At 52.3% G+C, this 43,489-nt stretch carries 38 protein-coding genes; 25 read left to right on the top strand and 13 right to left on the bottom strand.

Going from position 1 to position 43,489, the window contains the following annotated elements; genetic code table 11:
* From FH603_RS23385 to FH603_RS23345, 9 genes are all read left to right on the top strand, one after another.
* Window positions 1-2,466: Ig-like domain-containing protein (locus FH603_RS23385; RefSeq protein ID WP_186740727.1), on the top strand; the 2,466-nt coding region annotated here is incomplete at its 5' end.
* Window positions 2,467-2,772: 306 nt separating this feature from the next.
* Window positions 2,773-3,531, top strand: a complete 759-nt coding sequence (gene sufC / locus FH603_RS23380) for a Fe-S cluster assembly ATPase SufC (protein WP_186740725.1) — start codon at window positions 2,773-2,775, stop codon at window positions 3,529-3,531.
* A gap of 79 nt (window positions 3,532-3,610) precedes the next feature.
* On the top strand, window positions 3,611-4,936 hold the full coding sequence (gene sufD / locus FH603_RS23375) for a Fe-S cluster assembly protein SufD (protein WP_186740723.1): 1,326 nt from the start codon (window positions 3,611-3,613) through the stop codon (window positions 4,934-4,936).
* Between the two features lie 143 nt (window positions 4,937-5,079).
* Entirely contained in the window at window positions 5,080-6,318 is a 1,239-nt protein-coding gene (locus tag FH603_RS23370; RefSeq protein WP_186740721.1) for a cysteine desulfurase, read from the top strand.
* Between the two features lie 18 nt (window positions 6,319-6,336).
* On the top strand, window positions 6,337-6,558 hold the full coding sequence (locus FH603_RS23365) for a hypothetical protein (protein WP_186740719.1): 222 nt from the start codon (window positions 6,337-6,339) through the stop codon (window positions 6,556-6,558).
* Window positions 6,555-6,824, top strand: coding sequence for a type II toxin-antitoxin system RelE/ParE family toxin (locus FH603_RS23360; RefSeq protein ID WP_186740717.1), 270 nt, complete (start codon window positions 6,555-6,557; stop codon window positions 6,822-6,824). Before FH603_RS23365 ends, FH603_RS23360 begins: the two co-directional genes overlap by 4 nt.
* 2 nt (window positions 6,825-6,826) lie before the next feature.
* Window positions 6,827-7,270 carry a SufE family protein gene (locus FH603_RS23355; protein ID WP_186740715.1) on the top strand — a complete coding sequence of 148 codons (444 nt, stop codon included), beginning with the start codon at window positions 6,827-6,829 and terminating at the stop codon, window positions 7,268-7,270.
* A gap of 25 nt (window positions 7,271-7,295) precedes the next feature.
* Window positions 7,296-7,610 carry a DUF59 domain-containing protein gene (locus FH603_RS23350; protein ID WP_186740713.1) on the top strand — a complete coding sequence of 105 codons (315 nt, stop codon included), beginning with the start codon at window positions 7,296-7,298 and terminating at the stop codon, window positions 7,608-7,610.
* Between the two features lie 81 nt (window positions 7,611-7,691).
* A complete protein-coding gene (locus FH603_RS23345; RefSeq protein WP_186740711.1) occupies window positions 7,692-8,123 on the top strand; it encodes a BrxA/BrxB family bacilliredoxin in 432 nt (143 codons plus the stop codon).
* Between the two features lie 136 nt (window positions 8,124-8,259).
* On the opposite strand, the gene eboC is transcribed toward FH603_RS23345, so the two are convergent.
* Both eboC and FH603_RS23335 read right to left on the bottom strand, forming a co-directional pair.
* Window positions 8,260-9,141 (bottom strand): UbiA-like protein EboC, encoded by an 882-nt coding sequence (gene eboC, locus FH603_RS23340; protein WP_186740708.1) that lies wholly within the window; start codon window positions 9,139-9,141, stop codon window positions 8,260-8,262.
* Between the two features lie 136 nt (window positions 9,142-9,277).
* Entirely contained in the window at window positions 9,278-10,210 is a 933-nt protein-coding gene (locus FH603_RS23335) for a TatD family hydrolase (protein WP_186740697.1), read from the bottom strand.
* 179 nt (window positions 10,211-10,389) lie between these two features.
* Here FH603_RS23335 and FH603_RS23330 point away from each other — a divergent pair, with 179 nt between their 5' ends.
* On the top strand, window positions 10,390-11,070 hold the full coding sequence (locus FH603_RS23330; protein WP_186740695.1) for a DUF4136 domain-containing protein: 681 nt from the start codon (window positions 10,390-10,392) through the stop codon (window positions 11,068-11,070).
* A gap of 7 nt (window positions 11,071-11,077) precedes the next feature.
* Window positions 11,078-11,734, top strand: a complete 657-nt coding sequence (locus tag FH603_RS23325; protein WP_186740693.1) for an OmpW family outer membrane protein — start codon at window positions 11,078-11,080, stop codon at window positions 11,732-11,734.
* A 250-nt stretch (window positions 11,735-11,984) separates the two neighbouring features.
* On the opposite strand, the gene FH603_RS23320 is transcribed toward FH603_RS23325, so the two are convergent.
* The 3 genes from FH603_RS23320 to rpsU all read right to left on the bottom strand — a co-directional run bounded on the left by FH603_RS23320 (window position 11,985) and on the right by rpsU (window position 14,055).
* Window positions 11,985-12,662: an EboA domain-containing protein gene (locus FH603_RS23320; RefSeq protein WP_186740691.1), complete on the bottom strand. Its 678-nt coding sequence runs from the start codon at window positions 12,660-12,662 to the stop codon at window positions 11,985-11,987.
* Between the two features lie 48 nt (window positions 12,663-12,710).
* On the bottom strand, window positions 12,711-13,619 hold the full coding sequence (locus FH603_RS23315; RefSeq protein ID WP_186740681.1) for a tyrosine-type recombinase/integrase: 909 nt from the start codon (window positions 13,617-13,619) through the stop codon (window positions 12,711-12,713).
* A gap of 238 nt (window positions 13,620-13,857) precedes the next feature.
* Entirely contained in the window at window positions 13,858-14,055 is a 198-nt protein-coding gene (rpsU, locus tag FH603_RS23310) for a 30S ribosomal protein S21 (RefSeq protein ID WP_186740679.1), read from the bottom strand.
* Window positions 14,056-14,111: 56 nt separating this feature from the next.
* On the opposite strand from rpsU, the gene FH603_RS23305 reads away from it, so the two are divergent.
* The 3 genes from FH603_RS23305 to FH603_RS23295 all read left to right on the top strand — a co-directional run bounded on the left by FH603_RS23305 (window position 14,112) and on the right by FH603_RS23295 (window position 16,618).
* Complete coding sequence (locus FH603_RS23305) at window positions 14,112-15,044, top strand: Ppx/GppA phosphatase family protein (protein ID WP_186740677.1); 933 nt, start codon at window positions 14,112-14,114, stop codon at window positions 15,042-15,044.
* 94 nt (window positions 15,045-15,138) lie between these two features.
* Window positions 15,139-16,128 carry a bile acid:sodium symporter family protein gene (locus tag FH603_RS23300; RefSeq protein ID WP_186740675.1) on the top strand — a complete coding sequence of 330 codons (990 nt, stop codon included), beginning with the start codon at window positions 15,139-15,141 and terminating at the stop codon, window positions 16,126-16,128.
* Between the two features lie 22 nt (window positions 16,129-16,150).
* Window positions 16,151-16,618: a DinB family protein gene (locus FH603_RS23295; protein WP_186740673.1), complete on the top strand. Its 468-nt coding sequence runs from the start codon at window positions 16,151-16,153 to the stop codon at window positions 16,616-16,618.
* Window positions 16,619-16,669: 51 nt separating this feature from the next.
* Here the strand turns inward: FH603_RS23295 and FH603_RS23290 are convergent, their stop codons facing one another.
* The 3 genes from FH603_RS23290 to FH603_RS23280 all read right to left on the bottom strand — a co-directional run bounded on the left by FH603_RS23290 (window position 16,670) and on the right by FH603_RS23280 (window position 21,035).
* A complete protein-coding gene (locus tag FH603_RS23290; protein ID WP_186740671.1) occupies window positions 16,670-18,553 on the bottom strand; it encodes an autotransporter outer membrane beta-barrel domain-containing protein in 1,884 nt (627 codons plus the stop codon).
* A gap of 566 nt (window positions 18,554-19,119) precedes the next feature.
* Window positions 19,120-19,875, bottom strand: a complete 756-nt coding sequence (locus tag FH603_RS23285; RefSeq protein ID WP_186740669.1) for a bacteriorhodopsin-like — start codon at window positions 19,873-19,875, stop codon at window positions 19,120-19,122.
* Between the two features lie 224 nt (window positions 19,876-20,099).
* Window positions 20,100-21,035 (bottom strand): Brp/Blh family beta-carotene 15,15'-dioxygenase, encoded by a 936-nt coding sequence (locus tag FH603_RS23280; protein ID WP_244968025.1) that lies wholly within the window; start codon window positions 21,033-21,035, stop codon window positions 20,100-20,102.
* A gap of 329 nt (window positions 21,036-21,364) precedes the next feature.
* On the opposite strand from FH603_RS23280, the gene FH603_RS23275 reads away from it, so the two are divergent.
* Window positions 21,365-22,024: an alpha/beta hydrolase gene (locus FH603_RS23275; protein WP_186740656.1), complete on the top strand. Its 660-nt coding sequence runs from the start codon at window positions 21,365-21,367 to the stop codon at window positions 22,022-22,024.
* 218 nt (window positions 22,025-22,242) lie between these two features.
* Window positions 22,243-22,641: a hypothetical protein gene (locus tag FH603_RS23270; protein ID WP_186740654.1), complete on the top strand. Its 399-nt coding sequence runs from the start codon at window positions 22,243-22,245 to the stop codon at window positions 22,639-22,641.
* Between the two features lie 84 nt (window positions 22,642-22,725).
* Here FH603_RS23270 and FH603_RS23265 read toward each other — a convergent pair whose 3' ends face one another.
* Window positions 22,726-23,472 (bottom strand): SDR family NAD(P)-dependent oxidoreductase, encoded by a 747-nt coding sequence (locus FH603_RS23265; RefSeq protein WP_186740652.1) that lies wholly within the window; start codon window positions 23,470-23,472, stop codon window positions 22,726-22,728.
* 347 nt (window positions 23,473-23,819) lie between these two features.
* Between FH603_RS23265 and FH603_RS23260 the strand changes: the two genes are divergently transcribed.
* The 9 genes from FH603_RS23260 (at window position 23,820) to FH603_RS23220 (ending at window position 37,155) form a co-directional block, all read left to right on the top strand.
* Window positions 23,820-24,806: a glycosyltransferase family 2 protein gene (locus FH603_RS23260; RefSeq protein ID WP_186740650.1), complete on the top strand. Its 987-nt coding sequence runs from the start codon at window positions 23,820-23,822 to the stop codon at window positions 24,804-24,806.
* Window positions 24,807-24,883: 77 nt separating this feature from the next.
* Entirely contained in the window at window positions 24,884-26,047 is a 1,164-nt protein-coding gene (locus tag FH603_RS23255; protein ID WP_186740647.1) for a 3-dehydroquinate synthase, read from the top strand.
* Window positions 26,048-26,127: 80 nt separating this feature from the next.
* The gene (eboE, locus tag FH603_RS23250; RefSeq protein WP_186740645.1) at window positions 26,128-27,384 is read left to right on the top strand and encodes a metabolite traffic protein EboE; all 1,257 of its coding nucleotides are present in this window, start codon (window positions 26,128-26,130) and stop codon (window positions 27,382-27,384) included.
* A gap of 45 nt (window positions 27,385-27,429) precedes the next feature.
* Window positions 27,430-28,821, top strand: a complete 1,392-nt coding sequence (locus tag FH603_RS23245) for an alkaline phosphatase family protein (protein ID WP_186740635.1) — start codon at window positions 27,430-27,432, stop codon at window positions 28,819-28,821.
* Between the two features lie 125 nt (window positions 28,822-28,946).
* Complete coding sequence (locus FH603_RS23240) at window positions 28,947-29,504, top strand: hypothetical protein (protein ID WP_186740633.1); 558 nt, start codon at window positions 28,947-28,949, stop codon at window positions 29,502-29,504.
* A gap of 84 nt (window positions 29,505-29,588) precedes the next feature.
* Window positions 29,589-30,125 carry a hypothetical protein gene (locus tag FH603_RS23235; protein WP_186740631.1) on the top strand — a complete coding sequence of 179 codons (537 nt, stop codon included), beginning with the start codon at window positions 29,589-29,591 and terminating at the stop codon, window positions 30,123-30,125.
* 161 nt (window positions 30,126-30,286) lie between these two features.
* Entirely contained in the window at window positions 30,287-33,745 is a 3,459-nt protein-coding gene (gene ileS / locus FH603_RS23230; RefSeq protein ID WP_186740629.1) for an isoleucine--tRNA ligase, read from the top strand.
* Window positions 33,746-34,322: 577 nt separating this feature from the next.
* On the top strand, window positions 34,323-34,727 hold the full coding sequence (locus FH603_RS23225) for a hypothetical protein (RefSeq protein ID WP_235985457.1): 405 nt from the start codon (window positions 34,323-34,325) through the stop codon (window positions 34,725-34,727).
* A 73-nt stretch (window positions 34,728-34,800) separates the two neighbouring features.
* Window positions 34,801-37,155, top strand: coding sequence for a metallophosphoesterase (locus tag FH603_RS23220; protein WP_186740626.1), 2,355 nt, complete (start codon window positions 34,801-34,803; stop codon window positions 37,153-37,155).
* A gap of 31 nt (window positions 37,156-37,186) precedes the next feature.
* On the opposite strand, the gene FH603_RS23215 is transcribed toward FH603_RS23220, so the two are convergent.
* The 4 genes from FH603_RS23215 to FH603_RS23200 form a co-directional block, all read right to left on the bottom strand.
* Window positions 37,187-38,107: a 1,4-dihydroxy-2-naphthoate polyprenyltransferase gene (locus FH603_RS23215; protein ID WP_186740624.1), complete on the bottom strand. Its 921-nt coding sequence runs from the start codon at window positions 38,105-38,107 to the stop codon at window positions 37,187-37,189.
* Window positions 38,108-38,199: 92 nt separating this feature from the next.
* Complete coding sequence (locus FH603_RS23210) at window positions 38,200-38,820, bottom strand: glutathione peroxidase (RefSeq protein WP_186740622.1); 621 nt, start codon at window positions 38,818-38,820, stop codon at window positions 38,200-38,202.
* A gap of 14 nt (window positions 38,821-38,834) precedes the next feature.
* Window positions 38,835-40,619, bottom strand: coding sequence for an arginine--tRNA ligase (gene argS, locus FH603_RS23205; protein WP_186740620.1), 1,785 nt, complete (start codon window positions 40,617-40,619; stop codon window positions 38,835-38,837).
* A 125-nt stretch (window positions 40,620-40,744) separates the two neighbouring features.
* On the bottom strand, window positions 40,745-43,285 hold the full coding sequence (locus FH603_RS23200) for a penicillin acylase family protein (RefSeq protein WP_186740618.1): 2,541 nt from the start codon (window positions 43,283-43,285) through the stop codon (window positions 40,745-40,747).
* Window positions 43,286-43,489: the final 204 nt, after the last annotated feature.

Here is a 43,489-nt window from a genome sequence, read left to right as displayed (position 1 = left end):
CTCAACGGGTGCTCGGTCAACACCCCCGTCAGCTACAGCTGTAACTGCGCTTCGGTCGCTGCACCAGTCAGTGGCGGTGACAAGAGCATCTGCCAGGGGGAAGCCCTGCCAGCGCTGAACGTCACCGTCGGGACGGGTCTGACCGCTAACTGGTACGCTACGGCCACGGGCACCAACGCCCTGGCCAGTGGCACGCTGACCTACCAGCCGGTAACCAGCGGTACCTACTACGTCGAAGCGGTTGACGCTAACTCGGGTTGCAGGAGTGCTACCCGCACAGCGGTTACTCTGACGGTCAAAGCGCTGCCAACCCTGACGATCGGTACCATTGCCTGCGCAGCTGATGTGCGGACCTACGCGGTCAGCTTCAGCAGCAACGGTGTGGTCACGGCCAGCAAGGGTACGGTGAGCGGTAATACGGTCAGTGGCATCCCAGCGGGAGAAACGGTGATCCTGACGACAACCCTCAACGGGTGCTCGGTCAACACCCCCGTCAGCTACAGCTGTAACTGCGCTTCGGTCGCTGCACCAGTCAGTGGCGGTGACAAGAGCATCTGCCAGGGGGAAGCCCTGCCAATGCTAAGTGTATCGGTAACCACGGGTCTGACCGCCAACTGGTACGCTACGGCCACGGGCACCAACGCCCTGGCCAGTGGAACACTGACCTACCAGCCGGTAACCAGTGGTACCTACTACGTCGAAGCGGTTGACGCTAACTCGGGTTGCAGGAGTGCTACCCGCACAGCGGTTACTCTGACGGTCAAAGCGCTGCCAACCCTGACGATCGGTACCATCGCCTGCGCAGCTGACGTGCGGACCTACGCGGTCAACTTCAGCAGCAACGGTGTAGTCACGGCCAGCAAGGGTACGGTGAGCGGTAATACGGTCAGTGGCATCCCAGCGGGAGAAACGGTGATCCTGACAGCAACCCTCAACGGATGTACGACCAGCACCGCACCGGTCAGCCAGACCTGCCAGGTGTTTGATCTATCACTGGTTAAGTCACTGGCGGTAGGACAGCCTTCGGTGGTGCCAGTCAATTCGAATGTTGTGTTCGTCATCGCCGTGACCAATGAAGGGACGATACCGGCAACGGGCATTGTGGTGAAGGATCAGCTGCCAACGGGGCTGACCCTTGCCGATGCCAACTGGACACCCGTCGCTGGCGGCACAATCCAGCGGTCGATTGCCACTACGCTGCTCCCGGGTGCGACCACTACGGTAACCCTCACGGTAACGGTCGGCGCTTCGGTAACGGGTACGCTAACGAACCTGGCTCAGATCAGCGACGCCAGAGACGACAGGGGCAACCCAGTACCGGACAGGGATTCGGCACCGGGCAATGGGTTCAGCAACGGGGAAGATGATGCAGACGACGAGTCGATCAGGGTCACTCCCGTATCGGACAACTTCGGTGTCAGGTCGACCACGATTTGCTCGGGCAGCACGGCAACGCTGGTAGCCAGCGGTTGTACGGGTCAGGTAAGCTGGAATACGGGAGCAACAGGGACCACCCTGATTACCCCTGTACTCACGGGCACCACCAGCTACACGGCAACGTGTACGACAACGGGTAGCAGTGTCACCGCCGTCGGCACCGTAACGGTTGTGCCGGTATCTCCGGTCACCATCACGGCCTCCAGTCTGACGGTCACTGCCGGCACCTCAGTAACGCTGACAGCCACGGGTTGCACAAGCGGAACGCTGAACTGGTCAGCAGGTGGTCAGACATCGTCCATGATTATTGTGCAGCCAACGCAGGCAACAACGGTTTACTCGGTAAGCTGCACGACGGCTTCGGGCTGTACATCGCAGGGTTCGATTACGATCTACCGCGGGGATGTGCTCCAACCCAGGCTGGTACTGGAAAAGCTGGTCGATCGTTCCAGAGCGCAGATTGGCGAGTTACTCACCTACAAGCTGATTATCCGGAACACCGGCCTGGGTATTGCCAATGACGTTGTCGTTCTGGATTCGCTCGATTCCGGTCTTCAGTACATCGCCGGATCAGCGCAGGCATCGTTGGGTAGCTTCGCTCCTGCCAGCTTTGGTGGTCGCTGGACAATCCCTCAGCTAACGGCTGGTAGCAGTGCTACGCTGACGTTGAGCGCCCGGGTAATGACCAGTGGTGTGCTGTATAACGTAGCCATAATTCCTGGCGATACCAACCGGGTATGTACAAGCATACCGATGGAAATCTGCCCGGGTGAACAAATCATGGCAACGGCACCAGGCGGACGGACGGACCTGAAATGGTACCGCAACGGCGTACAGGTAGGCAACGGGGCACAACTGGTGATTACAGAGCCAGGTATGTACACCGTACAAACGACAGCCGGGACTTGTCCTAATAACCAGTGCTGTCCGCTGGAGGTCATTGCCAGTACAAACTGCTGCCCGGTCAAGATTTGTGTTCCGTTTGTGATCAAGCAAACAAAAAGAGGACCCCGAATTGGTGACCGCTAACCACATCAGTTTAGCCGGAACATAATACGGATTGCAACCGCCCCAAAGGTTTTCTTTGGGGCGGTTTGCGTTGCAGGCAGTTGGCGGACCAATAACCTGGCAGCTGCTTTTGATATCGTGTGGCCCAAAGCCTGTCCGTTGCGAAAGGCACTTTTCCAGCGTTGGCCGAGCAACCCGTTGAAGAAGAATGATTAAGCGATGCCGGAGTCAACTTTTAAGCACCTGATTTTGTTATCTTATCAAAACAGATCCAGATTCGTCTGTTAACTTTGTGGCTTCATCTGTGCCGTTACGATATACTCTATTATGTTATCAATCAATAATTTACAGGCCTCCATCGGCGATAAACAAATTCTGAAAGGACTAAATCTGGAGGTTAACGCCGGTGAGGTTCATGCCATTATGGGTCCCAACGGTGCTGGCAAAAGCACGCTGGCATCGGTATTGGCGGGCCGTGAGGACTATGAAGTGACGGGCGGCAGCGTGCTGTTCGATGGCGAGGATTTGTTGGATATGGCGCCTGAAGTACGGGCCGCCGAAGGCATTTTCCTGGCGTTTCAGTACCCAGTCGAGATTCCGGGCGTGAGCACCACGAATTTTTTGAAGACGGCGATGAACGAAATTCGTAAACACCGCGGTCAGGATCCGCTCGATGCCGTACAGTTTCTGAAGCTGATGAAGGAGAAGATGAAACTCGTCAATATCGACCAATCGTTGTTAAGCCGGTCGCTGAACGAAGGCTTCTCGGGCGGAGAAAAAAAACGGAACGAAATTTTCCAGATGGCGATGCTCGAACCAAAACTGGCCATTCTCGACGAAACTGATTCGGGTCTGGATATCGATGCGTTACGTATTGTGGCCGAAGGCGTAAACACCCTGCGGTCCCCGGAACGGGCAACAATCGTTGTTACTCACTACCAGCGCCTGCTCGATTATATTGTTCCCGATTTTGTTCACGTCCTCTACCAGGGCCGCATTGTGAAATCTGGCCCTAAAGAACTGGCGCTCGAGCTGGAAGAAAAAGGGTATGATTGGATTAAAGCCGAAGTAGAAGCCAGCGTATAAGTTTTTAAGTGCTGGGTTTTTGAGTTCATAAACGCTTGGAAACGTACGCTCTGAAACACTTAAGAACTAACCAACTAATATGACTCCCTCTTACGCATCATACAACGAGTTTAAAGACCAGTTACTGGCGGCTTTTCAGTCGAACGAGGAACGTATGAACGGGGAAAGCAAAACTCCGTTGCATCAGGTTCGCCGGGCAGCGCTGCATCAGTTCGACCTGCTGGGCTTCCCTACAATCCGGCATGAGGAATGGAAATACTCCAACGTGGCCAATCTGCTCAAAGAAGCGTTTGACCTCGACAATTCTTCTTCGCTAACCGCCGATGATCTGACCCCGCTCCAAATTCCAAACCTCGACGGCAACATTATTACCTTCGTAAATGGGATTTATCGAGCCGATCTGTCGCGTCTTGTCAGCCCGGCTGAACAGGTACAAATCACTAGTTTTGCCGAAGGTGCCAAAGCAGACCCCGATTTTATCGGCGCCCACTTTGCCCGTTACGCCGACTATCAGGATAACGCTTTCACAGCCCTCAATACGGCCATGGCCAGCGATGGCGTCGTGATTCGGGTGCCGGCCAACACCACAGTTGAGCAACCCATTATTCTGCGTTTCATTACCGATGCCCGTGAGCGCAATATTGCCTCGCAGCCGCGTAACCTTGTCATCGTTGGCCAGAACTCCGAAGTCACCATGGCCGAATCGTTCCGGACGCTGGGTGGCCGGACCAGTTTTGTCAACGTCGTCACTGAAATTGCGCTGGAACGCGACGCCCGGATGCAATACTATAAGGTTCAGGACGAAACGGACAACGCTTATCATATTGGTACTACCCAGGTAAACCAGTCGGATAACAGTCATTTCTATTCGGCTACAGTAACCCTCAACGGTAATTTTGTTCGGAACAACCTGAACATCGTTCTGAACGGACAACATGCCGAGGCTTTCATGTATGGCCTTTATATGCCGAACGGCCGGCAGCACGTGGACAACCACACGCTGGTGGATCATGCAATGCCCAACTCGTACAGCAGCGAGTTGTACAAAGGTATTCTGGACGACAACGGCACGGGTGTCTTCAACGGAAAGATCTACGTCCGGCCCGATGCCCAGAAAACCAATGCGTATCAGTCGTGTAAAAACGTGGTTTTGTCATCTGGTGCATCGATGAACACCAAACCGCAGTTGGAAATCTACGCCGACGACGTGAAATGTTCGCACGGAACGACCACGGGCCAGCTGAACGACGAAGCTTTATTTTATATGCGTTCGCGCGGTATTCCCAAAGACGCAGCTCGTACCCTACTGCTGTACGCCTTCGTGCAGGACGTGGTAAGCCAGATAAAAATTCAGCCCATCCGCGAGTATCTCGAAGGCGTTGTAGCCCAAAAGCTGGGGCAGTAAGGCAAGTAGTGATGAGTTAGTAATGATGAACGATGAGTAGCTTTTGCGACAAAATCATCACCCATCATTACTAACTCATCACTTTTTAAGCACCTTTCCCCTACCCTCTTTGTTGTTTCTATAGCACATTTCACCGACAACCCATGCAATCGGCCATAGACAACACCCTCGATATACAGCAAATACGCAAAGACTTTCCAGTACTTGACCAGCAAATCAATGGTCGGCCACTGGTTTATCTGGACAATGCAGCTACCAATCAGAAGCCTACGGCAGTTATCAACGCGCTGACTCAGTACTATGAAGGGTACAATGCCAATATTCACCGGGGTATTCACCACCTGGCCGAGCAGGCTACGGCCGCTTTTGAGGCATCGCGCCGGGCTGTGCAGGCTTTTCTAAACGCAAAGCACTGGGAGGAGATTATCTTCACCTACGGCACCACTGATGGCATCAACCTGGTCGCACAGAGCTATGGACGCCGGTTTTTAAAGGCGGGTGACGAGATCATTATCTCGACCATGGAGCACCACTCCAATATCGTGCCCTGGCAAATGCTCTGTGAAGAGAAAGGCTGCGTGTTACGGGTGATTCCGGTGGACGATAACGGCGAGCTGATCATCGAGGAATACGAAAAACTGTTATCGGAGCGTACCAAGTTCGTTTCGGTCGTTCATGTATCGAACTCGCTGGGTACGATCAATCCGGTCAAAACCATCATCGACAAAGCACACGCAGTAGGTGCCGTTGTTCTCATCGATGGGGCGCAGGCATCGTCGCACCTTGATATCGATGTGCAGGTGCTTGACGCCGATTTCTATGTTTTCTCGGCCCATAAACTGTACGGACCAACGGGTATGGGTGTGCTATATGGCAAAAAAGCCATTCTGGATAGCATGCCGCCGTATCGGGGTGGTGGCGAAATGATCAAGGAAGTATCGTTTGAGAAAACCACTTACAATGAACTGCCGTATAAATTTGAAGCCGGAACGCCCAATATTGCCGATGTAATAGCGGTTAAGACGGCGCTGGAGTATATGGACGGTCTGGGTAAGGAAAATATTGCGGCCCACGAACACGACCTGCTTAAGTATGCCACCGAGCAACTCGGTGAGCTGGATGGTTTACGGATCATTGGTCAGGCAAAAGAAAAGATAGGCGTGATTTCCTGGGTACTCGATGGCATTCACCATCAGGATACGGGTGTCATTCTCGATCAGCAGGGTATTGCTGTCCGGACGGGGCACCATTGCTGCCAACCATTGATGCAGCGCTTCGGCATTGCTGGAACTACCCGGGCGTCGTTTGCCGTTTACAACACCAGAGACGAAGTCGACCGCTTGGTAACAGGTGTTCGGCGGGTGCAGAAGATGATGCTTTGATCGTTACTCTTTGTTACTATGTTCGCCGAAGAAATCTTGCTCGATAGAAATCAAGTGCTCGCAAGCCTTAGTGAGTTACCTGATAAAGTATCTTCAAAAGAATTAATAGAGCGCATCTTGTTCATTAAACTGATTGAGAGTCGGCTACGTGAACCAACTGAAATTTCTCATGACCAAGTCATGCAGGAACTTAAGGACATCAAGCAGAAAAAGTTGGCTAGTCTAACTAAGAAAGCATGATCGTCTGGAAGGAGTCAGCCAGCGAAGACGTTCGGGATATATGCGACTATTTATTTGACCAGTCGATTGCTGTAGCCGACGAATTGGAGAAGAAATTAGGCCTGATTGCTCAATTTCCAGAAATGGGCCGGATAGTGCCTGATTTCTACATCTCTTTTATTCGGGAAGTTTTCGTAGGCAGGTACAGGTTAGTGTACAGCACGCAGGAAACAACGATAAAAATTCTTGCAGTCCGACCCATGGGTCGGCCTTTAGGTAAACTTTAAGTATGACCATCAACGAGAAACAGGACGAGATTATCGAAGAATTTGACTTGTTCGACGATCAACTCGACAAAACGCAATATATTATTGATCTCGGCAAGAAGTTGCCACCCATGTCCGAATCAACCAAGACGGATCAGAATCGTATTATGGGTTGCCAATCGAAGGTTTGGGTCGATGCCGAAATGAAAGGCGACGGTCTCTACTTTTACGGTGATTCGGAACCTACGGCTCAAATATCGAAGGGCCTGATCAGTTTGCTGATTCGGGTACTCTCGGGTGAGAATCCGGAAGCCATTGCCAACGCCGACCTGTATTTTATTCCCCGCGTGGGCATGGGCAACCTGATCACATCGTTGCGGGCCGGCGGGCTGGCTTCAATGATCGAGCGCATGAAAGCGTTTGGCCGGGCCTATGCCAGCCAGACCGCCGACAAGTCCAACGCATAACTTTAACCAGCCATTGACGCCTGTCATGAACGACGAAGCAGAACTTAAAGAACAAATCATACTGGCGCTCAAAGGCGTATACGACCCTGAAATTCCAGTGGATGTATACGAGTTAGGGCTCATTTATGATATCAAGATATTCCCGGTCAATAACGTGTATATCCTGATGACGCTGACATCGCCCTCCTGCCCATCGGCGGGCGAGATCCCGAGTGAGATTGAAGAGAAAGTGCGGGCGGTTCCGGGTGTTAACGACGTCAGCGTCGAATTAACATTCGATCCACCCTACTCTACCGAGTTAATGTCGGAAGTAGCCAAATTAGAATTGGGCTTCATGTAAACGAATAATTAGCCAATCGGTGTTATGCGGTTGGCTAGTCGCTCAACAAAGAACTATAAACTAAAAACTGTACACCGAATTATGTATCCTCCTCACTTGCTTGTCCCGATGCGGGAAGACCTGACCAGCGTTGGTTTTCAGGAACTGACCACTGCCGATGACGTGGTAAACACCATGGAAAACGCGCAGGGCACTACGCTCGTCGTTGTCAATTCAGTTTGCGGTTGCGCTGCCGGTGCAGCCCGTCCAGGAGTGAAAGCGGCTCTGGCCCTCAGCCCGGTTAAACCCGACCAGATGGTGACGGTTTTTGCCGGTGCCGATCTGGATGCTACCGAGAAAATGCGCGAGTATTTTCTTCCTTATCCGCCTTCATCGCCTGCTATCGGCATTTTTAAAGATGGCGATCTGGTTCATTTCATCGAGCGGCACCACATCGAAGGCCGGTCGGCTCAGATGATTGCTCAACACCTTGAAATGGCCCTGGAAGAGTTCTGTACGCCCGCCAACGCCTAACGCGGACTTCAGTCCGCACGTAAGGATTGCTGGTTAACCGGCGCCAATCACAAAACCCCCTACTGCAATAAAGCTGATTCATACCGAGCTTTATTGCAGTAGGGGGTTTTGTGTGTTCGGCAGACTGAAGTCTGCGTTACGTGACGGCAAATACTTTCGCCAGTAACCGCGACAGCGGCAACAGGCAGAATACAAGCATAGCCAGCGGAAATGAAGCGAAAGCAGCTACCCAGGCTGCGTTCATGACAATGACCGATAATACCCCCGCCCGCACAGCCATGCCAATGTTATGTCCCACCGGCTCACGGACGGCGCGCCACAAGGGCGGAAAAATATAATAACCAAACAGCAGCAGAAACGGTAGTGCTGTTCCCAGTTGTTCTCTTCGCTGCGCCAGAGCGGCCACACAGCCGATCACAAGCGCATAGAGCAAACCAGCAGCCCGCAATGTTACCGGGCTGCCGCCATGTACCTCACCACGGCTGATCATGGTAATAGCTGCAATGTATATAATTGGGACCAAGCCTATCCACACCCAGGGTAAGACCTGATCGGCCAGAATACTCACCCCCAGTAACAGGTTTAGTCCCCGGCACAGGCCCATGTTCAGGGGTCCCAGCAAATTATGATGTTTACCAAAACGGTCGTACACCACCGACGCCACAGCAATACCGATGGCCAGCAGGCCAGCCGTTTGATTGACCAGAAACGAGGCACCAATACCAACCGCCAGAAGCAGACTCCCCAGACCGGCGGCAGTGCCCTTGCTGATGACACCGCTCGGAATGGGACGCTCGGGGCGCTCAACGGCATCCAGTTCAGCGTCAAACACATCGTTGAAAACGACCCCACCGCCATATAAACCAACCGTTGCCAGACATAGCCAGCCTACCGGTGCCGGAAGCGGTGAGGGGTCCTGAAAATAGCCTGCAATCGCCATTCCCGCTAATACGTCAGCAATGGCCGTAACCAGATTGGCAGGACGGGTGAGGGATAAAAGGGCCTTGATCTTACTCATTTAGTGATGTCAGTATCTGCATATGGTGTCGGGTTCTGAATATGTTCGTGGTGTCAGGTTCTGGAGCGCCAGCCCGGTCAAACCCGATACCACGAACTCCACGGACACCATACTCTAACGACACTTCGCATGCTATCTATTTAATAATCGTCGATTCTTTGTCCACGCGTGGTGCCTGTCCACCGCGCAGCACCGAACTGCCGTTGAAGCGCTGGCTCTGATCGATGGTCAGGGGCTCCAGCAGTTCCTCGAGGTTAAGCTGACCACTTTGAGCAAAAGCGGTGACAGCATTCCCAAACGTAACCAGCTTAATAGCCTCATCTGAAATGCCGTGTTGCTTCATTAACGCAGCAGTTTTAGGAACAGCCAGCGGGTCGCTGACACCCCAGTCGGCTGCCGAATTGATCATGATGCGCTCAGGGCCATACTGCTTAACGATCTCTACCATACGTTCATTCCCCATTTTAGTGAATGGATAGATCGTAAAGCCAGCCCAGAACCCGCGATCGAGTACCTCCCGCACCGTTTCTTCGTTGTTATGATCCACGATTACCATACCTGGCTCGACACCGTGCTCGATGGCGATGTCCATACTGCGGCTGGTACCCTGCTTTTTATCGCGGTGGGGCGTATGAATCTGCACGGGTAGATTAGCTTCTTTGGCCAGGTCCAACTGGGCCCGGTAGTATTTATCCTCGGCCGGCGTCTGATCGTCGAAACCAATTTCACCAATGCCAACTACACCTTCTTTGTAAATAAACAGGGGTAGTATTTCCATAACCTGCTCAGCCAGTGCTTCCTGGTTGGCTTCCTTGGAGTTCAGACCGATGGTGCAATAGTGCCGTATACCGAACTGTGACGCCCGGAAACGTTCCCACCCAACCAGCGTAGCAAAATAATCCCGGAACGAGTCGACGCCAGTGCGGGGCTGTCCCATCCAGAAAGCGGGCTCAATAACGGCAACCACACCTGCATCAGCCATAGCCTGATAATCATCGGTGGTACGGGAAATCATGTGGACATGCATGTCGAAAAACGACATACCCTGGATTGAATCCATGAAATTCATAGCGAGTACTGCATTAAGAAGTAATTGGTTACTGCCGGCAAGATGACAAAGATACGGCACGGAGCGGCATGTTTTTTTAAGCAATTTCTAATCAGATTCTCACCATTCCCTAACCTCATTTATACAACCTTATTCAAACTCTATACGTTTTATAGAGAGTGAGACAACAAATTTTCAGTATGAACATGTACAAACAAAAAACAGGAAAGTGGCTAACCTACGCAGCCTTACTGCTGACTGTTGGGGGCGGCCTTATGGCTTGCCGCGAAAATGCCATTGCCGATCTGAAACCGGAAGACAACGCGGTGTATATAACAAACCGGGATCGCAGCGTCGACTTTGCTCAATACCGCACCTTTAGCTTACCCGATTCGGTAGTTGTTGAGTCGAATGACCGCTACACGCCCTCGCTGACGGCGACCGAGAGCCAGTTTGTGACGAGTGTAGTCAGTGGACTTACAAGCCGGGGTTTCCAGCGGGTTAGCCAGGGACAGGCTGCTGATCTTGGGGTAGCGCTCATTCGGGTCGATAACCGGTATACGGGGGTCAGCGCCAATCCTTACGGGTCCTATTATTCAAACTACTGGTATGGAGGAGGCTTTGGTGGTGGTCTGGGCGGCTTTTACGATCCATTTCTCTACCCAAGTTACTATACCTACCAGGTAAGTGACCGCTACTGGGAGATCCGGATCGTCGACCTCAAGAACCGGCCAACGGGCACTACAAACCCCGACCAGCAGCAGCTTCAGGTTATCTATAGCGGCACGGTTCGCGGCTCTGAAGTGACCGATGCTGCCGCAGCGCAGCAAGCCGTTACCGCCTTGCTGGGTCAATCTCCTTATTTACAAACTGCCCGTTAAACATCCTATGAAACGCATCACAGCATTGATTGCCTTGCTGGCCTTTACTATGGCGGCACAGGCTCAGTACAGGAACGAACCCAACGACGTATTTGCCTCTCAGTTTGACCGGTATGTTACGTTCAGTCTGGCAGCCCGCTACGGCGTGGCTATGCCCCTCGGTGGCCAGAAAGGCTATATTGATCGGATTTCACCAGCCAATGTAGCCATCGAGGGCGAATGGCTGTTTCCCAAGCATTTTTCGCTGGGGATAAAAACCGGCTATCAGTATAACCAGCAACGCCTGGACCGTCAGGTATATGAACTCGGTGATGAAACTGTATCGGCGGTACAAACCCGAACGCTGACCATAATTCCGGCTATGGTTTCAGCCTCGTATTATTTCGCCGAAAACTCGGCTGCTATCCGGCCTTACGTGCAGCTAGCCGGGGGCGGTGCCTATGTCGATTATACAAATTTCTTCGGCCCGTTATCCGATCAGAACAACGGCTTCAAGGCGGCTATTTCCCCGGCCATTGGTTTGAAGTTTTTTGGCCAGCGTGATCAGAAGCTTGGTGCCGAAGTGCAGGCGCAGTACCAGAATGTGTTTTTCAACTACGACCTGCTCCGTAACAGCAGTCCGTCGCTAATGCTTTCGGCTGGGCTGGTTTATCGGATGTATTAGAAAATACAACAGGTAAATCTATACGTATAGAAAACAGGTGATTCAAACGACGTTGCAGCGCCGTAGGTGTGTCCTGTCAATAGAGAATTCGGTTCCTAAAAACACAGTAGCGCCGTAGGTGCGAACCATCAGCCAACGGATGGGTCGCACCTACGGCGCTTTATTGATACGTGTTCGATTATTTGGCTATTGACAGGCCGCCCCTACTGGGCTGCTCGTCCTACGAACCACTTAAAAAAATGCCTTTCACCTACTCCATCAATAGCTCGATATGGGGCGGCAGGCTGCGCCCGGCAGCCCGGCGTTCGGCGGCATAGTCGGCCAGTGTGTGGGCCAGTCGTTCGTTTCTACGTTCGTCCAGGCCAATAATGTGGGTTACATCCTTGTCGGTGAAGAACGCTTTCAGGATAAGCTGATTCCAGGCAGCCTCATCGAAATAATCGGCCGGATAGGGATTATGCAGCATGATCGCCGATTGTACATCCGCAATATTATTCCGAATACCTTCTGTTGCCTGAAACCGCCAGCTTTCGGGAAACGCCAGTACGGGCAGAGCTGAATATAGGGCAACCAGTTCATTCAGTTCGCCTGCCTTGAAGAGTTCGCTAATGGTGTTGACATAGATGGTTTTCTCGTCGGCGGGGAGTTGCAGCAGCCACCACACCCGCGCCAGCCGATCCATTGTCCAGCCTGCCACGCTAAAACCTGGCCGAAGACGCTGGAGAGAAAAGGCCATATCGGCCGGCACATCGATGCCCTTCCTGCCAACGAAACGGGGCATGGCCGTAAAAACGCGGTAAAACGAACTTACCTGAGGGTTCTGGTGGTAAGCATCGACCTGCTGACGCAGATACTCAACGGCTTTCCCGGAGTCTGGCTGCTGTTCGATCAGGTAAAACAGCGTTTGACTCATTGTAGCGATATTCATGCGGTAAACTTTGGCAAAGTTTTAGACTTTGCCAAGGTGGCGGGCAAACTATTCACTGCTATTTTTTGCTTTGGGGTGAGCCTGATCGTACGTTTTTTTCAACTGCTCCAGACTCGTATGGGTATAAATCTGCGTTGCCGCTAAACTACTGTGACCTAACAGATCTTTGATGGCATTCAGGTCGGCCCCCCGGTTGAGCAGGTGCGTTGCAAACGAGTGACGCAGTACGTGTGGGCTCTTTTTTTCGAGCGTCGTTACGAGCGTCAGGTTTCGTTTGACGATGCGCTGAATCAAAACCGGATAGGCCGCCACACCTTTATCGCTCACGATGAGTACAGCCTGCTCGGCCATCCCTTTAAACTCGGTTTCTTTCAGCAGAAGATACTGTTGAATTAGTTCAAACAGTGGTTGCGTCAGTGGAATGATCCGGTGTTTATTACGCTTCCCAAGTACTTGTATCGTCTTGTCGTACAGATTGACATCGACCGTTTTGAGTCCGGTCAGTTCGCTCAGGCGGATGCCGGTACCATAGAGCAGTTCGAGAACCAGTTTATCCCGGACGCCCTCGAACGTGTCAGCAAATTCAACGTCGTTCAGGAGCATTTCCATGGGTTTCTCCTCTACATAGATGGGCAGCCTCTTGCTCATCTTGAGGGCCCGGACCTTGGTCATAGGATCCAGATCGATCACTTTCCGGCGCAGTAAAAAGTCGAAGTACGCCCGCAACGTAGCTATCTTCCGATTGACCGACGACTTGTCCAGTTCAGCCTCTACCAGACTTACGATCCAGGAGCGCACATGCCGGAAGTCGGCCTGCGCGGGTTGGGATATATTGCATTCAGCCAGCAAAAACGAACTGAACTGCGCCAGATCGTTCGCATAAGCAGTCACGGTATGATGACTAAGTCGCTTTTCGTACCGGATGTGCTGGAGAAAATCTTCAGAGGGCGTGTTCATAGGATCGGGATCCTGACTGGATTTTTACGATGAACGGAATTGAGCTGCACCAAAGCTACGGGAGACAGGCCTCAAAATACAGATAAAACAGGCAGGATTACACCCAGTTTCAGGCAACAAAAAAGCAGCAAACATAACTGCTTGCTGCTCTGTGCTTTTTCGCGGATTCGTTGAATTTGCTGACTGCGCAATCAACGTGTCAATGAATAACCGCGCTCCACCGATAGGACCGCGTGGCCTATTGCTCGGTGTGGTTGCCGTACATACGCTCTTTGTATGTGGCCTTGATAACTTCCATGCGACGCTTTACCGACGGCTTTTTGAACGCCGTCCGCGACCGCAACTGCCGCAACACGCCCGTTTTCTCGAATTTCTTCTTGAAACGCTTGAGGGCTTTGTCAATCGACTCGTTGTCTTTTACATTAATGATAAGCATGTTCTGAAATATTGTGTTTAGCTAAAACGGGTAGCAAAGGTACTAGATTTGTGGGCATGAAGCAAGCCATAATCGACTTAGGAACCAATACATTTCACCTGCTCATCGCCGAAAAACAACCCAACGAGTCATACACGACCCTTTTCCGCGAAAGCCGCCCGGCAAAAATAGGCCAGGCCGGCATTAATCAGGGGCTCATTACCGAAGAGGGAATTGATCGGGCGCTGACAGTTTTAAGGTATTTCCGGCAAAAACTGGACGAATTCGGTGTGTCGCCCGAACAGGTTGTTGCTACCGGTACGAGCGCTATTCGCGTGGCACGTAACCAGACCACCTTTATCGAACGGGTTATGCAAGCAACGGGCATCCGGATACAGGTAATCTCGGGTGAGCAGGAAGCCGACTATATCTACCACGGCGTTCGCGCGGCTGGCGCGTTGAGCGAAAAAACTGCCCTGATCATGGACATTGGCGGGGGAAGCGTTGAGTTCATTCTTGGCAATGAGTCCCGGATCTTTTGGAAACAAAGCTTCGAAATTGGTGGGCAGCGACTCCTCGAACGGTTCATGCCCGGCGACCGGGCGGCACCCATCACGACAACCAGCCAGCGTCGGCTCCATGATTATTTCCGGGAGCAGTTATTGCCACTCACCAATGGTATCCACCAGTACGAACCAACCGTTCTCGTCGGCTCCTCGGGCTCGTTCGACACGCTGGTCGACATGTGGTACATGCATGAGCACGGCCACCTGCCCCCACCTGACCAGACCACCTTCAACCTGCCGGTATCGGAGTTTTACCGGGCCTACGAACAGCTCATCACCCGCAACCACGCCGAACGGATGCAGATCCCCGGCATGATCGAACTCCGCGTCGACATGATCGTGGTTGCCATTTGCCTGATCGATTATATCCTGAAAACATACGCGCTTCGGCAGATCACAACCTCGACCTATTCACTAAAAGAAGGGGTCTTAAGTAGCTTATAACGACGCTTTGCTTTGTGTGAGTATCCCGGACGGCCACGTCCGGGTTTAATGTATTCCTTCCTCACACCCGGACGTGGCCGTCCAGGCCACTGCCATGAAAGCTAAAACCAGTAAGCAATCGTCCTACAGCAACCTGACGTACACCGCGCTCATTCTGCTCATTGTTATTCTGGCGATGACGTTTCCACAGCCGTTTCGCGAGATTGGCGGCTTTCCCCTGAAGAAGCTTATTATTCCGTTGTTGCAGCTTATCATGCTGGGCATGGGAACGACCATGTCACTGGCCGATTTTAGCGAAGTCGCCAAGCAGCCCCGTGCGGTATTGATCGGTCTGGTTTGCCAGTTCACCATTATGCCATTTATGGGTTATTTCCTGGCGAGTACGTTTGGCTTCCCCCCCGAAATTGCGGCTGGTGTCATCCTCATTGGTTGTTCCCCCAGCGGACTGGCCAGTAATGTCATGTGCTTCATTGCCAAAGCCAACGTTGCCCTCTCGATCACCATCACCTCCCTGGCCACCCTCCTGGCCCCGGTGCTGACGCCCTCCCTGATGAAATTGCTGGCGGGCCAGTTCATAGCGGTGAGCTTTACGGATATGATGATCGACATCCTGAAGATCGTCATTTTACCCGTTGTGGTAGGTCTGATCCTGAACCGGATTTTCCGTAAATCGACGGTGTTGCTCAACCGCGTCATGCCGCTGGTGTCCATGACTGGTATTATTCTCATTGTGGGCATCATCACAGCCGCCGGTCGTGAGAGCCTGTTCACCGTTGGCTGGACGCTCGCCCTTTGCGTACTGCTCCATAACCTGAGTGGCTTTGTGTTCGGCTACTCGCTGGCCCGGCTCTTCCGGATGCCGGAGCAAAGCTGCCGCACTGTTGCCATCGAAGTCGGACTTCAAAACGGCGGATTAGCCTCCGGTCTGGCCCTGCAAATGGGTAAAGTAGCCACCGTGGGGCTCGCTCCTGCCCTGTTTGGCCCTATCATGAACATGACCGGCTCGCTGCTGGCCACATTCTGGAGCCAGCGCCCGCCCAAAGTGGTAGCCGACACACCCGTTGTGGCTGTATCCCGCCCGTAACATCTCTTCTGTATAACCTTCTATGACAACCGAACTCCTGGCTAACCTCTGGCGCATCAATCAGGCTACAGCTGCGGGGCCCATTCAAAAATTGACGCCCGAAAACTATCGCAACCGATTAACAGCTGACACAGCCTCGGCAGGATTCATCGCCCTCCACACCGCCGAATCCATGCATAGCTTTGCAAAACTGCTGTTCGGTCGGGAGATGAGTATCGAAACGCGGGCCATGGGTGGTGTATCAGATGATGGAAAACCCATCGACCTCGCGTTGGTGCAGACGATGATCAATGAAGCCTATGGCCTGATCGCCGACCATATCCGGCAAACACCCGACGAACAATGGGCTGAAATCATCAAAACGCCCTTTGGCGATACGCCGAGAATGGGCGTCCTGGCTTTTCTCATGCACCATAACTCCTACCACGCCGGTCAAATTGCCCAGGCGGTGAAAAAGGGACAGCCATCTCCGGTATTCACCGAGTCTTAGATCCGGCTACAGGTTAAACGCATTAAAGTGGCTGGCCAGGAGACATTTCTACTACTTTTTGAGTAGTTGCCCAAGCAACCGCTTCAATTCATCGATCTCCAATTGTTGTTGCTGGTTGATTGCCTTTTGCTCCTGTCTGCCCTTTTCTAACTGGATACTGTAGAGCGTTAACTCCTCAATCTTTTCCAGAAGCGTAGCGTCCATCCTGGCGGCATCGAGACCCTCCTTTACTACTTCATTAGCCGAAGGAACACCGGGTAAGTGCTGGTGTTTTTGAATGAACCGCTCCAGCTCAGCTAAGGAGCGTAGCCGATAGCCACTCATAAAGACTTTATCAGACCAATCAGACACGCTTCGAACGGCATAATGACCCGCCGGGGTAAGAACGAGTTTACCCATACCATCAACGGTAAGCAGCTTCTCAGCGGACGTTAAGTGAGCTGGACTGTTGGCCGTAAGCCGGCTGAACCGAACACCCGATTCGTGATCTAGTCCACTATCGATGTCTAGCCGTGTAGTAGGCGTACTGGTACCAATGCCAACATTAGCCTCCTTGCCCAGTACCACCGCGTTACTTACGGCGACATGAGCGCCAGCACCGATAGCGGTGGCGTTGATCAAGTTTTGGGCAATAGCATCGGCTCCGGTACCTACAAAGGTATTTTGGAACCCGTTGTCATGCTGGCCGGTATTGTAGCCTATGTAAACATTGTCGTCACCAGTACTGCTAGCAGGTCCAGTTCCATTCCCGATGAATGTATTGTGGTTGCCCAGGGAATTGCCTCGCCCTGAAGCTGTACCAAAAAAGGTATTTCCCTTACCGGTGGTGGTTATATAACCGGATTGATAGCCGACAAACGTGTTTGAGTCGGCCAGGGCGTTATAACCGGACTGGTAGCCCAGGAAGGTGTTCTGCACTCCGGTGGCGTTGGCATAGCCGGCTTTGGAGCCCACAAAAACGGTGTTGGAGACGGTGGCGTTATAGCCAGCTGAGTCGCCTATCATCACGTTATTGTAACCGGTTTGGTTCTTGCGTCCGGCGGACACCCCTACATAGGCGTTGCTATAGCCGGTCGTGTTCGCATAGCCTGCTTCAACCCCTGTGAAGACATTGTAATTACCCGTCGTGTTCGCATAGCCTGCTGCAATCCCTATAAAGGCATTGTTAGAACCCGTGGTATTTGATCTGCCTGCTTGACTCCCTATAAAGGCATTGCCAAAACCCGTGGTATTTGAACTGCCTGCTGAAGACCCGGTAAAGGCATTGAAAGAACCCGTGGTATTTGAACTGCCTGCATAAGCCCCGGTAAAGGCATTGTTAAACCCCGTCGTGTTCCTAAAGCCTGCTTGATTTCCTGTAAAGGCATTGAAAGAACCCGTCGTGTTCGCATAGCCTGCTTCAGCCCCTGTGAAGACATTGTAATTACCCGTGGTGTTATAATAGCCTGCTTGATACCCTGTAAAGGCATTGGCATTGCCCGTGGTGTTATAATAGCCTGCTTGATATCCTGTAAAGGCATTGTAATTACCCGTGGTGTTCGCATAGCCTGCTGCAGCCCCTGTAAAGGCATTGTTAGAACCCGTCGTGTTCTGAAAGCCTGCTCCATCCCCTGTAAAGGCATTATAAGAACCCGTCGTGTTAGCATGGCCTGCATAAGACCCTGTAAAGGCATTGAAAGAACCCGTCGTGTTCCGAAAGCCTGCTTCATACCCTATAAAGGAATTCCAACCACCCGTCGTGTTGGCAATACCGACACTCCTACCCAGGAATGTATTTTGACCACCCGTCATGGTGATGTTCCCAGTCCCAACGCCCACCAGGACATTGGCTGAACCCGGTGAAGCCGCAGCGGGCGAGGTAGCCACGTAGTTGTTTTGAGCCAGCCCTGAAACGGGCAGCCACAGGGCTACTAAAAGATAGAAGTGTATACGCATAGCAGATGAGGATAGACAGGGAGTAGAGAAGGGATGATTAACTTAAGACGGTAATAGAAACGAGTGGTATCCCCAAAGGTCACCTATTTATTCTTAAGTCTATTCATCTGAATAGCGGGCAGGCCCCAAGAGGTGTATTCGAGCAACGTGGCCAGGAACCGGCATGCTCAGGGCCAGGCGGGTCAGGTTTTCTCCGAACTACTTATGTAGTCTAATCCAGCGCTTACATTTTAACGTGAATAATGGCTAATATTGATAGCAAGTATTTGATTTTCAGATAGTAATGTAGGCTAATTTTTGTCATCCCGACGCAAGGAGGGATGACAAAAATTAGCCTACATTACAGCGGTTTATATGCCATTATTCACATCATTTAAACGTTCAGCCATCAACATGCCTATTGGCGGTGCTTTTGATTTCAACGGGGCGGAGAATTTTGCCACCGTACGTAAGTTAGCCCCTGTTTCCAGCCGAAAGGCCAGGTTACATACAGACACAAAACCGCATAAAAATAGCCCGTCACTAGTAGCGACGGGCTATTTTACTTACTTGTCTTGTCCAATTACTTAAACGGCAACCGTAGCCCTTCTTGACGCAGCCGACTCGTTTTTGGTTGACGCTACGGCAGCACCGTACACGACCAGACCAAATCCGATCTTGTTCACGGCATCACCAATGTTGTAGATCAGGTCGAGGTTGAGTCCCATTCCACCCAGCAAACCGCCGGGCATAGCCATGTAACCGATTGGGTAGATACCCCAGCCGATCAGAACGAAGTTGCGCAACAGGCGAACCGCTTTAGCTACTTCAGGATTTGGCGACTGGTCGGCAACCTGTTTTACGCTTCCCATCGTTGCCTCATATACTATACCCAGATAGCCCAGGGTCGAAATAGCACCCCAGATTACTGTACGGGCCGGATCGATCGACTCCCCAATATAGCCCGTTACGAGCATGAATACCGAGTAGCCAACCAAACGCCATAGCGTAGATGTTTTACCACCGTAGGGCTTGATGAGCAAGTAAAACTCTACACACATCAGCGGTACGGTAAGCGTCCAGTCGATATACCGGAATTCGGTTGGCGACGTCTTGGTTTCCAGCCATACACCCCGCATGTAGAAGTAGTGGACAGCTGCAATCATAGTGATGAGACCCGAAATCAGTAACGAGGTTCTCCATTTACCATCCACTTCACTGCGCTCGAAAAAGAAAAACACAGACGCGGCAAACATGGACATGTAACCCGTGAAGAACGTGAACCCAATTACGTCGCCTGGCTGAAGGATCTCCAGCAAAATAGAACTGATTTGATTGTACATGATACTAAGAGTTATAGTGAATGATGGCACTGACTTATAACGAAATATTACAATCAGTAACTCAAATTGTAATATAAGCCAAAAGTAGTTTGTTTAATTTTTATTAAAAAACTTTCAACAGAATTTATTTTAAAAAAATTAATTTCCAAGCGTATATAGGGCCTAAATATCTAATTGGCATACTTTTATTCCTTACACTACTTAATCAATCATCTTATAAACAATCACTTATATCTACGATCAAGCTTGTGCATGACTTGAATGTGGGGTAGCGTAATTGTGGAGAGTAGGATAAACAAATAAGGAAGCGGGTCGCCTAAGGGTAAATACCGGTTCCAGATACTGCTACAGGCGAATAGAAAGCCAAACGCAAGCAGAGTAAGCGGCACAGATTGGTACCAGAGTTTCCAGATAGATTGTACTGGATTGGCAGACCGCTGGAGGTAAGACAAAATTGTACCGAACGAACTCAACGAGTGCCAGCCGCCAAAATAGAGCATAAACGCAGGCAGTAAGGGCAAGGTGTAGGTCAATAAAATCACGACCCCTAATCGTCCCAGCCGCCATCCATTGACTGGTATTGGCTGATGCCCAAAAGCAAGCATTGCCAGAACGCCCAGTAATGTAGCCCACCCTCGTAGCAAAGGCCCTCTCTGGCTGATAGCCCCGTTCCAAACCTGCATGGTAAAAACGTCGTTCTTAACAATTCGGGCTATTACAGGCGTTACCTCATCGGCGTGGTTAACTAATATAAAGGCTAGTACGAAGCCCCCCGCCAGTAGCCTTGTCAGCGACCAGTAACCTGTTTCAGGCGCGTGTTCAAGATCCGTTTCACCAAAATGCCAGGCTGAAATAAGCAAAAACAAAATAAAACTCAGCACAGGAAACACCATCCAGCCTAACCCGTAAGCACCTATCATGAATAGGTACTTGATAATGAACCGAGTTAGTGAAAACCGTTGTGCCTGCCGTAAACTATGCTCCTGCTCAACGAGGTGATCCAGCGCCCCGTGCGGAATACCAACAAACGCAAGTAGCCCAATACAGAAGAAAAGCTGGGCTGATAATGACAGCGGCCCTACCCAGTATTGATAACCCGCTACCAAGAGGCCCGCACCAATAGTCAGACAGGTCGGCGTGCGCCTTATATAAGAAGACAACCAAGTTAATAGACTACTAATCAAGGCAGTAAAGAGAGAAGTGAATGACTGCCACGTTAACTGGAAACCTTAATCACAAGTTCATATAGTTATAAAATTTATTACTTTAGTTTAATTATGAATAATAATCCATTTGAAGAATAGTGTAACGCACTCTCAGTTAAGCAACTTAACTTCCGGGCAAACCGGATCAAACAACATTTTGCCTGTGCTTCGCACTAACTGACGTCTTGATCGATGGCCGCCGTATACATCACCGACAAACAATTCTATGAACAGGAAAAAAGGAACAAGCAGCAAGTACAGTTTCAACGCTAATAACCGATGATATGACCGAACACCACCTCAGCGTGCAGCGCACGGCCCGCTATTACACACTGGGTACCCTAACCGATCAAACCACACACATCTGGTTTTGCCTGCATGGGTTTGGGCAGCTAGCCTCCTTTTTCAGCAAGAAGTTTACGGGTTTGGACAATGGCAAAACACTCGTTGTTGTACCCGAAGGACTATCGAGGCTCTACCTCAATGGCAAGTACGAACGCGTTGGCGCGTCGTGGATCACGCGCGAAGACAAACAACACGAGATCCATGATTTTGTTGCTTACCTGAATACGTTGTATGAGATAATCCTGGATGGCCGCGACCCGAACCTGTTTCATATAACGCTGCTGGGATTTTCGCAGGGGGCGGCTACCGCATGCCGGTGGTTGGACGGAAACGGGATGAATAGTATCCACGTCGACCGGTTGATTTTATGGGCCGGCTTCTTCAGCAACGGAATTGGTGACCTGATTGATCCGGAGAAATTGAAGGACGTAGAAACACACTACGTCTATGGCGCACAGGACGAGTTTCTTGCCCTGATCAAGGATATTGATGCCTATAAAGCCCGCCTGCTGTTCGATGTACCCAACCTGAAAACTACGGTATTTGAGGGAGGGCACCGGGTTGAACCGTCGGTACTGGCCAACCTTATAGCGACCTAAGCGAGCCATAGGTACTAATCTGGCCTAAACATAACCTGGCCGAGCTATGGCGTAAAACAAGTCAATCGTACACTACCGGACAGGCATTGTCCGCTATCGAACATTAACACACGGGCGCTCGAAACACAACATTCTGATTATCAACAATATACTGTACTGGCACGCTTGTTGGCATTAGTAAAGAGAAAACATCACTCACAAAAAAACTCTTTATTGCCATGTATATCAATCTGATTTCCGCCACAGCTAAAACCTTATTCGCCAGCCTATTACTCAGCACGACGTTGTTGGCCAATCCGACAAATCCAACTAAACCTACCTCTTTCGACGCCAGCCTCTACGTTACCAAAGGCAATAAGATTCGGGTAGCAGTTGAAAAGAAAAACCCCGAGCCTGTGGCCATCATACTTCGTCAGGGCAACAAGCGTAATGAAATTGTCTTTCGCCAGATAATGGGCAAAAAACAACCTAAGTTAGCGCTGCAACTGGACGTTAATGAGTTAGAAGACGGCGCTTATGAACTGGAGATTCATTCGGCTTCGGGCAGTATTGTTAAACAGATCAGCCTGCTCACCCCCACTGGAACGAAGCTGGAACGGACAGTAACGATTCCCTAACTATTCTTTACCCTGGTAAGCCAACACCCTGCCCGATCATTTTCGGGCAGGGTGTTGGCTTTTTATACGCCGGTAAACAGGCGTTTATTTTCGTGTGATCGTTGTAGCAGCCGCCTGCGCACTGGCCAGAATGGTCAGGTCGGCAATGGTAACATGGGCAGGCGCCGTAACGGCATACACGATGGTATCGGCAATATCGCTGGCCGTCAGGGGGGTAAATCCTTCATAGACTTTGGCAGCCCGTTCGGTATCGCCTTTGAAACGCACAACCGAAAACTCAGTTTCTACGGCACCCGGTGCAATATTAGTCACCTTGATACCATGCTGCGTCAGGTCTAACCGCATGCCGGTGCTGAGTGCTTCAACCGCGGCTTTGCTGGCGCAATACACCGCCCCATTGGCATAGGTCTGCTTACCGGCTATCGAACTGAGGTTCACGATATGCCCCCGTTTACGCGCCACCATGCCCGCAATTACCGCCTTCGACACATACAACAGTCCCTGCACATTCCCGTCGATCATCTGGTCCCAATCGGTGGGATCGCCCTCCTGAATTGGTGACATACCGTAGGCATTTCCCGCGTTATTGACCAGAATATCGATGGCCTTCCACTCATCGGGTAGGGATTCTATGGCTTCACGAACATCGTTATAGTCGCGTACGTCGAAATTCAGGGTAAGAACGGGCGTTTGAAGGCTGAGTTGCTCTTCCAATTCCGCCAGCCGGTCAGGACGGCGGCCACACAGGATAAGGCGATAATCGAGGTCGGCGAAGGCTTCCGCAGTGGCACGGCCAATGCCCGAAGTAGCGCCGGTGATGAGTGCAATCATATACGTATAGGGCGTAAAAACAGTGATCTTATGTTGGCGCAAAGCTAACAGATTCCCCCTTCAGGGGCCTATTGAAACCCGATGAAAACTTTCCTGCAGAATATCTGGTAACGCTACCGAAAATCGGAAGATTACGGCCCCAAATTTGCTTAGAATACTAAATATCTGGTTTTTATTAACACTATCGAACATATTAATTCCAGCTTATTATTGGGCTGGATAGACCTACTACCCATACCTGTTTGGCCGCGTTGGCCTGCCAGCCTTATGAAGTTTGCGACCTCCGGGCGTTATCCTCTTACGTGAAGCAATTACCTTTTTTTACTACTACTTAATCAATCTACCTTATGACTCCTGAATTTTCTGTAGTAATTCCCACCCACCAGCACCCGGCTTTCTTATTGAAATGCCTGGATGCCCTGGGGCGGCAGCGGCTTGCTCGCAATCAGTTCGAGATTATTGTTGTAGACGATGGCGATTCATCCAGTACGGCAACAGCCGTTGCGCTTTTTAGCCGACAGGTAGTGCAGTCGGGTGGAACGCTGGAAGTACGGTATCTTGCCCAAACGGAACCACTCGGTTTTGCAGCCGCCCGTAATCGAGGCTGGCGGGCTGCACGGGGTCGGGTCATTGCCTTCATCGATGACGACTGCCTGCCCCAACCCGACTGGTTGCTATCGGCATCCACGAGTTTCCAGCGGGGAGCACAGGTGGTAGCGGGTCAGCTCCGCCTTGCCTTGTCCGACTCCTCCACCCGGCCCGATACGAAACTACCGTACGTAGAAACAGGCGAGTTTATTTCGGCCAACTGTTTTTGCCTGAAGTCGGCGCTGGAACGGGTGGGTGGCTTTGAAGAAGATTTCGACTCAGCCTGGCGGCAGGACAGCGACTTACAGTTCAATTTCATCCAGGTAGGCATTCCTATCAGCAAATGTCCTGAAGCGGTCGTTGTTTATCCCCTACGCGACGCGGCCTGGTATACGGCGCTGGCCAACGAACGGAAGGGCCGCTACGACGCCCTGCTTTATAAACGCCATCCGGCTCTGTTTCGGCAACGGATTGAGACCCACCGGGGGCTCGTCCTGGAATACTATGCGTCGGTGTTGGCATCCACAATTGGGTTTATGAGCGCCCTGTCTGATAATATTGTTGCCGCAGCCATGGGATTCTTTTTGTGGGGAGCCATATCAACCAATATGCTCTGGCAGCGACTACCCGATAATGCCACGAATCGCCAGTTGTCGCAAACCGTGCTGACAACGTTAGCCATTCCGTTCCTGGCTATTTATTGGCGTCTTCGCGGAGCCATAAAATACAAGGTGTTGTATTGGTAGCCATAAAAGGAACCATAATTGATTTGTTTGTATTTTTGACGGATAGAGGTGGTATGCTCAACCACCTTTATCTGTCAATGAATCATCTCCAACAAGATTTCAGCGTTCGGTTTAGCTATACCGTCTTTTTCACCGAACAATTATTTGCTACGACCAACACCCTCCTGTCTGGTTTTCTTATACAACCAAATGCCCCAGAGACCCGGAAGAAGCTGCTGATGGTGCTCGATTCAGGGGTTGTTGACGCCCATCCGCAGTTGCCAACGGCCATCCGTAATTATTTTGCCCCCCTCAATAACAGCATTGACCTGGTAGCCGATTTCCTGATCGTTCCCGGTGGCGAACGGGCCAAGAACGACCCGGCCCTGGTAGAACAGGTCGTCGACGCCGTTGATGGGTTCAGTATCGACCGCCATTCTTTCGTTGTGGCTATCGGGGGTGGATCGGTGCTGGATATGGTAGGCTACGCAGCCGCCATTTCGCACCGGGGTATTCGCCACATTCGAATTCCAACGACCGTATTGTCGCAGAACGATTCGGGTGTAGGGGTCAAGAACGGGGTCAACTACCGGGGCAAAAAAAACTTCCTCGGCACGTTCGCACCACCGGTAGCCGTCTTTAACGACAGCACCTTTCTGACTACCCTCGACGACCGCGACTGGCGGGCGGGTATTTCGGAAGCGGTTAAAGTAGCCTTGATCAAAGACCGTGTCTTCTTCGACTGGATTGACGCCAATGCCCATTTGCTGGCCATGCGCGATGGAGCGGCCATGAGTTACCTTGTTCACCGCTGTGCCGAAATGCACCTCCAGCATATTGCCGGTGGCGATCCGTTTGAGATGGGCTCGTCACGACCACTGGATTTTGGCCATTGGAGCGCCCATAAGCTGGAGCAACTGACCAACTTCGAACTGCGCCATGGGGAAGCTGTAGCCATTGGTATTGCCCTCGACACCTTGTATTCCAATCAGCTTGGCTGGCTTTCCGACGCCGACACGAACCGTGTGCTGACAACATTACGCACGCTTGGCTTCTCGCTTTATAATCCGTTGCTCGACGCCGACAACAGCACCGGCATTCTACGGGGACTTTCCGAATTCAGGGAACACCTCGGTGGCCAGCTCACCATTATGCTACTCAAAGCGCTTGGCACCGGTGTGGAAGTTCACGAGATGGACGCCGATGGTGTACGGCAGGCAATTGCCACCTTGCGTAAGAGCGAATTATCAACCACCGTTTAGTTGTAAAGCAGGCTTTTTCCCAGCGCACTGGCCCAGCCATTGATGGCATGAACAACGCATGCCACTGTGTTTAGATGCTTATGAAAACTTCCCTTGGACACCTCGGCTACTGCACCAATATTCATGCAGGCGAAACCTGGGCCGACCATTTTGCGGCTCTGCAAAAGTCAGTTCCTGAACTTAAGAAACGGCTATCGCCAGAAGCCCCGTTCGGACTCGGTTTACGCCTGTCCAACATAGCGAGTGAAGAACTCGAAAAACCCGAAAATCTTGTCGCCTTTCAGCACTGGCTCGCCCAAGCCGGTTGTTACGTCTTTACAATGAATGGATTCCCGTTCGGGGGGTTCCACGATACTGTCGTTAAAGATCAGGTACACACACCCGACTGGACCACCGAAGCGCGGGTCGACTACACAAAACGGCTGTTCCGTATCCTGTCGGTGCTGCTGCCGGTCGATGAGCTTGGCAATGCCATTACCGGCGGAGTCTCCACCTCTCCGCTCTCCTACCGGCACTGGTTCGAGTGGGAGCTACCGGCGGCCCGCGACTACATCCTGTCGCAGACAACTCAGAACGTGCTCGACGTCGTAGCCGAACTAATCCGGCTGCATCGACAGACCGACCGGCTTATGCACCTCGATCTGGAACCCGAACCCGACGGGGTCATTGAAACGGCCGACGAGTTCATCGCCTGGTTTACAGATTACCTTATCCCAATGGGGCTGGAGCAATTGACTTCGCAGTTTGGCCTGACCGATGAAGAAGCCGAAGCAGCCATCTGCGATCATGTCCGGCTTTGTTACGACGTATGCCACTTTGCGGTAGGCTACGAACGCCCGGCCGATGTGCTCGATAAACTTAAAGAGTACGGGCTGCGGGTCGGTAAAATCCAGATCAGCGCGGCTTTAAAAGCTACATTTCCCGAGCCGGGTGCCGATCAAGACGGGCGGATGGCTGTACACCAGGCATTTGCCCAATTCAACGAGCCTACTTATCTGCATCAGGTAGTAGCCCGTACAACATCTGGTGCGTTGGTGCGCTTTCCGGATTTGCCGGACGCTCTGGCGGCTTTCGACGATACCCATGCCGAATGGCGGGCTCACTTTCACGTCCCTATTTTCGTGGAAGATTATACGGTGCTGCAATCGACGCAGGATGACATTCGGGAGGTGCTTCGCCTACAGGCCGAGCGGCAGTTTACCAACCAGTTGGAGGTCGAAACCTACACCTGGGACGTACTGCCTGCCGAACTGAAAGTGGCTATTATTGATTCGATTGAGCGAGAAATGAAGTGGGTTTTAACGACAGGCTTGCCGGAACAAACGCAGCTTTCCTGATGAAAGGCTCATCCTGCTCAATCCTGTAATCCTGTCCCAGACATTATGCAAAAGACTGTAGTACTCGACGTAGTGGGTTTGTCTTATTCGCTGATTGGCGAACACACACCCTTTCTGAAACAGTGGTTTGCCGACAAACATCAGGCTACCATCGAATCCATGCTGCCGGCCGTAACGACGTCGGTCCAATCGACTTATGTTACCGGAAAGTGGCCCAGCGAACATGGCATTGTTGGTAACGGCTGGTATGACCGCACCGATGCCGAAGTGAAGTTCTGGAAACAGTCGAACAAACTTGTTCAGGGTGAAAAAATCTGGGAACGGGCCAAAAAGATAGACCCTGCCTTCACCGTCTCCAAAATGTTCTGGTGGTATAACATGTACTCGACGGCCGATTTTTCGGCTACACCCCGGCCGCAGTACCCATCGGACGGCATGAAACTGCCCGACTGCTATACGCATCCCGCCGACCTGCGCGACCGGCTTCAGCAAGAACTTGGTACGTTTCCTTTGTTTCAGTTCTGGGGACCCGCTACAACCATTAAATCGACCCGCTGGATTGCCGATGCGTCTATGTTAGTCGACAAATGGCACAACCCTACCCTGACGCTGATCTACCTGCCTCATCTTGATTATTGTGTACAGAAGTTTGGGGTCGATTTCAGTAAAATTGGAAATGACCTGCGCGAACTCGACGATGTTTGCCGCGATCTGATCGGGTTTTATGAAAAGCAGGGTGCCGAGGTGATCGTGTTGTCGGAATACGGCATTACGAATGTCAGCAAACCCATTCATATCAACCGGATTTTGCGTGAGGCAGGCTTGATCCGCTACCGCGAAGAGCGCGGCCTGGAAGTATTCGATGCCGGAGCCTCCCCCGCTTTTGCCACCGCCGACCACCAGTTTGCGAATGTATACGTCAACGATCCGGCTGTATATGACCAGGTCCGGACGATACTGGAGAGCACTTCCGGCATTGAGCTGGTCCTGGACAAGGCCCAGCAGAAAGATTACAACATCGATCACGAGCGTTCCGGCGATTTTGTTATCGTGGCCGATGCCGAGAGCTGGTTCACTTACTACTACTGGTTCGACGATACCCGCGCCCCGGATTACGCCCGTCTGGTCGCCATTCACCAGAAACCAGGCTTCGATCCCGTCGAAATGTTCATGGACCAGACCAACCCGCTTATCAAGCTCAAAGCGGGCTATAAGCTGGGGCGGAAGATGCTGGGGTTCCGGTATCTGATGAACGTCATTTCCCTGGATGCTACCCTTATAAAAGGATCACACGGCCGACTGGTTACAGACCGTCAGTTCAAGCCCGTCTTTGTCTCATCTGCTTCCGGCAACCGGTCTTATACCGATGAGACGATGCCTGCCACGGCGGTATATGACCGGATATGGGAAGCCCTCACCGCTAACGTACTCGTTTAACCCGCCAAACCGGGTAGCTCAACAACGGTTTCGTGTTTATGTGTTTCAGGATGTGGCCGTTGGACCGTTGGCTCATTACCGGCTGGTCTGATGCACATAAACACGAAAAACCGTATTTTAGAGCTATGAAACGCTGTCTTCTCCTGCTCCTGCTCGTCTCGGCCTGCACCTCGAACCGCCCTCCCAAACTGACGGCTCCGACTGATGAGGCTGAATATTACCAGCCCAACAAGCCTGAATACACGGTACGAAAACAGCTTCTGCCCGACCCCACCGGTGGCCTGGGCCATTCGCAGGACCCCGACATTCGGGTTACCGATATCCGGCAAACCGCCAGCTATACGGTCCTGTACCTGACATTTGGCAAAGACCCGGAAGGACGAAATAACAATTTGTACGGTACCAGCAGCATTTCGTTCAACCCCAAAGCCGTGCTGGCAACCCCAGACGGAAAACGTACGTACAAGCTCATTAAAACCGAAGGCATCCCCATGTCGCCGGAAACACGTGACATCAAAAACGACGAACGGGTTTCGTTCACCTTGTATTTCGAACGGCTGGACCCCGATGTAAAATCCTTCGATTTATTCGAATGCCAGAGTGATAACCAGAACTCCTGTTTCAATATAGCCGGGATGAGCCTCGATAATTCCGTGAGCGCTACTGAACGCCAACCCAGGTAAACCGACTTTTTGTTTACCCCACACACCGAAACGCAGGTAACCGCCGTTAAAATGGTAGAGTTATCATGTAGTTTTAGTGTACTTATGTCTTTTCTGCCTTCCTCAATCAATCGGTTTCGTATTTCTGTTTCATCTGTCCTCCTCTTTATCCTACTGTTTACGAGCCTTTTAGTACTGGCGCAGGTTACGTTGAAATACCGGATGCTCAACGGCTATGTACTGAGCAGCGATGCACCCGTCAATAAGGGCAAACCAACTTTATTTGTTTTCGAGCAGTCAGAAACTTTCTGGCAAGTGTTCAGGCCAGCGGCCAGTGGGCTGGCGGCCGTCGTGAGCAAACGCCCCGACCAGGCCAACTTCAACAGAGAGATGGTTATTGGCATAACGATCCCCCCCACCAACAAACCGCCCAAACTCTCGATCAGCAAAGTTTTTGTACAGGATTCGACGCTCACCGTGCGCTACATTCGCATGAAAGACACCACCAGTGTCGATCCCAAGGCCATTATGGCGCAACCAATTCTGGTGGTGGCCATTCCTAAACAGATTGTTCTCAGAACCCGGCTGGTTGAAAATGGCAAAGTAATTCAAACACTTCGAAAACACGAAGAAGGCGACTAACACGCCTTGTCGTTTTCCCACGATCCTAAAGCGAACTGCGAAGGTTCGCTTTTTTGTTAGGTACATATCGGCTTTGTCGACCTGAGAAGCCCGCGCCCGCGTCGATTTCCGTATCTTTGCCCTTATTTTTCAGTCGCACGGGCGATTAGATCCTATCAGACGTGACTTATCAGCAATATGATTCCCTCGATTACGCACAGGTAGCAGCCGAGGTGTTAACTTACTGGAACCAAAATCAGGTGTTTGAGCAGTCCGTTGCCCTCCGCGATGGACAGCCTGACGCGCCAACAAACCGGTTCACATTCTACGAAGGCCCCCCATCGGCTAATGGAACGCCCGGCATCCACCACGTGATGGCCCGGACGATCAAAGATATTTTTTGCCGGTACAAAACGCTGCGCGGCTTTCAGGTCGAGCGGAAAGGTGGCTGGGATACCCACGGCCTGCCCATTGAGCTTCAGGTCGAAAAAGAACTTGGCATTACCAAAGACGATATCGGCAAAACGATCAGCGTTGAAGAATATAACCGCCGGTGCCGCGAAACGGTCATGCGGTTTACCGACCAGTGGAATGACCTGACGCAGAAAATGGGCTATTGGGTCGACCTCGACAACCCGTATATCACCTACAAGAACCAATACATCGAGTCGGTCTGGAGCCTGCTACGGCAATTGTATGACAAAAATCTGTTGTACAAAGGCTATACCATCCAGCCCTATTCGCCAAAAGCCGGTACCGGTCTGAGTTCACACGAGCTCAACCAGCCCGGCACGTATAAGGACGTCCGGGATACAACGGTTGTGGCCCAGTTCAAAGCGAAACTGACCGGCAAATCGGCCTATCTGTTCGACGCAGCCGAGTCGGACGACGTCTATATCCTGGCCTGGACAACGACTCCCTGGACCCTGCCCGCCAACTCAGCGCTGACGGTAGGGAAGGACATCGACTACGTGCTTGTCAGAACCTTCAACGCCTACACCTACCAACTTGTCAATGTGGTACTGGCGAAGGCGCTGGTGAGCCGGTGGTTCGCCGAGAAAAACCGCGTCGAGAACATGTACGACCCGGCCTTCGATGCCTATCTGCTGAGTGAGCATACAGCCAGCCAACCTATTCCGTGGGCGGTGGTGATGGACATGAAGGGCGAACACCTGACCGATATCGAGTATGAACAGCTCATGCCGTATGTACAGCCTTCGACACCCGCGTTCCGGGTTATCCTGGGCGATTTCGTAACGACCGAAGATGGTACCGGTATCGTGCATACGTCGCCTACCTTCGGGGCCGACGACTTCCGGGTTGCTCAGGTAGCCGGTATACCGCCTATCATGGTGAAAGACGAGACGGGAAAAGATGTCCCTATCGTCGATAAACAGGGCCGGTTTGTAGCCGAGATAACCGACTTTGCCGGTCGTTATGTGAAGGAAGAATACTACAGTGACGAGGACCGTTCCGATCCGGATTTCAAAGCGACCGATGTGCTTATCGCCATCAAGTTGAAGGAAGAGAACAAAGCGTTCCGGGTCGAGAAGTATGAACACCCTTACCCGCACTGCTGGCGAACCGACAAGCCCATACTGTATTACCCGCTCGACAGCTGGTTTATCCGGACTACGGCCGTAAAAGATCGGCTCGTTGAACTCAATAAAACCATTAACTGGCAACCTGAGAGCACCGGCACCGGACGTTTCGGCAACTGGCTCGAAAACCTGGTCGACTGGAACCTTAGTCGTAGCCGGTTCTGGGGAACTCCTCTACCGATCTGGCGGTCAGAATCGGGGGAGGAAGTATGTGTAGGGTCGATCAAAGAGTTGGTTGACCTGGCCACCACCGCGCTCGAATCGGGCAAACTGTCGGATGAACAGCATGAGCGAAATGACAAATTCGTAACGGTTGTCGCAGGCAGCGCCCTTGATCCGTCGGTTTCGTTCGACCTACACCGACCTTATGTCGACGAAATCTACCTGATCTCGCCCAACGGCCAGCTCATGCAACGCGAGTCGGACCTGATCGATGTCTGGTTCGACAGCGGAGCCATGCCGTATGCCCAATGGCATTACCCCTTCGAAAACAAGGAAGTATTCGAGCGATCGTTTCCGGCAGATTTTATCTCGGAAGGCGTTGATCAGACACGCGGCTGGTTCTTTACGCTTCACGCCATTGGGGTGATGCTGTTCGACTCGGTAGCGTTCAAAAACGTGGTCTCTACCGGACTGGTGCTGGATAAGAACGGCAACAAAATGTCGAAGCGGCTGGGTAATGCCGTTGACCCCTTCCAGACGCTGGCCAAGTACGGCCCCGATGCTACGCGCTGGTACATGATCACCAATGCGGAGCCCTGGGATAATCTTAAATTTAACGTCGACGGCATTGGTGAAGTCCAACGGCGGTTCTTCGGAACGCTGTTCAACACCTATAATTTCTTTGCCCTGTACGCCAACCTCGACGGCTATTCGATCGATTCCACCCGCGCTACCGACTGGGTATCGCGCGAACAACTGCCCGAACTGGACCGCTGGATTCTGTCGAAGCTGAACACACTCATCCGCGACGTGACGGAGCAGTACGAAAGCTACAATCCTACGAAAGCAGGGCGGCTGGTGCAGGATTTCGTAACCGATCAATTGTCGAACTGGTATGTGCGGCTATCGAGACGACGCTTCTGGGCGGGCGGTACCAGTCAGGGTGAACTATCTCTCGACAAGCGGGCAGCCTACCAGACGTTGCAGCAGTGTCTGGTAACGGTATCGCAACTGATGTCGCCCATTGCGCCGTTCTTCGCAGACTGGCTCCATCGCAACCTGACCAGCGGCCAGCAGCCCGATGCGACCAATTCGGTCCACCTGACCAACTGGTATTCGGTCGATGAAGCAGCCATAGACACCGACCTGGAGCGATCGATGGAGCTAGCCCAGGAAGTGTCATCACTGGTACACTCCCTGCGAAAAGGCCACAAGCTTAAAGTTCGTCAACCCCTGAGTCGTGTGCTGATTCCGGTGCTGAGTAGCGACACACGACGGCAGATCGAGCACGTAGCGCCGATCATCATGGCAGAGGTCAACGTGAAGGCCGTTGATTTTGTGGACGATGCGTCGGGTATCCTGAAAAAGAAAGTAAAACCAAACTTCAAAGCCCTTGGCCCCCGGTTTGGCAAACAGATGAAGGATGTAGCGGCAGCTATTACCGCCATGACAAGCGACGAGCTGAAGTCGCTGGAACAAGCCGGTACCCTACACCTCGATCCGTATACCTTACAGCTCTCCGATGTCGAGATTCTGACGGAAGACATTCCTGGCTGGCTCGTGGCGAGTGAAGACGGGCTGACCGTAGCCCTCGACGTGACGGTGACCGACGAACTACGCCGGGAAGGCATAGCGCGTGACCTGGTAAACCGAATCCAGAACCTGCGCAAGGATCAGGGTTTTGATGTGACCGACAAAATCAGGATTGAACTTGAACCGACAGATGCGCTGCTCGTTGAAGCGGTCCAGATGAACAGTGATTACATCCGGCAGGAGGTGCAGGCGGTTTCACTTGATCTGATCAGCGATCTGAACGGAAATGCCACCGAGATCGACATGGATGAATTCCGGCTTCGACTCAAGGTTGTCGTTGCCTGACAAGATCATCATCCCTCTATAAAAAGAGCCTGCTTCAAGTTGAAGCAGGCTCTTTTTATGTAACGTAATTTACCATTACATATAGTTATCCTATATAAGTAAATAGATGACCTTATAAAATCAACTGGCATCAATATTGATAAGAAAACATTTTTTTAAAAAGAATATATAAAACATCGATTTACAGAGCCTACTATATTCGAGCAAAAATGGCCTTCAGGGCGCGTTTCAGGCTATTCACAAACGACTAAGAAGGCGATTTTACTTTTCGACTAGTGCTGGCAATACTGGCATAAAATTCGATTAGTGCCTGAGCAACTCATTCATACTTTCCGTAACCGCTGAAATAGTGACGCTTTATACCAGTTGGATGCCCGCAGTTTACCTGTATCCAATGGGCCTTAATGTACCAGGCTACCAGTTGATCACCAGCTAGTGGAGTGGGCGCGCCCATATCGGTAACGACGGCAACAGCCAATGTATGAGCTACCCTACTCTCTGTTGTTTTTACAAACTGGTATTCACCCTTGGTCCGAAACAGCGTGCAGCTTGAGGCCAATTTAAACGCACTATACCATTGATTGATTCGCTACGAAACTCCCTCCACTCATTCGCTAATAATTACCAGGCCATCATGTGGCGGTTACGTGAATGTTCGCTCAATGACGAGCAACTGGGCATGGCCCTTGGGGTCAGCGGTAACGCCATCCGCAACCGCCGGGCTAAACCCGACCTATGGAAATTATCAGATGTAGAACGGCTGGCAACTCATTTTGCGCTGCCCGTAACGGCTTGTGTCCAGCTTAACCAGGCACTCCACGCATTACCCGGTCAATTGAAAACGGCACCCAACGATGAGCGACGCAAGGCAGAGCGCATGATGCTCATCAAAACCACCCAGCTGGAGTTGTATAATCAATCGGACTGGCCCGTACGTCAACTGCTCAGGATGCACCAGGCGCTGACCACTGTTTCCCGGTAAGCCGAATCCGGTAAACCCGGCGTAGGAATACTCAGCACGCTGGGCTTACTTTATGGGTTTTAACACCCACCGTATGCTTCGTGCTGTTTACTTATCGCTCTGGTTTGGAGCCTTTTTTGGTTTTTCCGTCTCTGCTCAAACACCAACACGCCTACGAGGCCCTTACCTACAGGTAGTTACACCCACATCGGTTACCATTCGGTGGCAAACCAGTCTACCAACAGTAGGGCGCATCTGGTTTGGGCCATCCGAAACGCAACTCACCAACAGCCAGCGCGAAGCACAGCCCACGCTCGATCATAGCCTGACGCTGACAGGTCTGCAACCTGCCACACGCTACGCTTACGCCATTGGCTACGACGAAACGAAATTGATAGCGGGGCCGGACTATTACCTCCGAACGGCCTTACCTTCCGGCGATACCCGCCCCTTTCGGATGTGGGTACTCGGCGATTTTGGCAATGGGACAGCCAACCAGAAAGCCGTTTATCAGGCCTATCGAAACGCTACGGCTACGCACCCGGCCGACCTCTGGCTCTGGCTCGGTGACAATGCCTACTGCTGTGGAACCGATCCTCAGTTTCAGGAATACGTGTTCGATGTATACGGCCCTACCCTGCGCAACACGCCTTTCTATCCTACCCCCGGCAATCACGACTATGCCGACAGCGAGACAAATTTCGACATAGCTTATTACAAACTGTTTACCATGCCAACCAAGGCTGAAGCGGGCGGTACGGCTTCGGGCTCACAAGCCTACTTTTCGGCTGACTATGGCAACGTTCATATTATCTCGCTCGACTCGCAGGGGAAAGAAGGCGGACGATCCCGGCTCTTCGACACGACGGGTACCCAGGTTCAATGGCTGAAACGAGATCTGGCGGCTAACAGGATGCCCTGGACGATTGTTTTCTTTCACCATCCACCTTACAGTAAGGGCGGGCATAATTCCGATACAGAAGAATCGATGCGCCTGCTCCGCGAAAACCTGACCCCTATTCTCGAACGATATGGCGTCGATATTGTCCTCAACGGACATAGTCATAATTATGAGCGATACTACCGGCTCAAGGGGCATACCGGTCTGGCCAATACCTTCGACAAACAAAAGCATGTTCCAGAAAACACGACCGCACGCTACGACGGCTCTCCTAATTCCTGCCCTGTTCTGACCAAAGGGCTGGGAACGGTGTATATCGTCAATGGATCGGGTGGTGCCCTGGGCGGACAATCTCCCGATTATCCGCATCCTGCTATGGTGTCTGGGCAAGCAGGGACACTGGGGGGCTCCATGTTGTTCGACGTGGTGGATAATCGCCTGGATGCTCAGTTCCTTGCGGCCGACGGGTCGGTCCTGGACCGGTTTACAATGATGAAAAACGTCAACAAAACCCGGCCGCTTACCGCCGAGTATGCTGACACCCTCCAGCTGTCTGCTTCCTGGCCGGGCCAGGAGGGTTCCCCCGGAACCAGAGATTATCAGTGGGCTGGCGTTTCGGGGAACCAGACGAGCAGGGCGATACGCTACGTGGCAGACAAAGCCGGTGCTTTTCCAGTAACCGTCAGCGATACCCGGCAATGCCTGACGGATCAATTTACGGTAAACGTCCTCGCACCACCCGTACTTACTGCCCGAACGTCTGCCTCCGTTTGTGCAGGCGGCACACTCCCTGTGACGGCCACACCCGAAAACACAACGAAAGCGACGGGCTGGCAATATGATGTGCTGCTCTCTGACGCATCGGGTAACTTCGCGGCTGAGCAACAAATTGGGTCCGGTTCGTTAGCTACCCTCGCGGGTGTTTTGCCGGCCACCCTGCCGGCCGGCACGGGCTATCGGCTCCGGGTTCGTCCGCGCGGTGTCCCCTTCGCGCAACTGGTACCAAGCGATCCGTTCGTGGTGAAGACAGTACCCACTGCCGCCCTCTCCGGCTCAGCGTCTATCCAGCAGGGTCTTTCGGCCCCGCTGACCCTCACATTTACCGGAGACCAGCCGTGGCGGGGTACGCTATCGAGCGGGCAGGCGTTTTCTGCGGTAGTCAGCCCCCTGCTGCTTACGGTACAGCCAATAAAGACCACATCGTTCTCCATTGCTTCTTTTGAGAACGGCTGTGGAGCAGGGACAACAACCGGGCAAGCCCTGATTACCGTATTGCTACCAACCGAAACGGAGCCTTTTGCGGGGGGCTACCTTCAAATCTACCCCAATCCAGCTCAACATGTTCTCTACGTGACCCTCTCGGCGGGGCAGAATAAAGAAACCAGTCTCCGCCTGCACGACACACAGGGAAAACTGGTCTATCAAAAAAACTTTAACTCGTCGACACTGGTACAGGAATCGGTTCCTCTACCCGATAGTTCAGGCACCTACCTGCTCACGATCCAGGTTGGTCAGCAGGTGATTACGCGAAAAGTTGTCAGACAGTAACGCCCGCCCCTGGATGCAGCAAGCGGTCAGGTTATAGAACCTGACCAACACCAAATAAGATGACGAACAACAGCGTCGACAGCGCCAGTTGGCCCAGACGTGCATTCAACTCGACAGGGCGTTTGTGTGTAGCGACCACCCGGCCATTCAGTACGAACAACGGAAAGGCCAGCACATAAACGTAGCCAGTCAGCGGGGCATCGGTCAGAAATGAATAGGAAAGCGCACAGAACATACCGGCAATCAGCAGTCCCCAGTGATAGCGAATCGCCAGTTGCAATCCCAGGCGAGCCGGAATGGACCGTTTACCGGTCAGTGTATCGGTCTCGATATCACGAATGTTATTGATATTCAGTACGCCGGTTGCAAACAGACCCACACTGGTAGCTGGTAGAAATAACAAGGGTACGAACGAGAGGGTGTGCAAAAAATACGTCCCCAACACCCCCACCCAGCCAAAAAAGATAAGCACGGCAATATCACCGAAACCAGCATAGCCGTAGGGTCGTTTGCCGTTGGTATAACCAACAGCGGCCGCAATGCTAAGCAGACCAAGAATAAGGAAAATCCAGAACCGTACTGGCATCGAAGCCAGCCCACTCCCCGAAAGGCTCGCGTCACGAAACGATTCGACCAACAGCCAGACACCGCTCACCAGCGATAACACGGCTGTAATGACAATACCCCGCAGCATGGCCTCTTTTGTGATGTCGCCGGTGGCTACAGCCCGGCGCGGTCCCACGCGCTGATCGGTATCTTTTCCCGAAACGGCATCGCCATAGTCATTGGCGAAGTTGGAAAGTATTTGCAGGAACACCGTTGTCAGCGAAGCCAGCAACATGATTTTCCAGCTAAATTGAAAGTTGGCCAGCGCCAGAAGGCTGCCCAGAATAATACTGGCCAATGCCAGTGGCAACGTACGCGGCCGGGCCGCAGCAATCCAGGATTTCATAAACGGGAATGACCAAAAGAGCCAGCGAGTGAACAGATGACTGGGCCAGTAAGGGCTTCGCTCACCTGTTCACTCGCTGGCTCTTTCACTCGTTAAATGCCAACTGCCTTCTTGAACTCTGCATCGTCGGGTTTTACGCCCGATGCGAAGAAATTGGTCAGTTTACCCTGCTCATCGACAACGTACTTGCAGAAATTCCAGGTCGGCGCTTTGTCGTTCCAGCCGTTGAGCGACTTGGTGGTTAGCCATTTGTAGAGCGGAGACTGCGCATTCCCCACGACATCGACTTTCTCGAACAGAGGAAACGTGACGCCGTAATTCTTCTGACAGAAACTGGCCACCTCTTCATTGCTGCCGGGCTCCTGACCCATAAAATTGTTGGCGGGAAAGCCCAGCACGACAATTTTATCGCCATGCGCTTTGTAGAATTTCTCCCAGTCGGCATACTGTGGCGTGTATCCGCATTTGGAAGCCGTGTTCAGGATCACAATTTTCTTGCCTTTGTAAGCACTCAGTGCCACTGGCTTACCATCGATACTTTTTACGGTAAAGTCGTAAACCGACTTGGTAGGCGCATCCAGATTGGCTGGCGCAGCAGCAGCATCTTTCTTATCGCTGAAAATACCTTTAACGATCGTTGATAACGACATAAAACTGGTTAGGGCCACGACGAGCGTAACCGCAATTAAGGTGAAAACAACTGGCTTCTTCATAGGGTTGGGAGCGTTTACATTTTCTCGGGTACGTCTATGCCCAATAACCCCATCGCTTTACGGATGGTTTCAGCCACTAAATTCGATAGAATTAAGCGATTATTAAGCTTCTCCGCGTCGGTCTCTTTCAGGATCGACAGCTTGTCATAGAACTGGTTGAATGTTTTGGCCAGTTCATACGCGTACTGTGCAATGTAGGACGGTGCCAGGTTTTGACCGGCATCGGCAACACGCTGTGGAAACTGACTTAACAGAAAGATCAATTGCTGTTCGATATCGTCGAGGTCCGTTGCAGCAATGGCTCCATCGATAGCCACATCCATCTCAGCCGCCTTCCTCACGACAGATCGGATTCGGGCATAAACATACTGAATGTAAGGGCCCGTATTGCCGTGCAGATCTACTGACTCGGCGGGATTGAACTGCATCCGTTTCTGCGGATCTACCTTCAGCAGATAGTATTTCAGCGCCCCTAAACCCAGCATCTCAAACAAGCTGGTCTTCTCCGCTTCCGTAAACCCATCGAGTTTACCTTTGGCGGCATCGTCGGCGGCTGCCGATGCGGCATCGGTCGTTTCCTGAATCAGATCGTCGGCATCGACAACAGTGCCTTCGCGGGATTTCATCTTACCGGTTGGCAAATCGACCATTCCGTAAGACAGATGGTACAACTCATTGGCATACGGCCGCTCCAACCGGCGCATGATGGCGAAGAGAACATTAAAATGATAGTCCTGCTCATTGCCTACCACCCAGATCTGCCGGTCGCAGTTGAAGTCGCTGTATTTCAGTTCGGTCGTGCCCAGATCCTGCGTCATGTAGACCGATGTACCATCCGAGCGGAGAACGAGCTTTTGGTCAAGTCCCTCTTCGGTTAGGTCGATCCAGACAGAGTTGTCGTCTTTTCGGTAGAAAACGCCTTTCTGCAAACCCTCTTCAATAATCTCTTTACCAAGCAGGTAGGTTTGCGATTCGTAATACGTTTTATCGAAGGTGACGCCGATGCTGCGGTAAGTAGTGTCGAACCCGGCGTATACCCAGGTGTTAAGCTTGTTCCAGAGGGCGATAATTTCGGGATCGCCCTGCTCCCATTGCCGCAGCATCTGCTGAACGGTTTGCATCAGGGGAGCCGTTTTTTCGGCAACTTCCTTATCCGTTCCCTGCGCCACCATGGTCTCGATTTCAGCTTTGTATGCCTTGTCGAAGAGTACGTAATATTTCCCGATCAGGTGGTCGCCTTTCATACCCGACGACTCGGGTGTTTCGCCATTGCCGAAGCGCTGGTAGGCCAGCATCGATTTGCAGATGTGAACACCCCGGTCATTGACGATGCAGGTCTTGATGACATCGTAGCCGTTGGCCGCCAGAATCCGGCTCACCGAATCGCCCAGAAAGTTATTGCGAAGATGACCCAGGTGGAGCGGCTTGTTGGTGTTTGGCGACGAGAACTCGACCATCACCGATTTCCCCGTTGCGGGCAGTGTACCGAATGACGGGTTGGTAGCCATATCGGTCAGCACTTCGCGCCAGGCCGCATCGGCGACACTCAGGTTAAGAAATCCCTGTACCACGTTGAATGCCTGCACTACGCTTGTATTATCGACCAGCCAGTTGCCGATAGCCTGCCCAATCTGGGCCGGTGCCTGACGCAGTGTTTTGGTCAGCGCAAAGGTTACGAACGTATACGTCCCCTCGAATTCTTTGTTGGTAGGTTGTAAAATTACGTCTCCGATTTCCTGCTGGTACAAGGCAGCAACGGCCTGCTGAACGGCACTGCTTATTTCTTCCTGTATATTCATGGATGAGTAGAACCGCTCTGGTGTGGCGGTTTTGCGAGCGCAAAAGTACGAAATGTAGATCACCTTACCGTCGCACGGTGTTTAGTCCGTTCGTGTGGCAAAAACGGGCTAAACACCGTGCGACGTCAAGGCGTCAGTATCGATGTCTGCTCCGCGACTTCGTTCACTTTATCTTTTGAAAAGAAGACCGGGAAATACCCATTCTCGGCCCAGATCGGAAACAGATCGCGGTAGTGCGGGCTGGCAGGATCGCCGGACTGGCCTGGACTGTTGATGCCCATCGTTTTATCCCAGTCTTCGGTGTCGACCAGAATTCGAAACGAGGCCCCGTGGGTTTGGTTCAGGTCGTTGGCCGTTGCATTCACGGTTTCGCCATAACCACCCCGGGCTACCGGTCCCAGATTGATCTGCTGCTGCATGGCCGGATCGACCAGATCGCTCAGCGGATGTGTAATCGTAATGTGCTTGTTCTTGCGCTGCCCATACGACCAGTCGTCAGGGTCTTTGCCCAGTCGGTTTGTCAGTTCGGCCACGGCGCGGTCGAGGCAGGCAAGCAGGAGGCTGTCGCGCCCCCCCGCCCCGGCCACACTGGGGCGGGGGACCACCAGCCAGTCGATAACCCGCTTCGATGGCAATGTCTTCATATACGGCAGCGCTGCCCTGGGAATCAGGTACTGGGCCACGGCCTGCTTCAACTGGCCTTCCCAGGCCACGTAGATAGCCGCCGGAACCGAACTGGGGTCGAGTTTATAATCCCATTTCCGCAGGTACGTCAATGCCTGTTCGGTCCGGTCGTTCGGCGACGACAGGTTTTGTAAGAGCGGCACCAGCGTTCGGGCGGGGATTGACAGATAGTCGGCTTGCAGGGCCATGAAGTCCACCAGGTTTTTGCGTTTACCATCGTTGAGCACCTCCTCTATCCGGTGGGCCCGGCTGGGTCCGGCCCATGTCCAGCCGATGGCGTTTCGGTTAGGGAAGTTGACCGGTGTCAGGTTGTTGTTCGCCGTAACCACATACCCTTCGGCGGGGTTGAGTTTATTGGGCAGCTGCTGAATAGGCAGGTAGCCGCTCCATTCGAACCGGCCGTCGCCCGGTACCGGTACCAGTCCCGTGTAGTTTTTGCGAATCGGGGAGAGCCCTACTGCCTGCCAGCCAATGGTACCGGTTTTATCGGCCCAGATCATATTTTCGCCGGGTATCCGGCTATACGAACACGCCTGCCGAAACTCAGTCCAGTTTTTAGCCTGATTCATCCGCAGGCTGGCCAGATACGGTGCGCAACCCTGTTCGAGCCACCCCGCCCGAATGGCGTAGGCTTTGTGACGGGCCTTATCTTCAAACACAACGGGACCATGCTGGGTATACTTCAACGTAGCGGTGACCAGTGTGCCGTTTTTCATGGGAATACGTTCAGTCCGCGTTTTCATGGCCACCCAGCGATTCGCCGTCCCCTTACCCCTATAGGCATACTCGTTTGTGTTGTTCGGATTGGTATCGTACACGTACAAATCTTCATTGTCGGTTTCGAAAATTGTAAGACCCCACGCACCGTAGTCGTTATGTCCAATAGAAATCCCAGGCAGTGTCGGCTCACCCGCCCCAATCACGTTCCAGCCCGGCGCGTTCAGATGCACCCAGTACCGCAGCGATGGTGTCGATTGGGCCCGGTGCGGATCGTTCGCCAGCATCGGGTAACCACTGGTCGATTTGTTACCTGAAATGATCCAGTTGTTGGAGCCGACGTATTGTTTTTCGGTCTCGAACCACTCGTCCCTCACCCCCGGCCCCTCCCGCAACGGCGGACCGCCCATAGGGAGAGGGGTGCAGGCCGTCCGGACGTCAACTAAACCGGAGGTTTTCACCCCTCTCCCTATGGGCGGTCCGCCGTTGCGGGAGGGGCCGGGGGTGAGGGAGGGGCCGGGGACCCAGGCCTCGTCTTCATCCGCTTTTGTTGCCCGGCCGCCAAACTTCAACGGCAACCGGAAGGCTTCGTACAGCTCCAGAATGGGTTGAAACAAGGCGTCGCCATCGACATGCAGGGTCAGATCAGGCTCAGTTGGCTTCGTTACCGGATGAAACCATTGCAGTTCGCGCAGCTTCCCGGCACCAATAAGCTTGACCAGTCGCCCATAGTTAAGCTCATCACGAACGTTTCCTAACAAACCTTGGTGACGGCTGATAACGACCTCAGGTGTCCATAAAGCGGGTTTTGTCTGTAGCACCTTAAACTCAAATGGGAGTGCATCGGGTGTTTTCAGAATTTCGGTGATGTAGGCGTTGATACCGGCCACAAACGCTCGAACGATTAACGGCCCATGCGGGTGGTAATGAAGCAGTTCTTTATCGATGTCGCCCCGAAACCGGAACAGCCGGGTGCCAACATCCCGCTTGGTTTCCTGCGGCCCCAGCAATTCTGAAACGGTGCCGGTTGCCTGCCGACGCCAGATTTCCAGTTGAAACAGCCGATCCCTGGCGGCTGAATAACCCTGAGCAAAAAACAGATCGTGCTCGTTTTTGGCGTAGATGTGATTGACACCCCAACGGTCGCGGATGATCTCGACGGGCTGTTGGAGACCAGGCGTTTTCAGGGTTTGCGTCGGTTGGGAACAGGCATAGCTCAAAGCTGCCAGGCAGAGACTAAGACTACTAACAAGACGATTCAGCATGGTAAATCAGGTTGAACCCGAACATACACATAATTCCAACGTACTCCATAACTTAGCTGCATTGTTGAACGCTCATCAATGGGATCATTTATAGACTAGTACTTGTCCAATTTAATTATTAGAATAATCTGATTTATTCATAGGATTGACCTGCTCATACCATCGTTTGAGTTTATCTTCAGCCGTAGCCACCGTGAAACTCCA

The organism is Spirosoma utsteinense (genome assembly GCF_014282275.1).
Taxonomy (GTDB): domain Bacteria; phylum Bacteroidota; class Bacteroidia; order Cytophagales; family Spirosomataceae; genus Spirosoma; species Spirosoma utsteinense.
The sequence above is the reverse complement of the archived record's forward strand: the minus strand, read 5'-3'. Positions and strand labels throughout refer to the sequence as shown.

Bases quoted from the DNA above. Each gene is read 5' to 3' on its own strand.
- FH603_RS23370 (WP_186740721.1), top strand. From the start codon at position 5,080: ATGCAATCGGCCATAGACAACACCCTCGATATACAGCAAATACGCAAA.
- FH603_RS23325 (WP_186740693.1), top strand. From the start codon at position 11,078: ATGAAACGCATCACAGCATTGATTGCCTTGCTGGCCTTTACTATGGCG.
- sufD (WP_186740723.1), top strand. From the start codon at position 3,611: ATGACTCCCTCTTACGCATCATACAACGAGTTTAAAGACCAGTTACTG.
- eboE (WP_186740645.1), top strand. From the start codon at position 26,128: ATGAAAACTTCCCTTGGACACCTCGGCTACTGCACCAATATTCATGCA.
- FH603_RS23295 (WP_186740673.1), top strand. From the start codon at position 16,151: ATGACAACCGAACTCCTGGCTAACCTCTGGCGCATCAATCAGGCTACA.
- FH603_RS23285 (WP_186740669.1), bottom strand. From the start codon at position 19,875: ATGTACAATCAAATCAGTTCTATTTTGCTGGAGATCCTTCAGCCAGGC.
- FH603_RS23270 (WP_186740654.1), top strand. From the start codon at position 22,243: ATGTATATCAATCTGATTTCCGCCACAGCTAAAACCTTATTCGCCAGC.
- FH603_RS23200 (WP_186740618.1), bottom strand. From the start codon at position 43,285: ATGCTGAATCGTCTTGTTAGTAGTCTTAGTCTCTGCCTGGCAGCTTTG.
- FH603_RS23335 (WP_186740697.1), bottom strand. From the start codon at position 10,210: ATGAATTTCATGGATTCAATCCAGGGTATGTCGTTTTTCGACATGCAT.
- sufC (WP_186740725.1), top strand. From the start codon at position 2,773: ATGTTATCAATCAATAATTTACAGGCCTCCATCGGCGATAAACAAATT.
- FH603_RS23215 (WP_186740624.1), bottom strand. From the start codon at position 38,107: ATGAAATCCTGGATTGCTGCGGCCCGGCCGCGTACGTTGCCACTGGCA.
- FH603_RS23255 (WP_186740647.1), top strand. From the start codon at position 24,884: ATGAATCATCTCCAACAAGATTTCAGCGTTCGGTTTAGCTATACCGTC.
- argS (WP_186740620.1), bottom strand. From the start codon at position 40,619: ATGAATATACAGGAAGAAATAAGCAGTGCCGTTCAGCAGGCCGTTGCT.
- rpsU (WP_186740679.1), bottom strand. From the start codon at position 14,055: ATGCTTATCATTAATGTAAAAGACAACGAGTCGATTGACAAAGCCCTC.
- FH603_RS23300 (WP_186740675.1), top strand. From the start codon at position 15,139: ATGAAAGCTAAAACCAGTAAGCAATCGTCCTACAGCAACCTGACGTAC.
- FH603_RS23345 (WP_186740711.1), top strand. From the start codon at position 7,692: ATGTATCCTCCTCACTTGCTTGTCCCGATGCGGGAAGACCTGACCAGC.
- FH603_RS23275 (WP_186740656.1), top strand. From the start codon at position 21,365: ATGACCGAACACCACCTCAGCGTGCAGCGCACGGCCCGCTATTACACA.
- FH603_RS23350 (WP_186740713.1), top strand. From the start codon at position 7,296: ATGAACGACGAAGCAGAACTTAAAGAACAAATCATACTGGCGCTCAAA.
- FH603_RS23235 (WP_186740631.1), top strand. From the start codon at position 29,589: ATGTCTTTTCTGCCTTCCTCAATCAATCGGTTTCGTATTTCTGTTTCA.
- FH603_RS23330 (WP_186740695.1), top strand. From the start codon at position 10,390: ATGAACATGTACAAACAAAAAACAGGAAAGTGGCTAACCTACGCAGCC.
- FH603_RS23245 (WP_186740635.1), top strand. From the start codon at position 27,430: ATGCAAAAGACTGTAGTACTCGACGTAGTGGGTTTGTCTTATTCGCTG.
- FH603_RS23240 (WP_186740633.1), top strand. From the start codon at position 28,947: ATGAAACGCTGTCTTCTCCTGCTCCTGCTCGTCTCGGCCTGCACCTCG.
- eboC (WP_186740708.1), bottom strand. From the start codon at position 9,141: ATGAGTAAGATCAAGGCCCTTTTATCCCTCACCCGTCCTGCCAATCTG.
- FH603_RS23320 (WP_186740691.1), bottom strand. From the start codon at position 12,662: ATGAATATCGCTACAATGAGTCAAACGCTGTTTTACCTGATCGAACAG.
- FH603_RS23360 (WP_186740717.1), top strand. From the start codon at position 6,555: ATGATCGTCTGGAAGGAGTCAGCCAGCGAAGACGTTCGGGATATATGC.
- FH603_RS23290 (WP_186740671.1), bottom strand. From the start codon at position 18,553: ATGCGTATACACTTCTATCTTTTAGTAGCCCTGTGGCTGCCCGTTTCA.
- FH603_RS23220 (WP_186740626.1), top strand. From the start codon at position 34,801: ATGCTTCGTGCTGTTTACTTATCGCTCTGGTTTGGAGCCTTTTTTGGT.
- FH603_RS23355 (WP_186740715.1), top strand. From the start codon at position 6,827: ATGACCATCAACGAGAAACAGGACGAGATTATCGAAGAATTTGACTTG.
- FH603_RS23315 (WP_186740681.1), bottom strand. From the start codon at position 13,619: ATGAACACGCCCTCTGAAGATTTTCTCCAGCACATCCGGTACGAAAAG.
- FH603_RS23260 (WP_186740650.1), top strand. From the start codon at position 23,820: ATGACTCCTGAATTTTCTGTAGTAATTCCCACCCACCAGCACCCGGCT.
- FH603_RS23305 (WP_186740677.1), top strand. From the start codon at position 14,112: ATGAAGCAAGCCATAATCGACTTAGGAACCAATACATTTCACCTGCTC.
- FH603_RS23210 (WP_186740622.1), bottom strand. From the start codon at position 38,820: ATGAAGAAGCCAGTTGTTTTCACCTTAATTGCGGTTACGCTCGTCGTG.
- FH603_RS23365 (WP_186740719.1), top strand. From the start codon at position 6,337: ATGTTCGCCGAAGAAATCTTGCTCGATAGAAATCAAGTGCTCGCAAGC.
- FH603_RS23265 (WP_186740652.1), bottom strand. From the start codon at position 23,472: ATGATTGCACTCATCACCGGCGCTACTTCGGGCATTGGCCGTGCCACT.